Raw genomic sequence first — 57,443 nt, forward strand, 5'->3', positions numbered from 1 at the left:
AAGGACTTGCAGCGTGTTGCCGGCCCAGGCACAGCCCCATCTCCGGAAAACCTCCATTGCGCCACAGCCCCGATATTTTTTTAAGGCCAAGAGCGTTTTTCCCGGAGGCTGTCGACGGGTTTGTTTACACGAATGTCAAGGATACGGCCCCGGCCATTCCGACCCCAGCCCTGGGCCCAGGCGGGCACACGAAAAAGGGGTTGGCCACGTGAGGCCAACCCCTTGGTATTCCTGTCTGCCAGGTCCGACAGAAAAGACCCTGGCGGGTATTTTCCCGGATGCCGCGGCCTATCCGTCTCCAGCGGCAATAAAACCGCCGGCCAAGCCCGGCCAGAGGCCCTTTCCCGCCAGCCCCTGCCCTGCCCCGCCGAAAACGGCCCTCCCCGAGATTCTCCCGGCCCGGCCACCGGAAAACGCAAGGCCGGCCCGTTCCCGGCCCTTAGAACTTGAGCGCAAAGGAAGCATACACCGTGTCGCCAATCGGGCTGTGGGTGGCCCCGATCCCGTGCAGCCATTTGGCGACAAGCATGACATCCTTGCCCGCAACCGGGATGGCGTAGGTGATGGCCGGCCCGACGCCGGTGCCGGACGACAGGAAGGAGCCCATGGTTGCTCCCGAGCCGGAGTCGGGCGTGGTCTGGGCGAAGAGGTAGCCGACCGCGCCCAAGGCCAGACGCTCGTTTATATGGTAGGCCGCTGTCCAGTCCGCATGGATCTGGTTGCCGGTCAGGTAGTTGGTGGTGATGTTTTCGGTGTTGATCATGTAGCCGGCGTTGACCGACACCTCGAAGTTGCTTTTCCCAAGCCAGGTGAAAGCCACGTTGCCGTCGAAGGTCGTGTAGTTCATGCCGAGATTGGTCAGCTTCTTGGAGTTGTAATAGCCGGTCGGCAGGAAGACGATCGGCGAAACCACGAGATGGCACTCGCCGAAATTCCAGCCGGCAATGACCGGCATCAGGAAGATATCGGAAAGTCCGCCCCGGTCGCCACCGCCGCCGATGTCAAACTGGTGCGGCATGTCCAGGCCGGTCGTGCGGGAGCGGCGGGTATAGTCGGCAGACACGTCGCCTGCTATATGTTCATTGATGATGAAAGGCACCCCGACCCCGGCTCCGAGAAAGCCGCCCATGGCCGGAACGTCGAACAGGTAGGTGAGCTTGGTGATGTTCATGACCATCTGCTCGTTGATTCCGGCGTAGACCTTGCCCCCCCTGAAGGTGCCGTCCGAGCGCGCCGACTGGTAGAGCGTGTCATTTCGCAGGTACAACCCCGGGGCCGGAATATAGCCCATGAGGAAATCGCCGTAAGCCCCCAGAATGTAGTGGCTCACGCCGCCTTCGGCCGCCCGGGCCGGCGCAGGGACACAGCAAAGGCAGATGGCCAGGATGCCAAGAAGGAGCCAGGAAGCAACGGTCACGGTCTTGGTTTGGGCACTGTGCGGCATGGGGACATCCTTTTCGTGATGTGGTCTTTCGGGAAAGAGCGTTGTCACAACACCGAAGCAGTTACAACAGTTTGGGCAGGATCGGCGTCAGGGTCAACTTGAAGGTCCATGTGGAGGGGCAGCGCTTATTGAAAGGGCCTGGCCTGGCTCGTCACATCAGGATAATCGACCGGAATGAAGACCGGAATGGACGTGATGCCCCTGGCCGAGGCAAAGGCCTTGTCCAGGTCGACATAGCGCCAGTTCTTGTTGTCCATGCTGCGGAAATAGTAGCGCCGGTTGGCGGTATCGGCCACCACCGACCAGATGGTCTTGTCGTAGCGCGCTTCCTTGCCCTCAAAGCCGCGTACCGCGCCGATGGGGATGTCCACGTTGTCGAGGATGGTGATGGCCTGATTAAGCCCCTGGTCCGCACCCTTGGCCGGCAGCGCGGCCTGGGACAGGGTCACCATGCGCACAAAGCGGCTGGGCGGGCTGTAGTCTCCGGGCAGTCCGTAGAGGCCCGAGCCCTGGCCGAACTGCTTGAGCGTGAGCCCCTTGAGGTCCTTTTCCGGCGTGTTCATGACGGACAGATTGATATAATTGTCGAGGTTCGTGAGCATCCAGTCAAAGGTGGGGGAATTGGTCATGACGCCAAGGGGGTTGTCGTAGATTGCCACCTTGCCGGCCGTGAATTCGATAACCACGCTGTCGCCCGACGGGTCGTGCACCACATAATGCAGGGGCAACGGGCCGGCCTTGTCCGTGGGGCCCTGGCAGACCCGCACCTCGCGGTAGCCCTTGCGCACTTCCGCGACGCTGGCAAAATTCGAGAGCAGCCAGGTGCCGTATTCGAACTGGGCCACGGTCTTGCCGGCCTTGGAGCCTTCATAGGATTCGTAGGCGGCGTAGCCCGGCAGGAACAACTCGCCAACCACCAGACCTTTCTCGTTCATACCGTCGGAGGCCAGGGGCATTCCGAAATCAAACATGCCGACGAAGGCGTACTTGGTTTTCCATTTGAGTCCGTTGGAAGTGCCGTCAGGCAGGGTTCCCCGGTAGGCCGTCCCCTTGGGCACCACGCCAAGGACCGTCTGCAAGGTCCATTCGCCTTCCATGGTCCGGGCATAAAAAACCATTCCGTCCGAGGTTTTGATCCGCACACTGGTGCAGGCCAGGACGCCTGACCATGCCTGCGTGAGTGAGAACAACAGGAACAACAGGGCAGCGATCCTTCTGGGCATGGTCTCTCCTCGGCGGCAGTGGTGTTCGTTTCTCGTTCCTTGACGCGGCCAGGCTTGCTGCGGGACAGACTTCCCTTGTCGCCCCAAACCATTGACCGAATGAAAACCCTTTGTCTGAACCAAGCCTTCGCAACGCTTTGGCAATGGCCCCGGCGGCAAGGATCACGGCCGGTGATGGATGCTCCCTCCATGCAGCACGATCCTGCCTGTGTGCCTTGTGCTCCTGACGCCGTGCCCCCGCTTGCGAAATGACCGGCTTTTCGCTACGGCAAGTCACCTGCAGCCCAGGCTGTTGCAGCATGGCGCGTCAGAAAGGGAAGCTCCACCTTTTCTCAACAACACCGTGAACTAGCAATTTTGTATGCGGGTTGGCAAGTGCAGCTGTCGCCCGGAATCGTCAAGGTGTTTTGGCACCAAGCTGCAACACAGCCGACGGCAGATTCGCTCGGGCACCAGACAACTGCGGCATCCGCCCGAGGCTGCCGCCGGACCGCCAGAAAAGGCAAGGCGGCTGGCCCGGTCAGGGCCAGGACGCCGCCTTGTCCCGCAACACGCCAGAACATAAGGAGCCCACAATATGGTCCTGCACCAGAAAGACAGTGTCCGCAGCACCCTTCTTAACGACGTGTACGCCTCCACAGACCTTGGCATCCAGGTCCCCAAATACCGTTTCCCCCAGAAGGAACAGCGCCCACGCGACATCTACCAGATCGTGCACGACGAACTCATGCTGGACGGCAATTCCCGCCAGAATTTGGCCACCTTCTGCCAGACCTGGCTTGAGCCCGAGATTGCCAGGCTCATGGACGAGTGCCTGGACAAGAACATGATCGACAAGGACGAGTATCCGCAGACGGCCGAAATCGAGGCCCGCTGCGTCCATATGCTGGCCGACCTGTGGAACTCGCCCGAAGCGGCCAACACGCTTGGCTGCTCCACCACCGGCTCCAGCGAAGCGGCCATGCTGGGCGGGCTGGCCATGAAATGGCGCTGGCGCGAGCGCAGGAAGGCGGCGGGCAAGCCCGTGGACAAGCCCAACCTGGTCTGCGGTCCGGTGCAGGTCTGCTGGCACAAGTTCGCCCGCTACTGGGATGTGGAGCTGCGCGAAATCCCCATGGAGCGCGACCGCCTGATCCTGTCGGCCGAAGAGGCCGTGGCCCGGTGCGACGAAAACACCATCGGCGTGGTCCCCACCCTGGGCGTGACCTTCACCTGCCAGTACGAACCCGTGGCCGCAGTCTGTGCGGCCCTCGATACCCTGCAAGCCCAAACCGGCCTGGACATCCCCGTGCATGTCGACGGGGCCAGCGGCGGCTTCCTGGCCCCGTTTGTCGAGCCGGATCTGGCCTGGGATTTCCGCCTTGAGCGGGTCAAGTCCATCAACGCCTCGGGGCATAAGTTCGGGCTGGCCCCCCTGGGTGTTGGCTGGGTGGTGTGGCGCGAGGCGGCGGAGCTGCCTGAGGACCTGATCTTCCGGGTCAATTACCTGGGCGGCGACATGCCCACCTTTGCCCTCAATTTCTCGCGCCCCGGCGGCCAGATCATCGCCCAGTACTACAATTTCCTGCGCCTGGGACGCGAAGGCTACCGCAAGGTCCACCAGGCCTGCTACGACACAGCCGCCTATCTTGGCCAGGCCCTCGGGAAGATGGGGCCTTTCACCGTCATCTACGACGGCCGCGGCGGCATCCCGGCCGTGACCTGGAGTCTGGCCGAGGGCGGCAGGCACAACTTCACCCTCTACGACCTGTCCGACCGGCTGCGCTCCCGGGGCTGGCAGGTGCCGGCCTATTCCATGCCCGCCAACTGCCAGGATATGGTGGTCATGCGCGCCCTGGTGCGACACGGCTTCAGCCGCGACCTGGCCGACCTGCTGGTCACCGACCTCGGGCGCTGCCTGGCCCACTTCGACAAAAACCCGGTGACCCGTCCCCTGGAGCACACGGAAGCCGGCGGCTACAGCCACGCCTAGCGGTAAAAAAAGGGGAAGGGGCCGGCGGCCGGGCACAACCTGCGAAGCGGCAGGAAAAACGACAGCGGGAACGGTCCGGGCGAGCGAAAACGAGCCGCACGCAGGAGGGGAGATATGGGGATTTCGAGCTGTGTACTGGATGCCCTGGATGCTTACAGGCATCCGTCGGATATTGTCCGCAAGGCAACGCGTGTGGTCGTTTTCGGCTCACCACTCTCGGACGTCTACGGGAAAAGACCGGACTTTATTACAACAATCGACAAGTCTTCCTGGGGTTCACGTTTTGAGGGAATCCCCATTATCGACCATAAAGAGGCCATACTCACCTGCAGCGATGCGCTGTTTGTCATCAACCACCTCGAAGCCCGGTCCATCGCGACCCATCTGCAGAAATTTTCCATCACCAACTACATAGACATCACCCACATCAATTGGCGCGATGCCAGGATGATGGACTACGAGCTAGTACGCGCCAACACCGACAAGATCGCCCGCCTCTACGACCTGCTCTCCGATGCGCCATCCCGGGACATCCTCGACGGGCTCCTTCTTTTCCGACTGACGCTCGACCCCAGGGTCTTGAAATTTTCCAGCTACGAACAGTATCTCCACCCCGATACCAGGTTTGGAGACCATGAACGGATCATTGACGGCGGCGCTTTCAACGGCGATACTGCTGCGCGCTTCTTTGCCGCAACAAATAACACCTCTGCAGTCTTCAGTTTTGAACCAGAAACGGAAAACCTCAAGGAACTCTACAAGAATACTATTTCATACAGCAACGAAAACCGATATTTTATCATTCCGAAAGGACTCTGGAGTTCCAGTGGCCGACTCTCTTTCAGCAGTGCTTCTCAATCCTCACGAATCAGCGACCAGGGCGCTCATTCCATTGAGGTGACCAGCATCGATGCCTTCTGCCATGAACACGGATTCGCTCCCACAATCATAAAGCTCGACGTCGAGGGCGCGGAAATGGAGGTTCTCCAGGGAGCCAGACAGTGCATCGCCGCCAGCACCCCCAAGATGATGATCAGCGCCTACCACTGCGGCGACCACCTTTGGGAAATTCCTCATGCCATCATGGCGCTCAACAGCCGCTACACTTTCCACCTCGGGCATCATTCTCCGAATTTAACGATATATGAGACAGTGTTGTATGCGCTGAAAAACTAAGCGGCATTCCCGGCGCGCCCCTTAGTCCGCCGGCCGCTGGATGCGAAAAACCAGGGCATAGAGCGCCGGCGTGAAAAGCAGGGTCAAAACCGTCGCCACCAGCAGGCCGCCCATGATGGCAAAGGCCATGGGTCCCCAGAAGACGTTTCGGGTCAGGGGGATCATGGCCAGGATGGCCGCCAGCGCCGTCAGCACCACCGGCCGGGTCCGACGGATGGTTGCGCCGATGACGGCTTCCCATGGCGCGACCGCGTCCTGCCGGTCCTGGGAAATCTGATCCACGAGGATGACGCTGTTGCGCATGATCATGCCGGCCAGGGACAGGACGCCGAGCATGGCCACAAACCCGAAGGGCTGGTTGAAGACCAGCAACGCCCCGACCGCACCAATGAGGCCCAGCGGAGCCGTGGCCACGACCAGGAACAGGCTCGGGAAGCTTTGCAACTGGAACATCAACAGCACGAGCATGATCCCGGCCGTCATCGGCAACAGGGCCACAATGGCCGCATTGGCCTTGCTGCTTTCCTCAAGCGCCCCGCCGGTCTCGATACGGTAGTCCGGGGGAAGCGCCTTTTCGATGGGCTTGAGCCGGGGCAGGATTTCCATGGAAACGTCCGGCGGCTGCATCCCGTCGATGACCTCGGCCCGGACCGTGATATTGAGGTCGCGGTTTTGCCGCCACAGGATGGGTTCCTCGGCAACGTACTGGATTTTTGCCACCTGGGAGAGCGGGATGGCCTGGCCGTTGCGGGCGCTGATGGTCAGGTCGGCCAGGAGTTCCGGGCGCAGGCGCTCCTCGGGTACGGCCCGGGCCACGATACTGACCAGCTCGGTGCCGTCCCGGACCTGGGAGATGGCGACGCCGGACAGGAGCATCTGGAGGGCCTCGGCAATATCCTGCGGGGTCAGGCCGAGAACCCTGGCCCGGTCCTGGTCCACCACCAGCCGGATGGCCTTGGCCTGTTCGTTCCAATCCAGATTGACGTCATAGACCTTGGGATTGGCCCGCATGACCTCGCGGACCTGGTAGGCGATGGCCCGCACCTTGAGCGGGTCCGGGCCGATCACCCGAAATTGCACGGGAAATCCCACCGGCGGCCCGAGAAAAAGTGTCGTCACCCGCACCCGGGCCTGGGGCAGGCCGCCCTTGGCCACATACGCCTCGATACGGCTTTTAAGCTGGTCCCGGGCCTCGGCGTCCCTGGTATTGAGCACGATGACGCCGTAGCTGGCCTTGGGCAGTTCCGGGGCCATGGGCAGGAACCAGCGCGGCGGTCCCGAGCCGATATAGCTCGTGGCGGTCTTGATGGCGGCATCGTCTTTGAGAAAGGCCTCCATGGTTTCGACTGCGGCCGCCGTTGCCTTGAAGGAGGAACCTTCGGGCAGACGCATTTCCACCAGGAGTTCGGGCCGGGAAGAGGCCGGAAAAAACTGGAGGGACACGAAGGCCGAGCCGACACAGGCCAGCAGGAAAAGCCCGATGGTCGCGCCAACCACGGTTTTGCGGTGCGTGACGCTCCAGACGACGACGCTGCGCAGCCGTCGGTAGACCGGGGTCTGGTAGATGGCACCCGGGTCCTGGTGGGCCGCACCGTGGAAGTGCGGCAACAGCTTGTAGCCGAGGTAGGGGGTGAAAACCACGGCCACCAGCCAGGAGGCCACCAGGGCGATGGCCACCACCCAGAAGATGCCGCCTGCGTATTCGCCCGAGGAGGACTTGGCCAGCCCCACGGGCAGGAAGCCGGCAACCGTGACCAGCGTGCCGGTGAGCATGGGAAAGGCCGTGGCCTTCCAGGCAAAGGTGGCGGCCTTTATCCGGTCTAAGCCCTGTTCCATCTTCACCACCATCATCTCCACCGAAATGATGGCGTCGTCGACCAGCAGGCCCAGGGCGATAATGAGCGCACCAAGCGATATCCGCTCCAGGCTCATCCCGAGGGCGTACATGATCGCCAGGACCATGGACAGCACCAGCGGCACGGCCAGGGCCACGACGACCCCCGTGCGCCAGCCAAGCGACAGGAAGCTCACGGCCAGGACGATGACCAGGGCTTCAAGAAACGACCGGAGAAATTCAAAGACCGAGGCGTCGACCACTTCCGCCTGATCAGCCACAGTCGTGATGGCAAAGCCCAGTGGCAGGTTCTTGCGGATCTGCTCCATGGCCTGGTTGAGGCGCTGGCCAAGCTCCAGGATGTTGCCGCCCTTGGCCATGACCACGCCCAGGGCGATGGCCGGCTGGCCTTCCTGCCGGACAACGAAGGACGGCGGGTCCTCGGCATCCCGGCGCAAGGCGGCGATGTCCCCGAGCCGGAAAACCTTGCCGGCATGTTGGATGGGCACTTCGGCCAGGGCCTGGACCCCGGCCAGGGCTCCGTCCACGCGCAGATAGACGGTGTCGGCGTCGGTTTCCAGGCTTCCGGCCGGAGTCACGGCATTTTGCCGGGCAATGGAGTCGAACACGGTCTGGGCCGTCAGCCCCAGCCGGGCCAGCTTGGCGTGGTTGAGCTCCACGAAAATGCACTCGGCCTGCTCCCCGTAAAAGCGCACCTTGGTCACGGCCGGCACGCGCAGCAGGGCCTGCCGGATGGTCTCGGCCTCGTCCTTGAGTTCGCGCATGGTGTAGCCGTCGCCGGTGAGCAGATACAGGACAGAGTCCACATCGCCGAACTCGTCGTTAAAGGCCGGGCCAAGCACGCCTGCCGGCAGATTGCCCCGGATGTCGCCCACGCGCTTTCGGGCCTGGTACCAGCTCTCGCCCACGGCCGCCGGAGGCGCGCTGTCGCGCAGGACCAGCTGCATGACCACGCTGCCCGGCCGGCAGTAGGTTTTCACCTTGTCGAAATACGGGACTTCCTGGAGCTTTTTCTCGATGGGATCGGCCACCAGACGCTGGATCTCATCAGCAGTGGCCCCGGGCCACCGGGCGCTTATGATCATCGCCTTGACCGTGAAATCCGGGTCCTCGGCCCGGCCGAGCTGCCCATAGGACCAAAGGCCGGCCAGGGAAACGACCAGGATGAGAAACAGGGTGAGTGGACGGTGGGTGACGGCCCACTCCGACAGGTTGCAGCGCATTACTGGCCGTCCTCCTGCGGTGCGTCAGCCAGACGGACGGTCATGCCGGCGTCAAGCTTCTGAACGCCGGAGGCGACGATGGCGTCCCCATCAGCCAGCGGCCCGAGGACAAAGGCGTCCCGGTCGGAATAGTGGTCCACCGTGACCGGCCGCAGCGTCAGCTTCCCGGTCCGGGGCTCGACGATCCACACCCCGGGCCCGGTGCCCTGGTTGAAAAGCGCGCTGGCCGGAATGCGGACGATGCGCTCCCTGGCCGGACCGGTCAGGTGCAGGGTCGCCGTCATGCCAAGGCGCACCGCGTCGTCGGTGTCCGGGAGGAAATAGCGCACGGCATAGGTCCGGGTGGCCGGATCGGCGGCCGGAGCGGTTTCCCGCAGCACGGCCCGATAGTGCACGTCCCGGTTCGACCAGAGGGTGATTTCCGCCGTGGTGTTTTTGAGATCCGCGATCCGCCTTTCGGGGATGTCCGCCTGGACCTCAAGGGCTCCGTCCCGGGCCACGGCCACGACGCTCTGGCCCGGAGACACGACCTGCCCGGCCTCGGCGCTCACCTTGGTGACCACCCCGTCGGTGCTGGCCAGGAGATTGGCGTAGCCAAGCTGGCTGACGGCCAGCTTGTGGGTCCGTTCCGCTTTCTCCAGACGCGCCCGGGCCTCATCGCCGGCCAGGTGCTTGAGGTCGTATTCGGACTGGCTGACCACATGCCGGGCCAGCAGCGTGGTATAGCGCCGTTCCTCGGTGGCGGCCTGCTCCTGGTTGGAAATGGCGGCCTTCCATTCGGCCAGGGTGCTTTCCGTGGCCAGACGCAGGTCCTTCTCGTCCAGGCCAGCCAGCACCTGCCCGGCCCTGACCCGGTCCCCGACATCCACCAGCCGTTTTTCGATCCGCCCGCCCACCCGGAAGGATTCCTCCACCTCGTGGCGGGCCACGATGACCCCGGAATAGGTGCGGTCTTCGGCTCCGGACTCGGCAATGACCCGTACGGTTTTGACCACAGGCGCGGATTGGCGGGCGCTCTGGGCTTCCTGGCAACCCGGCAGCGGCAGGCAGAGCAGGAGGGCAACGGCTATCGCCCAACAGGCGGCCAGATTGGAGGCAGGCGGCAAAGGAGTGGTGGGCAAGGGCATGGCAGACGCCTTCCAGGTTGGAGGGTGGGGACACTATTCAGGCATTGGCGCACAGGCCATGCAAAAGCAGGTCGAGGAGCGCTCGCAGATCGTCCAGGATCGTGCCGCGGCCATCGTCTTCGTTCACGCGATGTTCAAGCAGTGATGGATACAGAAAGACAGCCAGCGCTTCATGAATGGTGATGGCCATCTTCGAGCCGTCCACTTTCCGGAATTCTCCGGCGGCCATTCCTTGCTCAAGAATGATGCAGAGGTAATCGCACATGCGGTAGCTGTGCTGTTTGACCACGGCCCAATGCTCGTCCATGGCCACGGCAACCATGTCGTAGAGCCGCTTTTCCTTGATAATGCTGCTTATAATAATGGTGTGGTAGGCAATGACGAAACGGGTCAGCCGCTCGGTCGCTGTGCCTTCTTCGCCGGCGGCTGCCCAGCTTTTGACTTCGATGCTGTGCACCAACCGGTCGCAGATGGCTTCGTTTATGGCCGCCTTGGTGGGAAAATAGCGGTAGACGTTGGCCGGGCTCATGCCCAAGGCCTTGGCGATGTCGGCCACAGTGGTCTTGGCGTAGCCCACAGCCCGAAAGAGCTGTTCAGCCGTTTCGACAATGCCCTGTCTGGTCACTGCTGCATCAAGTTCCGAGGTCTTTTTCCGTCCCACGTGTATCCCTCAATACAGGTCGCTCCCCGGCTCCGGAGGAGCGACCTTGATTAAAATTGAATGATGTTTTTTATTGTTTATCATTTTATATGTCAAGCACGATCTCGCAGAGATACAATAACTCACTGTAATTATATCCTTTAAGCAACAAAAAAGGCAGACGCGAAGGCGACGAGATCCGGCAAACGGCCCCGTGACAACCCTAAAGCCCCCCTGCCGGGCGGTGAAAATTGCCGGCCAGGAACGAAAAGAGGACACCGACCCGCTCAAATAGCGTATGCTCGTGCCATTGGCATAAACGAATTTCGACAACACGACATCCGGGCAGCTGCCCCAAAAAGGAGAAACAGCCATGCGTTTTACGATCACCGACGCTGTGACCTGGGTGGGCAAACGGGACTGGGAGTTGCGCCGTTTCCACGGCGAGGAATACTCCACGCATCACGGCTCCACCTACAATTCCTATCTGGTGCAGGACGAAAGGACAGCCCTGGTCGAGACGGTCTGGGCCCCCTTTGCCGGCGAATTCATCGAGCACCTCAAGACCGTGGTTGACCTCGAACGCATCGACTACGTCATCGCCAACCATGCCGAGAGCGACCACAGCGGAGGCCTGCCGCAACTCATGCGGCACATCCCCGACGTCCCGGTCTACTGCACGGCCAACGGGGTCAAATCCCTCAAAGGGCACTACCACCAGGACTGGAACTTCCAGGTGGTCAAGACCGGCCAGCGCCTGAGCCTGGGGAGCCGCGAGCTGATTTTCATTGAAGCGCCGATGCTGCACTGGCCGGACACCATGTTCTGCTATCTGACCGGCGACGACATCCTGTTTAGCAACGACGCCTTTGGGCATCACCTGGCTTCGGAAGGCATGTACAACGATCTGGTTGACCCCTGCAGCCTCATGGAGGAATGCATCAAATATTACGCCAACATTCTCACGCCCTTCAGCGCCCTGGTGAAGCGCAAGATCGAGGAGTTTGCCGGCCTCGGCCTGCCGCTCAAGCTGATCTGCCCAAGCCACGGCACCATCTGGCGCGACAACCCCATGCAGATTGTGACCAAATATCTGGAATGGGCCGGCGATTACCAGGAGCAGCAGGCGACCATCGTCTACGACACCATGTGGAACGGCACCCGGCGCATGGCCGAGGCCATTGCCGAAGGCTTGAACCAGGCCGATCCGAGCCTCACGGTCAAGCTCTTTAACGCCGCCAAAGGCGACAAGAACGACATCGTGACGGAGGTCTTTCGTTCCAAGGCCGTGCTCGTGGGCTCGCCGACCATCAACCGGGGCTATCTGTCGTCCCTGGGCGGCTTCCTGGAGATGGTGCGCGGTCTGGGCTTCAAGAAAAAGAAGGCCGCGGCCTTCGGCGCCTATGGCTGGAGCGGCGAGTCAGTGAAGCTTTTGACCGCGCAACTCAAAGAGTGCGGCTTCGAGGTGCCTTCGGACGGCATCCGGGCCCTGTGGAATCCCGACGGCGATGCCTTGGAGCAGTGCCGGACCTTTGGCCGCGAATTCGGCCAGGGGCTGGCGGGCTGACGCCCGGCGGCGGTTCGGGGACAGGCAACGCCGCACCGGCCTGAAGCGGCCGCGCCCCCTGCCCCGGCCGCCAGGCAGCCAGGCCGCTCCAGGCGGCCGGCCCGGCCGGCCAAAGTCTCGTCTTCCCGCCGGGCCTGGCCAAGGGATGATCGAGCCCGGTGATCCCCACGAAACAAGGGGTTCGGCCAACGTGACCGAACCCCTTGTCTTTTTTACGTGATGCGCCGGGCGGGATGTAAACCTGCGGCGTCTGCTTCGATGACGGCTTGTTGGTGCAGCAAGCGATCATTCGGGGCTTGCGCGTCAGCGCGGCAAGAGAACGCGTCCCCCCATTGCATCTTGAAAAAATAATCATTCTGGCAGAGGTAGAAACAATTGGAGCAAGCATGTGTCCGAAGGCCTTGGCAAAGTCGTGTCTGAAAACTAGGTTCACTCCTCGCGCCGCAGCAGGGGGGAGGCCGCGCGCATGATGGCGGCTCGACACACACGGCTCTTGGCCAGCCTGATGCTTGTGCTGCTCTTGCCCTGCCTGGGCTGTGCCCGACAGGACGGCAGCGCGGCGCAGGTCAAGCAAGGCGAGATAGACCTCTCCGGCTGGGATGCGGGCAGAGACGGGCCGATCGCCCTGGACGGGCAGTGGGAGTTTTATTGGGACCGGCTGCTTGCTCCCGAGGATTTTCGATCAGACTCCGGTCTTCCGGAAAAATCCGGCTACCTGAACGTTCCGGGTTCCTGGAAAGGATATCCGCTTGACGGTCAGCCCCTGCCCGGCCGGGGGCAGGCCACCTTTCGCCTGCGCCTGTTGCCAGGGCCCGGCGTCCGCCAGTTGGCCCTGCGGCTTTTCGCCATCCACGACGCCTACCAGCTGTGGGCCAACGGACAGCGCGTCGCCGCAAGCGGCTTGGTCGGGCGAAGCGCCGCGACTGAAATCCCACACCGCTCCCTGGTCCTGGCCAAGATCGAGTGCCGCGGGACGCCAGTGGACCTGGTGCTGCAGGTCTCCAACCACACCTTTCGCCGGGGCGGCCTGCTGCATCCGATCCAACTGGGCCAGCCGGAGGAGTTGGAACGGGCACATATCCGCGTATGGGCCTGGGCCATGCTTTTCACCGGCAGCCTGCTCGTCATGGCCATCTACCATTTCTCCCTCTATTTCCTGAGAAAAAAAGATATTTCCACCCTCTATTTCGGCTTGGGCTGCATCGTCATCATTTGCGCCTATGACACATTGGACTCTTCCGATTGGCTGGTAACCCTGTTTTTCCCGCAAACCGATCCGGATATCGTCGCCAGGGTCTGCCTCTGTTCCATGGCCGTCCTCGGCTCGGTGCTCTATAGATTCTACAAATCTCTTTATCCAAAAGAATTTATTCAGACAATACAATACGTCTATGACTTGAGAAGCATCGTATTCGTCTTCATAATCACGACGCAATCCCAGCCCTTCATATATGATGCGGTATCGTGGCTCGCCATAATAACATTCCCTCTCACTTTTTGTTTTTTCATCCTGTTGGCGCTTTGCCTGCGGCATGGTCGCGACGGAGCCCTCATCCTCCTCTTGGGCTACCTTATCCTCTCGGCGACCTCCCTCAACGACATTTACTGGCATTTCTTCAGCAGCAACGGCTTGACCCTCCTGCCCGTGGGCCTGCTCGCCTTCGTCCTGTCCCAGGCATTGGCCATGGCCCAGCGTTTTTCCAACGCCTTTACAGCCGTGGAAAACCTGTCATCGGTCTTGCGAACGGAAATGGACGAACGCACCCGGTTGGAGCGAGAAATCGTCAATGTCAGCGAGGAGGAACGGCGGCGTCTGAGCCACGATCTGCACGACGGCCTGTGCCAGCAACTGGTCGGCACCCGGATGCGCTGTGCAACCCTGGCGCGCCGCCCCATCACGGAACAAGACGTGGCTGCGGAAGTCGCGGAGATTGCCGTGTTGGTCAATGATTCGGTCAGCCAAGCCTATGACCTCTCCCGAGGGCTTTGGCCGGTCGAACGCACCCCCGGAGAAATCGGGGCGTCCCTGGCCGAACTGGCGCGGCGCATGGCTCGGGTGAGCGGGGTCGACATCGAGTATTCCCAGAATCTGGCCTGTGCCTGCTGCTGCAACAACCATCTCGTCCAGCTTTTTCGCATTGCCCAGGAAGCAGTGGCCAACGCCGTCAAACATGCCCGGCCGGGATGCATCGACATCGCTCTCCACTGCGGCCCGGACCGCCGACTTGTCCTCACGGTGCGCGATGACGGCATCGGCCGACAGGCGGTGGCTGCATCCCCGGGAGGGCTCGGCTTGCGCATTATGGCCTATCGGGCGAGCATGATCCAGGCGACGCTTTCCATAGACGACTTCGCAGGGGGCGGGACCAGGGTGGTCTGTTCCCTTGCCTGCACAGTGGCCGGAACAACGCAGGAGGATGCTGATGGATAAGATTGCACCATCCGGACGTCGCGTCTTTCTGGTTGACGACCATCCGGTCATGCGAAACGGCCTCTCGCTGCTGCTGACGCAAAGCGGCCATACCGTTTGCGGCGTGGCCGGCAACCGGACGGAACTGCTGGCCCGCATCGACGGGGCCGGGGCTGCCGTGGCGCTGGTGGACCTTTCCCTGGCCGAGGAATCCGGGCTGGACCTGATCGACGACCTGGCAGCCCGAGGCGTCCCGACGCTCATCTACTCCATGCACGAGGATGGCAAATCCATAGAGCGGGCCTTCTCCCGGGGGACGAGGGGCTATGTCACCAAGCGCGAGGTCGAGGACGTCCTGCTCGAGGCCGTCGAAGCGGTTGCCGCCGGGCGGCGTTACACCAGTCCCGAGGTCATGCGCAGCTTGGCCAACCGGGTTCTCGCGCCGGACGACAGCGGGGAGCCCACCTTGAGCCAACGCGAGGAACAGATATTGGCCGGGCTCGGACGCGGTGAAACGACCGCCGAAATGGGCAGGGAGCTCAACATCAGTTTTCACACCGTGGAGACGTATTACGGCCGCCTGCTCCGCAAACTCGGACTTTCCAGCATGAACGAACTGCGCAAGCTCGCCATCCGGCGGCGCGGCTGACCGACCCGGTCTTTTCCTGACCTTGCAAGGCCCGGCCGGGAATGCCTCCGACCGGGCCTGTCATTTTTTGGCCGCCGTTGCGGTGCCGCTCCACCCGGCCGGATGCGGCCGGGCCGTCCCCGGATTCCGCTACGCAAAAATCACGGGAATACCTGACAAGCCTTTGGGTCTTTTCGCGCTATATCCCCACTGTAAGCATGAAAGCCCAGTCAATGGGGCCAAAACGGTCTCCATGGACAGCTTCGCTGCGGCCGCTTGAGGCCGTCGCCTGGGCAGTTGTGGTTGTCGTCCGGGGGAAACGCTTTGGAATACCTTGAGGGCTATGTCATCCAGGAGAAAATCGGCGAGGGAGGCATGGGGCAGGTCTACCGTGCCCTCCATCGCCGGTTGGATCGTCAGGTTGCCATCAAGCGCTTGGCCCCCCAACTCTCGCACAACCAGGACATGCTCAAGCGTTTTCTCCAGGAAGCGCGCCTGCAGGCCCGGTTGCCCCACCCCAACGTGGTCAGCATTTTCGACCTCATCGAGAACGAACAGGGCGTGTTCCTCGTCATGGAATATGTCGAAGGCCAGACCGCCAAAGCCATGCTCGAGGGACGGGAACGGCTCACCCTGCCCGAGACGTTCGCGATCGCCGAGGGCGTCTTAAACGGTCTGGCCTTCATGCACAAAAACGGCGTTGTCCACCGGGACATCAAGCCGAGCAATATCATGGTGTCCAAGGATGGCCTGGTCAAGGTCACGGACTTTGGCATCGCCAGGCTGGTGGACGAGGAAAGCGGGCTGACCCGCTTTGGCGGCGGCATCGGCACCCTGCATTACATGGCCCCGGAACTCATCCGCGCCGGCACGGTCAGCTTTTCCGTCGATATCTACAGCCTGGGCGCGACGTTGCACGAACTGCTTTCCGGTTCCCCCCCTTTGTCGGGAACACCGATCTGGAAATCATGATGGGGCATCTGGAAAAAGAGCCCCTGCCGCTTCCCTGGCTTCCCGATGACGCGGCCGGCCAGGAGTGCCGCAATCTCATTGCCAGGGCCCTGGCCAAAACGCCGCAAGACCGTTTCCCAAGCGCCGAGAGCTTCCTGGAGGACGTGCGCCGCATCCGGGCCATGCTCCCGCCCCTTTCCCAATGGCCGGTGGCCAATCCCGCGATGGCCCGGGCCGGGGACGGGCCGGGCGTCAGCGCGGTTTGCGCCGTCACCCCGGCCGGCATCGACGCGACGTCCCCGGGACAGCCCGCCTGGGCCAATGACCCAGCCCAAACCGCCGTGCCGCCGGCCCCTGCCGGGGACACGACACAGGCCGCGCCGCATTCGGCCATCGCGGCCAAAGACCCGGCAAGCCCCGCCCCAGAGGAACACGCGGCCACCGACGAATCAATCCATGACCAGGAAGGCACCGGCCCGCGCCAGCCTCACCCGGCCTCCCTGCGCCGTCGAGGCAGGCGCAAGGGCCTGCTGCCCGGCATCGGCCTGGCCATGGTCCTTGGGCTGGGGGGGTACTTGGTCCTCGTATCCGTGGGGAAAACACCGCCCGCCCCCGTGGCGACGCAACCAGCCGCTTTCGGTGGAGAAACTTCGCCACAATCTCCCGCTGCCCCAGCCCGTGCCGAGGCGGATGCCCTCACGGCGCAGGAGCCGGCGCAACCGTCCCAGGCCGCTCCCGGGCCGCCAAAGGGGATACTGGCCGGGCAGTCGCAGCCAGACGCGGCGACTCCGCCCGAACCGGCGGTCAAAGCGCCTGCCCCAACGGCCACGGCCGGGGAGGCTCCGACGCCGGAGGCCTCCGCCACCCAGGCCGCGCCGCCAGCCACAACGCCCGAGGCCAGGCAGGTCCGGCAGGGTTCCGGGCCCGAGCCGCAACCGGCCCCGGCCTCGCCGGCTCCTGACGCGGCGGCAAACCAAATTCCTGCGGCCACACCTGCGATGCCGCAGGAGCAAAAGCCAGCCAAACCGCAAGCGCTTTATATCACTGTCGATGATGCCCGGCTTCGTGAACAGCCGAGCGACACGGCCGAGGTTCTGACGCGTCTGAACAAGGGGACGCGCGTGACCGCGCTCGCCCAAAATGGCGACTGGATACAGATTTCCGAGCCCGGGGGGCGCACCGGGTTTGTCAGCGCCGCGCTGACCGCGACCAGCGCGCCGTCGCCCCCGCCCCCTGCGGTGGCGGCACGACCGGCGGCCAAGCAGGCCGCCCCGCGCCCTGCCGTCAAACCCGACGCGCCCCCCCAATCCGGGTGGCGCATCATCAAATGAGCCTGCCCGCCATGAAATGGACGTGCCTTCGTCGGAGGAAGCGACCCATGAAACGACAGACCATGACGCTCTTTTTCCTGCTGTGCCTGACCGCGGTTTCCTGCGCGCCCAAGCCGGTGCCGCCCGACAGTGGGTTACAGCCCAAGGCGGGCAGCCGGCTTGTGACTGCGGCCGATGCGGTCTTTGCGTCCCTGGACTGCGCCCAAAAGCCGCTCCCCTTCATCCTTTTGGAGCAGAATACCTTGGCCCCGAATCCGGCCAAACCCGGAACCCAATTGCTCCATCATATTGTCTACGCCTTTTGCCCGGCCGCCGGGGACAAGGCCGACACCGGTCTCCTGACGCGCTCCCTCTCTTTCAACGGCAAACAGGTCTTTTCCGACGCGACCCCGGACTTCACCCTGACCCCCGGCCGGGTGGCCGTGGACGCCGTGATCACCGTTCCGCCGGAGGCTTTGCCCGGGAAGTACGTCTATGCCGTCGAATACGTGAGCAACGCCGAGGCGCGCAAACGCAAGCTGGCCCGGACCTTGACCCTGGACGAAAAGCTCGAACTCGTCCTGGTCAAATAGGGAGCGTCTCCCCTTGCAGCGTTTCCATTGGTTCACGGCCCCGGCAAGGCGGCTGCTCGCGCACCGGGTGCCCACGGGCTGCCTGCGCCGCCTCTCCCGATTGGCCGCGTCGCAAGACGGGGCCATCACGGTGGAATACGGCCTGGTCATGCTGATCGCGGCAGCCATCCTTTACGGGGTCGAGGATTCCATATTCCGCCCCATGGCCAAAGATATATTGAACAATTTCATGAATTTCATCGCCAAACCCTATCCATGACGCCAGGGAGCACACGCATGAAACGCCTCAATGACTTGGTCCTTGCCCTCGCCGTCAAGACCGACTGCGCCATCAATGGGTTCAAGCGCCGCACACGCGACGAGGACGGTGCGACCACGGTGGAATACGTCCTGCTCATCGCCGTCATCGTCATCGGCATCATCGCGGCCGCCACGTACATGTTCGATCCGCTCAAGGAATTCTTCAAGGACGTCGTCAAGAAGGTCCGGGAAACCGCCGGGGTATAACACGATGCGCGGCACCACCCGAATCCTGCCTCCCATCCTCGCCCGGTGGAGCGACGCGCCGGCCCTGCGCCGGCCGGGGCGGCCGTGGCGCACCCGGCCCTGTCCGCCCGGGAGCCGGAAGCCTTTTGGCCGCAACGAGGCCGGGGCGGCGACCGTGGAATTCGCCTTCGCCCTCATGTTCATCCTGTTTCTGTTCGTGGCCTCCGTGAACATTTCGGAAATCTTCCTGGCCCATTCCCGGCTGCGCTACGCCACGTTCGTGGCCTCGCGGGTCCAGGCCGTGGGCGGTTCGGCCGAGGCGGCCGCTTCCGAAATCGACAAGGATTTCAGACTGAAAATCACGTCTGACACGGTCAGCGCCCAAAAGACCGTGGCCCTGCCCCAGGCCGTGGGCACGCTTTTTGGCACGGGGCAGTCCTTTACCATCAGCCACGCGGTCAAGACCTTCGTGGAACCCACCCCTTCCGGGGACAACGCGGCGAAGTAGGGCCATGAAACGATTCGGAAAACGCCCAGACGACCAACGCGGCTCGGTCACGGTCTTCGTGGCCCTGCTGTTGCCCACACTCATGGTCATGGTCTTCCTGGCCCTCAACATCGGCCAGCTCGTCTTCGAAAAGCTCCGGCTGCAAAACACGGCCGACGCCTGCGCCCTGTCGGCGGCGGCCGTGCAAGCGGCGGGACTTAACGAAATCGCCGAGGTCAACTTCTGGAGCCAGGATTACGTCCTCTCCATCGCCAGGGCGGTCATGGCCTGGAGCGAGACCGTCATACCGTGGAAGGACGAGAAGGCGGCCAACGAGGCCGTGAGGTACTACAAAAGGGTGTTCAGGGCCCTGCGCCAGTACCAGGACGAGGCCAACGTCTCTTACGCCAGGCAGGCCATGCGCATCGCCAAGGCCACCAAAAAGGCCAACTGCGATGATATCGGCCTCACTTCCGTACGCATGGAATCGATCAATCCCGGATCGAGCCTGGAAGAACCCGGCCGGCTCATGCAATACAAGACGTACAGCCGGACGGTCTCCTACCGTTACATTTCCTCGTTTCGCAGCCTTCGCTGCAACTACACCACGGGCCTGGCTTGGTCCGACCTCATGGCCGGACCGGACGACCACTTCTGCAGCCACATGGGCGCTTCGCCCGTCGGTGTTTGCGGCGTGCACACCCAACACGGCTCGGCCGCATTCGACTACAAGATCTCCAAGAAAAGCTCTCCGATGACCTACGCCGCCTTCAAGCTGACCCAGCAGTCCAAGGACTTCGTCATGGCAGCATCGATCTTCGGCCTGATGCAAAAGCTGGAGGCCTACGCGGCGGCCATGCCCACCAGGGGCGACGTGAAAAAAGGACAACCGCAGTACATCCCGGTCCTGGTCAGACTCAACAGGCTCGATCCCAGGCCCGGCGTGCCGGATCTGGATAACGTGCTGCATTAGGGGACGGGTGCGATGCGGTCTTTTCGCAGAAAAGCGGCGCGGCTGGCGCGCGACCAACGGGGCCAGGCCATGATCGAGGCCGCCTTCATGCTCCTGTGGCTGTCGCTTGTTCTCATGTTCCTGCTGTGGGGGCGCACGCTCTACGAGAACATGGCCCGGGCCGAGGAGGACCTCCGCTATGACCTGCGCAGGAAACTGGACGCGATCGCCGGGGATTCCTTCGGGCGCGTCGAGAAAAAGAGCGAGGCCACGCTGTATGTGCCGGGCGTCATCGGGGAAAAGCTCGGACAAAATCCCGTGCGCGTGCCGCTTAGACTCATCGGCTACGGCGGCAGCTACACGGGAAGGACCCAAAGCGAATACTTCTGCTACTTCCGCAAACGCACAATAAACGAGTGAGCCATGAGCAAGTCCAAACTGGTCCTGATCTCCCTGGGCGTGGCCCTGTTCGCCCTGTTGCTCGTCTATTCCTACATCTACAAGAAAGAGAAGGAACTGCTTTCCCTGGCCACGCCCATCAAGGTGCTCATGGCCGCCAAGGACATTCCCGAGGGTTCCCTGCTCGACGAAAGTGCTGTCGAGACCGTGGAGATCCCCAAAAAATTCGTCCAGCCGGGTGCCCTGACGCGGCCCGTCGAGGTGCTGGACCGGATCGCGGCTGTGCCCATGCTCAAGGGTGCCCAGGTGCTGGATTCGCTCTTTCGCCCCGCCGCCGAGGAGGGCGTGGCCCGCAAGATTCCGGCGGACAAGCGCGCCTACAGCATTGCGGTCAACGACGTCACCGCCGTGGCCGGACTGGTGCGGCCCGGTGACTTCGTGGACGTTCTGGTCACGGTGCAAACCGGCTCCGTGCAGCAGGGCCAGGCCGTGCCCGAGGGCTCGATTGCCCGCATCCTGTTGCAAAACATCCTCGTCCTGGCCGTCAACCAGCGCTCCACGGCCGGGGCCGGCCCCCGGGTCGCCCCCAGCCAGCAGGCCGTTGGCGGCCTGGCGTCGAGCGTGACGCCGGAAAACCAGAAAAGCCCGACGACCGTGCGCACCCTGACCCTGTCCCTGAGTCCCGACGAAGCCCAGAAAACGGCCCTGGCCCAGGAGATCGGCAGCCTGTCCGTGTCGCTTCGCAGCAGTTGGCAAAAGCCGGAGCAGCAGCCGCTGCCCCTGGCCAACGTCACCGCCCAACAGGTGCTTGGCACGGAAAAACCGGTACTCCCCCGCACCCGTCCGGTCTGGACCGAGTTCCGGGGCAGCGAGGAAATCCAGATGCGCTAGCCCGGCTGCGGACGACATCGCCCATGCAACGAGACGAGGCCCACAACCCTTCCCGAGAGGTAACCGCAATCATGAGTCGGACGTCACTTGCGCGCCGGGGCGCGGCCACAACCGCCCTGCTTGTCGCCCTGATTCTCTGGGCCGCCGCGGCCCTGGCCGAGGAGCCCGCCCGGATGGAAATGGCTGCCGGCCAGAGCATCCCCATCGAACCGGGATTCACCGTGGACAAGGTCGCCGTGGGCGACCCGGAGGTACTCGGCGTGGCCCGAACCTCGGACACGTCCATGCTCGTAAACGCCAAGAAATCCGGCCAGACCAACCTCATCATCCTGGGCACGGCCGGACAGCAGAAGGAATACCAGATCCGCGTGCGCTCCGGCTCCCTGGACGACGACGCCGCCGCCCTGCGCGAGATGTTCGCCGGCATGGAAGGGGTGACGGTCAAGGTTCTCGGCGGCAGGCTCGTGGTGTCGGGGGAGGTCTACAGCGCCGAGCACTACGACAAGGTGGCCGCCGCCCTGGCCGGGATGCCCGGGACCGTCAACCAGGTGAACATGAGCCCGGTCATGAAGCGCATCGTAAGCGACCAGATCAAAAAGGAAATCAACCGGCCCGGCATCGCGGTCAAGGCCGTGCGCAACGCCTTTGTCCTCGACGGCACGGTAACCGCGCCCGAAGACATCGAGCGGGCCGAGAAAATCGCCGCCCTGTACTCCAAAAGCGTGGTCAACACCCTGCGGGTCGCGCCCGAGCCGGCCAAGCCCTACCGCAAGCCCGAACTGATCGAAGTGACCATGCAGATCATGGAACTGTCCAAAACCGCCCTGCGCGACCTCGGCGTGCACTGGAACCCGCTTGGCACCCTCGACGCGACAGGCTCCTACGATTCCGAAAAAAACGCCTCCATCGCCTCCACCGTGACCGGCACCCTGTCAAGCTTGCTCCCCAAGATGCGGCGCATCCGGGACGAGGGTCAGGGACGCTCGCTCATGAACCAGGCGGTCATCACCAAGCAGGGCGGCGAAGCCAAGTTCTTCGCCGGCACCGAGATCCCCATCAGCGTGGCCCAAAGCCTCGGCACCATGGGCGTGGAGTACAAGAAGGTGGGCATGACGCTCAACATCTCGCCCAACATCGATCCCTTGAGCAACATCGACACCTCGATCCACGTCGAATCGAGCTCGGTCGTGTCTGAAAACGCCACCACCGGCGCACCCACGGTCAGCACCAACAACCTGTCCACGGCCCTGAATGTCGCTTCGGGCCAGAGCATCGTCCTTGGCGGGCTCATCGGCCAGCGCGAACTGGAAGCCCTTTCCCTGTCGCCCCCAAACAACCAGGAAAGCCTGCTCCAGCTCAACCGCCGCACCAGGGCCGGAACCGACGGCTGGGAAGTGGTGGTCTTCATCACCCCGAGCATCGTCGCCCACCCCGGGCAGGCGCTGGGGGACATGAAAGGCAAAGTCGAGGATTCGTTCAAGAAAAAAGACCTCGAACGCCTGCGCAAACAGGGCAACTGACGCAGGCGGCCATGCCCGGCAGACTCGTTACCCTTTACGCCTCGCGGGGCGGCGTCGGCAGGACGTTTTTGGCCGTCAACCTGGCCGTGGACCTGCTCCTGGAGACGCGCGAAACCGTGCTGCTCCTGGACCTGGGCAGTCCGCTGTCCATGGACGCGGCCCTGTTCCTTGGCCTCCCCGAGGTCAACGCCCTGGAGGCCCTGTTGCCCACGGCAGACCGGCTGGCCCCGTCCATGCTCAAGACCTTCGCCACCAGCCACAGAAGCGGCCTGGACGTCCTGGCCCTTTACGGGCCGCGCCCTGTGGCGGCGGCCGGGCCGCCCGCGCCCAAGGCCCTGGCGGCCCTCATTGGCCGGCTGCTTTCCGTCTACGGCTGGATCGTGGCCGACCTGGGCCACGGCTTCGGCCCGGCCGAGGCCCACGTTCTCGACCTCTCCGAAACCATCCTGGTGCCGGCCGCGCCCGGCCCCCTGGACATGGCCCATGCCAAGGCCGACCTCGATTTCCTTCGCCAGTGCAACTATTCCCAGCACGCGGTCCGGTGTGTACTCAACCGCGTGGGCGAGGACGAACGGATCACCGCCCAGTCCATGGAGCAGGCCCTTGGCCGGGCAGTCATGGGTGTCATTCCCTACGACCGAAACGCCCAGGCCAATCTTGCCGGCGGACGAACCTACCCCGGCGACCACCCCCGCCATGAGATGACCAAGGCCTTCGACGCCCTGTCCCATGCCCTGCTCGGCCACGGCGGGCAGGCGCGGGCCGCAGCCCAAGGCGAGGCGCAGCCCGTCCGGGAGCAGGATGCCATCGACCTCGACGCGGTCAAGCGCGACATCCACAAGCGTCTGCTCGAAACCTTCGACCTCAAGTACGCCGACCTGGGGACAGGCAGCGACCCGGCCAAGCTCGAGGCCCTGCGGCAGGAAGTCACGCGGCACATCATCCTGCTCATCGACGAGGCCACGGGCCTGCGCTCCCGCGAGGCCCGGGACAGGCTGGTCGGGGAACTGCTCCAGGACGTCCTTGGCCTCGGGCTGCTGGAAGACCTGTTGCGCGACCCGTCGATCTCCGAAATCATGGTCAACAGCTTTGATGTCATCTACGTGGAGCGCGCCGGCCGCATCGAGACCACCACACGACGGTTCCTCTCGCAACAGCACCTCATGCGCGTCATCGAGCGCATCGTCGCCCCGCTTGGGCGCAAGATCGACTCGGCCACGCCCATGGTGGACGCCAGGCTGGCCGACGGCTCGCGGGTCAACGCTGTCATTGCGCCCCTGGCCCTCAAGGGCGCGGCCCTGACCATCCGCAAGTTTCCGGACAACAAGCTGTCCTGCCGGGACCTCATCGAACGCGGCACGCTCTCTCCCCAGATGGAGGCCTTTTTGCAAGCCGCCGTCCTGGCCCGGCGCAACATCCTCATTTCCGGCGGCACAGGTTCGGGCAAGACCACGCTGCTCAACGTCCTGTCGGAGTTTATCCCGGCCGACGAACGCATCATCACTGTGGAAGACTCGGCTGAGCTCAAGCTCCAGCAGCCCCACGTCATCACCCTGGAGGGGCGGCCGCCCAACATCGAGGGCAAGGGCGAGGTGACCATCCGCGACCTGGTGCGCAACTGCCTGCGTATGCGCCCGGACCGCATCGTGGTCGGCGAATGTCGCGGGGCCGAGGCCCTCGACATGCTCCAGGCCATGAACACCGGGCACGACGGGTCGCTGACCACCATCCACGCCAACAGCGCCCGGGAGGCCCTGCGCCGCCTGGAAACTCTCGTCATGTACGCCGGTTACGAACTATCCCCCAAGACCATCCGCGAACAGGTCATCGGGGCCATAGACCTCATCATCCAGATCAAGCGCTTCAAGGACGGCAGGCGGCGCATCGTCCAACTGGCCGAGGTGACCGGCATGGAAGGCGACGTCGTCACCCTGGGCGATATCTTCGTCTTCCGCCAGGAAGGCGCACCCACGCCCCAGTCCGTCCGGGGCGCATACGTGGCCACCGGGTACATTCCCCGTTGTCTGGCCGATTTCGAGGACCGCGGCGTGAGTGTGCCGCGAGAAATCTTCTGGACCGCCGCCATGGCGGCAGGCGAGGCGCGACGATGACCATGTTCTTGTTGTCCCTGCTGCTTCTGGCCCTTTTCTGGTACACCCTCTGGCTGTGGTTTGCCGCCCTGTTCGACGGAGGCACCGGCGGCGGCCTTTCGATCCTGGACCGCAAAGTCCGGTCCCTGGTTGCGCGCTTGGACGACATGTTCGTGCCGGTCACGACGCGCACGGCCGCGACCGTGGTGCTGGGGCTGACCATTGGCGGTGCTGCCCTCGGCTTCCTTCTGCCCTCGGCTGCCACGCAACTTGAACGCCACGCCATCGACCAGGCCGTGGAGCGCAACAAGGAGGGCGATTACGACGGCGCGCTGGCCGCGCTCTCCCACTCCGAATCCTCGAACTCGGCCCTGGCTTGCAACGAAATGGGCGTGGCCTATCTGGCCACGGGCAACCTCGATCTGGCTGAAAAATCCTTTGCCAAGGCCGTGGCCCTGGTCCCCGGCTACGCCAAGGGGCAGGCGAATCTGGCCACGGTCTACGGTCTTCGCGGCGAAACCGAAAAAGAGGCCTTCGCCCTGTCCCGGGCCAAGGCCGTGGAGCGGTTGCCCTTGTCCGCGGCCGAACTCTATCCGCCGGCGCAAGGCCTTTTTTCCCACCTGCTGTTGCGTCTTTTTTCCCTGGCGGTTTTCGCCTGTGCCGCCTGGCGTCTGCCGGAGTTGGGCATTTTCCTGATCGAGCAGCGGCGGGCCAAGCAGTTCGAGACCCAGCTGGCCGACGGCCTGATCATGACCGCCAATGCCTTGCGGGCCGGACTGAGCCTGCTGCAGGCGCTCGACCTGACGGCCCAGAAGGCCCCGGCGCCCCTGTCCCAGGAATTCGGCCTGCTGCTCAAGGAACACCGCCTGGGCGCGGATTTAAGCGACGCCCTCAAACGCCTGGCCGAGCGCGTGGGCTCGGCCGATTCCCGCATCTTCGCCAATTCGGTCATCATCTTGCGGGAAACCGGCGGCAACCTGACGGAAATCTTCGACACCCTGGCCGCGACCATCCAGGAGCGCAAGCGCGTCATGAAGAAAATCCAGGCCATGACCGCCGAAGGCGAGACCCAGGCTTATTTCCTGGCAGCCCTGCCGGTGGTGCTCGGCATCGTCCTCTACCAGCTCGACCCCAAGTCCATTTCGCTTTTCTTCACCACCTTTGGCGGCTGGCTCATGCTCATGGCCATGGCCCTCATGGAAGTCGCGGGACTTTCGCTCATGCTGCGCATCGTCAAGGTGAAGGTCTAGGGAGGCCGCGATGCAAACCTGGTTTCGCCCGACGCCGGCGCGCCTTGCCCGTGCCGCCCTGGCGGTCCTGCTGGGGCTGGCCCTCCCGGCCTGGCCGCAACCGGCGGCCGGGGACAACACCCTCACCCGGGCCGCGGAGCGCGGCGTGCGTTCCGCTGGCGGAAAAACCGGCCAGCCGGACCAGGGGCCGCCGCGCATGGAAATCAGGGACACGCCGCAAGGCCAGCTCCTCGTGCCGGCCGCGCCCCAGGCCGCCACGCCAAGGCGCAACGCCCCCAAGACGGTCGAGGGGAATACGGCCCGCAAACCCGCCGGGCATGAAGCCCCCGGCAACACAGCCGTCGCCCCGCTGCCGGCCCCCGAGCGCCAAGCCGGGCCCCAGGCCCGGGAGATCGAAGCGGCAAGCGCCCCGAAAAATCAGGTGATCACCAGCCAAAAGACGTCTGTTGCGAAGAATGTCGAAGCCATGGACACGCCCCAACGCCAAAGACTCGAAACGCGGACGGCGGCCGGGCAACAGAAGATCGAGGCCCAACAGGCCGCCGAACAACAAGGCGTCGAGGCCCAGAAAACTTCCGGGACGCAGAAAATCGAGGCGCTCAAGGCCCCCAAGGGCACGGCCCTTACAGAGCAACAGGCGGCCACGGTCCAGGCGATCCAGACCCAGGACATAAGCGCCCAAGCCGGGCCCCAAAGCCAGAATGCCCCAAGCGCCCAGAGCGCGCCGACGGCCCAGTCCGCCGCGGCCCGGCCAAGCAAGGCAAAGGACAAGCCCAACGCCCAGGCAATGAAGGCGACGGACAAACCCGAGACGCAGGAAATCGAAGCCCAGGACCAGCCCGAGGCCCAAGACGAACCCGAGGCCCAGGACATGAAGGCTCAGGATGCCGCCAAGCAGCAAAGCATCAAGCAGCAAAGCGCGCCCAAAATGCAAAAATTCTGACCCCGCGCCCAAGCGCGCCGGATGTGCGGCCGCATACCGCGACGACAATGCAACCACGTGCCAAGGAGTATTCCATGCCTCGCCCCGCCCAAACGCCCCTTTCCGGCCTGATCGCGGTTTGCGCCGTCTGCCTGCTGTGCGCCTGCGCCCGCAAAGCGCCGCCGCCGCCCGACATCATGCCCGTGACCGCCGAAACCTTCGCCGAGGCAGTGCTGCGCCAGCCGGGGCTGACCCTGCTGCTCTTTTACAACGCCGACTCCCCCCAGTCCCGGGAATTGTACGATCTCCTCGGCTGGCTGTCCCAGTCCTACAAGGGACAACTGCGGTTTTGCGCGTTTCCGTGGGACGCCGGCGCCGACCCGGCGCCCTACCGCCTGGAGATGTTGCCAAGCCTGGTCATGTACCGCGACGGATGGGAAATCGACCGGATGCGGGGCGTGCCGGACAGCGCCGAGGCGCGGCGGGCCTTGCCGGACGACCTCGAATTGTGGGTCCTTGGCACCGGACTGGAGCGGACCGACGACCCGCGTTTCCAGGCCCGGTTCAGCTACCGGTTTAACAACGGCTACACACTTGAGGCCGGCAATTAGCCCGGCCGCAAGGAGGCGTGATCAGCATGGCCGACCCCGACATCCGAAGACGGCTCAACCAACGCCTGAAGCAGGCGCTGTTGCAGCGCGGGCTGCCCCAGGGCGTCCTTGACGCGGACACGCCCGAGGGGACGCTGGTGAGCGACCAGGTGCTGTCTGCTGGCCGGCTCGCGCCCCAGGCGGTCAACGACGTCCTTGGCGAGGTCTTCGGCGTCGAGGCCATCGACCCGTCCCTGGTGGCGGTTGATCCCGAATTCGCCCGGGCGGCCCGGACCCTGTTTCCCCGCGACGCGGCCGTGGCCTTTGCCGCCGTGCCCTTGCGTTTCGAGCGCGGGCAGGCCCATGTGGTCATGGCCATCCCTGACGATGCCGCGAGCCTGGCCGGCGTCGAGCACCTGCTCGGCGCCCGGGTCAGGCCCTATGTCTGCCACGGCGCAGGGCTCGCCCGGGCCATCGACGCCCTGTACCGCGACCCGCCGCTCCCCGGGGAAACGCCCGCGGCGGACATGGAGGAGCAGGCAGGGCGCGCGGCCAAGGCCGTGGCCCGCATCGCGGCCGACCATGTCCGCCCGCGCGATCCGGCCGAGGACCCGGAGGTGGTGGCGCTTGTGCGCGCCGTCATGGATACGCTGGCCGCCACTGCGGCCTCGGACATCCACCTGGAGCCTGGCGCGGGTGTCTGGCGCATCCGGGCCAGGCGCGACGGGATGCTCCAGGACGCCCTGCGTCTGCCCCCGCTGCTCGGCGCGGCCCTGGCCAGACGGCTCATGCTGCTTTCGGGCCTGGCCCCGGACGAGGCCGGCCTGCCCCAGGACGGGGCCATGCGATTTCACCCTGGCCGCGGCCCGCCCCATGGACATGCGCGTTTCGTCCCTGCCGGCCCTTTACGGCCAGAAAATCGTGCTGCGGCTGCTCGACAAGGGCAAAAAGAGCCTGGGTCTGGCGGACCTGGACCTGGGCGCGGCCGAGGAGCGCCTGATTTGCGCCGCTCTGGATGCGCCAAACGGCCTGTTGCTCGTCACAGGTCCCACCGGATCGGGCAAGACCACGAGCCTGTATGCCTTTCTTGACCGGCTCAACCGGCCAGAAGTCAACATCCTCACGGCCGAGGACCCTGTCGAATACAGGCTCGACGGGACGACCCAGGTCCCGTGCGATTCCGAAGAGGGCATGACCTTTGCCAAGGCCATGCGCGCCTTTTTGCGCCAGGACCCGGACATCATCATGGTCGGCGAGATCCGCGACGCCGAAACCGCTGATTTCGCCATCAAGGCGGCCCTCACCGGCCATCTCGTCCTGTCCACCCTGCATACCAACGATGCCCCGGGCGCGGTCAGCCGGCTGCTCAACATGGGCGTGGCCCCACATCAACTCGTGGCCACGCGGATCACGGTCATGGCCCAGCGCCTGGTGCGCCGCCTGTGCCCGCAGTGCCGCCGGGAAGGGTCCGTGCCGCCGGTTTTCCCCGACAGCGACGCCCTGTCGGCGCACAGCGTCTTTTACGAAGCCGCCGGCTGCCCCGCCTGCCACGGCACCGGCTACAGCGGCCGCCTCGGTGTTTACGAAGTCTTCACCATGACCGGCGATATGGAACGGATGATCCTGGCCGGCACGAGTGCCGCGCAACTGCGCCGCGCGGCCGAGGCTGCCGGCATGGGGAGCCTGCGCGCCTCGGCGCTCACCCGGCTGGTCCGGGGGCAGACCTCGGCGGCCGAAGTGCTGCGGGTCACCGTTGACGCGTAGCGAGGAGGAGACAATGGACAGTGTATTGCGGGATCTCGGACTGTTCCTTTTCCCCGTGGGCATGGGGAGCCTTGTCTGGTGGCTTTTGCCGCGCGCCGGGCACCAGGGGCAACTCCCGGAGCCCCTGCCCGACCGCATCGACGCCCTGCTTGGCGAAAGCGCCGGCCTGGCGGCCATGCTGCGTCCCGGCTACGCCTTTCTCGAACCCCTCGCCGCCCGCCTGACGCCGGCCAAGTACCTGGAGCGCCTCACCCGCCATCTGACCACGGCCGGCATCGACCGCATCCTTGCCCCACAAGCCTTCGTGTCCTTTCAGGCGGCCATGCTCGGCATCTTCTGCCTGCTCGGCCTGGCCCTTAAGGCCAACGCCTCCACGGTCATGCTTTTCGGGGTGTTGGGCCTTTTGTATCCCTATTGGTGGCTTTACGACAAAAAGACCACGCGCCAAAAGACCATTACCCGCTCCATGCCGGACGTGGTGGACATGCTGGCCCTGTCCACGGCGGCCGGACTCGATTTCCAGGCCGGCATCAAGCGTATCCGCGACCTCGCCTCGGGCCGGGATCCCTTTGTGGCGGAACTGGCCCTGGTCCACCACAACGTGACGCTTGGCATGTCCATGGAAGACGCGCTCACGCTCATGGCCGCCCGGGTGGACACCCCGGAAATGTATTCGTTTTCGTCCATCCTCGTTCAAGCCCAGAAAATGGGCTCCACCATCGCGGACATCCTCAAGGACCAGGCCGCGCGTATGCGCCAGGACCGGTTCCTGGCCGCCGAACGGGCCGGTGCCGTGGCCGCCCAGAAGCTCCTGTTGCCCATGGTGCTCTTTTTGTTCCCGATCATCTTCGGTGTGGTCTTCGGGCCTTTTGTTATGAAATTCCTCTACAACAGATAACCGGTTTCCTCGCAACACCGGCACGGGCATATGGAAATGATTGTTGCAGTGCGCATCGAACGCGACGGTGTGGTCCTTGATACCCTGACGCTTGGGGAGGGCGAGCATGGCATCGGCCGCGCTGTGGACAACGCCGTGGTCCTTGACGACAAGGCCGTGTCCTCCTGCCACGCGCTGCTGCGCGTCCGCGAGGCCGAGGCGGAACTGCTCGACCAGGGGAGCCTCAACGGCATTTTCGTGGAAGGCGAGAAAATCGGCAAGGTCGTCTTCAGCCGCGCCCTGGCCGCCGACTTCTGCGGCCTGCGCCTGGTGTTCACGCCCAAGGCCCCCCCGAAAAAACGCCCAACCCTCCCGTCCGGGCGGGGCTTGGGCACGCGGCCCGCAATCCTGCTGTCCACGGCCGCCCTGGCCCTTTGCGCCTTTCTGGCGGCCTGGCTCCCGGCCGAGCACGCCTTAAACGTCTGCATCAGGACCGAGGCCTTGCAGCGCGGGGCGCTCCTGGCCCGTTCCCTGGCCGAAGAAAACAGCGTGCCCTTGCAGGCCAAGCTTCTCGATCAGTTGCGCACCGCCTCCGTTGCAGCCGAGAACGGCGTGCGCCAGGCCATCGTGGCCGATCCGTACGGCAAGGTCCTGGCCCCACCTCGGGAGATGGGGAGGGTTCTGGATGATCCTGAGGTCAACAAGGCGGCCAGGGCGCAAGGCCTGAGCCTTTGGACCATGCCGGACGGCGAGGCCGTCCTGGCCTGCCCCATTCGCGACGGCGCAACCCTGCTCGGTCTGGCCCTGGTCTTCTTCAACCCCGATCAGGCGCTGTCTCCCCCAAGCCGGATAGGCGGCTTGCTTTTCGGGCTGCTCGTCGCGGCCATGGCGTGGGGGACTGCGGCCTGGGGCCTTTTGCGCTTGTCGCTTCGGCCCATCCGGATGGCGGCCGAGGACATCGGCGTCGCCCTCAAGTCCGGAACCACGGCCTTGACCATTGTCCCCGCCTCCCGGGAAGTCGCCGAACTCAAACACGCCGTGGAACGGGCGCTTCTCCTGATCCCCACCGGAATTTCCAGCCAGGCCGCGCCGCCGCAAGCCCCCCCAGCCGTCGCGGACGCCTCGGCATCGGATGCGCCCGGCTGCGGACAGCCGGCACCCCAAGCCTCCAGCGCCGCCGACGATGCGGCCTGGTGCCTGCTCAACCTGGCCAGTTGCCGGCTCATCGCCTGGAGCCCGTCTTTTGCGGTCCATCTCCGTTCCCGGGATATGGTCCCGCCCGTGCATCTTTTGTCGGCCCTGGCCGATCCGGCCATGCTGGCCGCCGTGGCCGCAATCGTTGACGACCCGGCCGGGGATGCCGCGCGCCAAGTCGAAAACCAGCCGCTTGCAGCGCGCAAGGAACCGGGGCCCGAACCCTGCACCATTCGCGTACGCATTACGGAGGGCACATGACGTCCAGCCAAGAGGATCGCACCATCATCCGCCCGCTGGTCGCCTTTCGTCTCACCGTGCGCGGCCCTTCGGGCCACGAGTTCCAGGCGCCGCTGGCCCCCGGCGTGCTGACCATCGGACGCGACGCAACCTGCGGCCTGCCCCTGGACCCTGCCGACGTCAGTGTCTCGCGCCGCCATGCCAGCCTCACCGTGGACGGAGAAACCATCACCGTCACGGACCTCGGCAGCACCAACGGCGTGTTCGTCAACGCGGTCAAGGTGGAACAGGCGGTGCTTGCGCCGGGCGATGCCGTGCGGCTTGGGCAAACGGTCCTGCTTCTCGAGTCCGCCGTGCCGTCGGCTCCGCTCCAGTCCACGGCGGGCGACGCGCCACCCAAGGGCCCGGGCCGTTCCCGCAGCCTGGGCAACCCGCCCAAGGCGCGCCTTTTCCTGACGGCGGCCGCCCTGGCGGCCCTGTTCCTTGTTGTGGGGCTGGTCCTTTTTCCCCGACCGGATACGCCCGCCCCGGTTTCCCACGGCCCCGAGCAGGAAACAAAGGCTGCCGCAACCGAGGCCGGGCCTCAAAAGCCGGCGGCCCAGGCCCTCGCACCGCAGCCATCAGACCAGCCGGCCGCTTCGGCCGAAGCGGTCGAAAATGCCAAGGACCTCACCCGGCAAGGGCTGTTTTTTTACAACAACAACAATATTGCCGCCGCCATAGGCGAATGGGAAAAAGCCCTGGCCCTTGATCCGCAAAACACCCAGGCGGCAAAATGGCTGGCCAGGGCTGCAAGCGAGCGCGACCAGCTTTTGGACAAGTACTCCCGCGAAGGACTCACTGCCCTCAAATATGCCCGTTTTGGCGAGGCCAAGGATGCCTTTCGCCTTGTGACCGAATACTGCCGCGGCCAGTCTGCAGACCAACGCTGCCTGGACGCCGCCAAACAACTGGAGCAGTTGGAGGGAAAAGCCCCATGACGGACCTGACAGCCCCCCTTGACGAACGGGCAACCGGCCCAGGCCAGGCGGAGCGCACGGAGTTCCGCATCCGGCCGGCCTTCTCCGGCCAGGGCCAAAGCGCCGTTGAAGTCCTGTCCGGGCCGGGGCAAGGCATCATCCACCGCTTCGATACCCACCTGCTTATCGGACGTGCGGCCCGGTGCGACCTGGTCATTGACGATGCCACGGTCTCCCGCGAGCATCTTCTCATCGACGGTCGCGGCGGCCGTTGGCTGGCCCTGAGCCGCAACCCGAAGAATCCGGCCCTGAAAAACGGCGTTCCCTTCCAAACCGCACCGGTCGGCACCGGGGATACCCTGACCCTCGGTCCCGCCCGCCTGCGCCTGGTCTTATCCAACCCCCAGGCCGGGTTGGCGCTGCCGCCCCGGGTGCGGCGTCTGCTTGGCGACAGGAAACTTCTGATCAGTGCGGGCATCGGGATTTTCATCCTGCTTGTGCTGCTGTTTTTCCTGTCCAAGCCGGCCAAGACCCCCCAGGAGGCCGTGGTTGCAGATGATTGGGCCAGACAACGGGCCCAACAGGATACGGAATTCATGAACAAGGTTTCGACCCTGCTCATCCAGGCTCGCCGGCTCCAGGAAGAAGGCCGGGACGATCAGGCGCTGGCCCGTCTCGACGCCCTGCTCGCCATCGATGCCGGCAACGGGGAGGCCCAGCGGCTTAAGGCCGAACTTCAGACCGGCATGATGCAACGGAGTGCCGAGGACAAAAGCCGCCGCGATCAGGCGGCCCAGGCTCTGGAACGGGCCAAACCCCATATCCAACAAGCCGAGCGTCTCCTGGCCGCCGGCGATGGGGCAGGGGCGCGGGCCGCGGCCCAAGACGCCCTGGCTCAGGCCCCGGACGCGGCTCAAGTGCGGCAACTCATGGAAAAAATCGATGCCCGCGAAGCCTCGGACCAGCGCCAGGCGCAGGAAAAGGCCCAGACTGCCACGGCCAAACGTCAGGAATTAAACGGCCTTTACGACGAAGCGGCAGCGGCTCTCGCCGACGATGCCCTCTACAAGGCTCTCCTGATCTACCGCCGCCTGGGCGATGCCGAGGCAGCAGAGCCCGCCCGCGCCGCCGCGCGCAAGAAGGCCGCCGAGATCCAGGACGCGCTGGTCAAGCGAGTCATGCCCGACTTCACCGCCGGCCAGAAGCTCTACAACCAGAAAAAATACGCCGAAGCCTCTGCGCTCTGGGCCAAGGTGCTTGAAATCTACCCCGAGGCCAAGGAGACCAAGGCCCGGTTGGCCGAATTGACCCCCATGCTCGAGGCCGAAGCCAAGCGGCTCTACGAGGAAGGCCTGGTCTATGAGGGCCTGGGCGACCGGCAAACGGCCAGAGCCCGTTGGAACGCGGTGCTGGAGACCATGCCGCTTAAGGACAACGCCTACTCGCGTCGGGCGGCCGAAAAGCTCGGCATGAGCCCGGACCGGAAAGGGCAGCCATGAGGTTCGAGGCTGCGGGAGCAACGGATCGCGGAAGCGTGCGGGAGAACAACGAGGACGCCTTCTGGATCGATGTCGACCAGGGGCTTTTTCTCGTCGCCGACGGCATGGGCGGGTTGGCGGCCGGCGAAGTGGCCAGCCGCATGGCTGTTACGACCGTGGCCCGGTTTCTGACCGCGCCTTCCCCGTTTGACACCCGTGAATACGCTCCGCCCGGGACCCCGACCTGGCTTCCCGCTTCCCAGCGGTTTCGCCGGGCCATCAGCGAAGCCAACAAGGCCATGCTTGAGGCCTCCAAGACCCGTTTCGGCTCCTTCGGGGCCTCGGGCATGGGCAGCACCCTGGTTGGGCTGTACCGTTGCGACGACGGCTTGATCATGGCCAATGTCGGCGACAGCCGAGCCTACCAGTATCGCGGCGGAAGCCTCAGGCAGGTAAGCGAGGACCATTCCCTGGTCATGGCCCAGGTCCGCCAGGGGCTTTTATCCCCGCAACAGGCCGCCCACAGTCCCGAACGGCATATCATCTACCGGGCCTTGGGCATGTCGTCCGAACCGCAGGCGGAGTTCGTCCCCATCGTCCTCGAACCCGGGGACCTGTATCTTCTTTGCTCGGACGGCCTTACGGACGCCGTCGACGACGCCGAGTTGGCGCGCATCCTGTCCCAGGCCGGCGCAGACGGGCCACAGCACGCGTGCAGGCAGCTCATCACAGCGGCCCTTGACAGGCAGGCCCAGGACAATGTGACCGTGGTCCTCGTTGGCATAGCCCCCGACTGGATTTCTCCGTGCAAGGCATGAACACATCCCACAGACTGTCCGCCCGGACCTCTCCCCCGCTTCCCGGCCGCCAGCCAGCCATGCCGCTCCAGGCGGCCGGCCCAAACAAAACGGGCGTCCGCCCCCAAGGGGGACGAACGCCCGTGTACATGCCCAGCATCAACTGCCTCAGTGCCGCAGACTCATCTTGTAGACGAGTGCGCCAAGCAGGGCCAGAAACACCAGTGTGCCAGCTATGGCACCGATATCCATCAGACTCATGACCGACTCCTCGGGGGTGTCCCCAAGTCGCCGACGGGCGGCTGCCGTCGTCCGCCGGGTTTGCGTCCGGCGATCTCGTGGGCGTCCGGGCCCCGGGCGGGCGGTATCCGCGAGTCCGGGTCTCGACGATCAGGCCTTCGCCCCACCAAGGGACGGGTGTCCGGTCAATGTACGTAACACGAGGGGCGTTGGTTGATGCGTTGCCTTTTGCCAGGGCCGGCCGATCTCCCCACACACCCGGGCCTTGCCGCCAGATCCGGATGCCCGCCTTCGGACGATCCGCAGCGCACGGCAGCCCTGCAACTTCGGGCTACGCCCGGCCAGGGGCAGTGACAAGTGTTATTTGGGAAATCAGTCACAATGGCACCTGATGGCCCGGGGAAGACTGTTAATTTTATACAATTATTGCAAAAATAAATTTTTAGCCGGCCAGGTGCCCGCCTTCCGGACGTAGGGCAGGAAATGGGGAAACACCGCGGCCAGGGGCCGCCCGTCCGTGGGCAGAGCGTCACCTCGCGGCCGTTCCAGTCGCGCATGGCAACACAGAGCGTGTTCGCCCCGGCCTTGGCCTCGCCGGTCAGGGCGGCCTTCTCCCGGAGACGGATTGAGCGGCAATCCTCCCCTTCTCGCCGTATCTCCCGAGGCATCCTCCGAGATTTTGGTGCGTTATCACCGGACCGAAAAAATGCCGCCACGCCGGATTCCGGCCCTTGTGGACGCCTGGATAAAAGCGTTTTATGAATCTCTCGAGGCCCATCATTGTGGAGCATTTTTTCCCGGCCCCAGGACGAGAAGCGCCAGAGCGGGAGGTGTGACGTGCATACGATCCGCGGTCTCTCTTCAAAATGGATCGAACAGGCGGCAAAGGCTTCCGGATTCGAGGCCGAATTGAGCCGCCGGGGCTTTCTCAAGCTCTCCGTCTGCGCGCTCTCCGGTTTGGCCATGCTGGGCCTGGGCGATGCCTTCGGCGAGAACGCCCCGCTGGTGATTTTGGACAACGCCACAGGATGCATTCTGGCCGATCCCACCCGCTGCGTGGGCTGCCAGCGTTGCGAACTGGCCTGTACGGAATTTAACGACGGCCGCGCCCAGCCGTCTCTGGCCCGTATCAAGATATCCCGGGCTCTCAATTTCGGCCTCGCCGGCCCCACGGGCGGCGTCGGCATGCACGGAGACTGGGGCGACGGGCTGGTGGTCCAGAGCGTGTGCCGCCAATGTCCGCATCCCGTTCCCTGCGCCACGGCCTGTCCCCAAGACGCCATCATATCCGATCCGAAAACCGGGGCCCGCGTGGTCGACGCCGCCCTGTGCGTGGGCTGTCGCCTGTGCCAGCAGGCTTGCCCCTGGGGCATGCTCTCCTTCGACGAAAAAGCCGGGGTCGCCACGAAATGCTTCCTGTGCCACGGCAGTCCCAAATGTGTGGAAGCCTGTCCGGCTGCGGCCCTGCGGTATGTGCCCTGGCGGGACCTCACCCGTGACGGAAGCCCGAACCGGGCCACCCTGTCCGTGACTGCCCCGGAAAAGGCCAAGGCCTGCCTGGACTGCCATCTCCCCGCCGGCACGAAGTCCGCGAAATAGCCCTTCACCGGGGCAAGGAGTCTGTCATGGCCGTACGCAGCGGCGGGTTTGTCGGCAAGGTCTTGCGGGTGGATCTCTCCACCGGGAAAATCGGAACCGAGGATACGCTCGAGCGCTACGGGGCGCTGCTCGGCGGGGCCGGGATAGGCTACCGGGTGCTCTGGGACGAGGTTCCGGCCGGGACCGGCCCCTTCGATCCGGCCAACAAGCTTGTCTTTGCCGCCGGCGTCCTGGTCGGCACCAGCGTGCCGTGCAACGGACGCACCACCATAACCACCATCTTTCCCACCTGCTGGCCCAGGCCTCTGGTCGGGTCGGGGCACATGGGCGGGCATTTCGCGGCCAAGCTCAAATACGCCGGGTATGATGCCCTGATCGTGGAAGGCAAGGCGGAAAGGCCCGTGTGGCTCATGATCCGCGACGCCCATGTGGAGATACGCGACGCCGGCCATCTATGGGGCACGGGCATCCGTCGGACCACCCTGGAACTCAGCCAGGAGATGGGGCCGGACTGCGTGGTGGCGGCCATCGGCCAGGCCGGGGAAAACCAGGCCCCCATGGGCATGGTGGTCAATTCCGTCTCCCACTCGGCCGGCGGCGTGGGCGGGGTGATGGGCGGCAAAAACCTCAAGGCCGTGGCCGTGCAGGGCAGCGGCGCGGTGCGTATCGCCGGGGACAAGGGCGCATGGGAGGCGCTGGTCAAGTTCCATCTCTCTCTCCTTGGCGGCAACAACCAGCATGTGGTGCCGAGCTTTCCCACGCCCCAGGCCGAATACTACAATCCGGCCTCCCGCTGGATCGGCCAGCCCGGCAAACGCTGGGGCGCGGCGAAACCGCCCGTCGAAATCACAGGCGCCCTGCGCGACCCGAACCGTATCGCCTACCGCACCAACAGCGCGGCCTATTTCCTGGGCGACGAGGCCTGGAAATACACCGTGCGCGGCAATGGCTGCACGGCCTGCCCCATCCGCTGCCACACCATGCTCAAAGTGCCGTCGGTAACGACCAAATACGGCATCCCGGACACGGCCCAAAACACCTGCGTCGCCCTGATGTTCGGACGGTCGTTTTTTACGCAGCTCGCCGGCAAAAAAAACAGCGAGACCGCCATAGAGGCCTGCATGGTGGGCATGCACCTGGCCGACGACGTGGGCCTGTGGTCCAATTACGGCCAGTTGCAACGCGATCTGCGAAAGCTCTACGAGGGCGGCTACCTCAAGGCCCGGCTGGGGTCGAAGGAATATGCCTCCATCCCCTGGGACAAGTACGATAACGCCGATCCGGCCTTCCTGCTTGACCTCATCCCCCGCATCGCCAACCGCCAGGGCGAACTCGGGGAGGTCCTCAGCCGGGGTACGGGCGCGATTTTCGACCACTGGTCCATTCCCGAGACGGAGTGGGCCAAGGACCATACCACGACCTACTGGAAGATGGGCCATCCCAAGCACCATGCCAATGAGGACGACGGCCAGTGCGGGGTGATCATCAACACCCAGTACAACCGGGATGCCCAGTGCCACTCCCATACGAACTTCGTGCGCAACGGCCTGCCGCTGGCCGTGCAGAAAAAACTGGCCGCCGCCATCTGGGGTTCGCCCGACGCCCTGGACGCCCCGGGGGACTATACGCCCGCCAACGTGCACAAAGCCCGGCGGGCCAAGTGGTCGCTTTTGCGCAAGGAATTGCACGACGCGCTGGGGGTGTGCAACTGGATGGGCCCCTGGGCGGCCTCCCCCCTCCAAGAGCGCGGCTACGCCGGGGATGACAGCCTGGAGTCGAAATTTCTGAGTCTGGCCACCGGACAGACCGTGGACCGGGAGGGCCTGGACCGGGCCGCTGAGCGGATATTCACCCTCCACCGGGCGCTGACCATTCGGGACATGGGACAAGTAAACATGCGCGCCGAGCACGACCTCGTGCCGCCCTGGATTTTCGAGGACCAAAACGGCGCCGCGCCGTTCACCAAGGGGTCCATCCGCATGGACCCGGCCGACATCGCCCGGGCCATGGATTTCTATTATGAGGTCATGGGGTGGGACAAGGATACGGGAGCGCCCGGCAAGGCGCGGTATGCCGAACTGGGGCTCGCGGATGTGGGCGATACGCTTGCCGCAGCCAAGCTGACGCCGGAGACTGGGAAATGAGCGAAGCCGACGAGGACGATCTGGCCCGAGCGGCCCTCGAAACGGTCCGGGAGGCCAGCGCCGCGATGTGCCTGATCGCTGCCGACGAAATCCTGGAACGACTTCTGGCGAAGGGGTTCGCCGAGCGACTGCAAACCACGCCTGAGGCCGATCCGTGCCTGCGACTGGCTGCGGTTTTGTCCGGACTGCCCGGCATCGCATCGTTTGAAAGCCTGTCCGGCCGAACCGTCTACCACGATCCGGCGCTGCTCAGCCGCACGTACGCCCGCATCCTGGACCACAAAGACGCCCCGGAATTGCTGCTGGCTGCGGAGATCCGGTCCAACTCCCGGGATTACACCCGGCCCCTCCCTGTGGAACTCTTCGAGAAGACACCCTTCGATCTGGCCCCGGAAACCATCGAGGCAGCCCTCAAGGCCCTGTCCTGCGGCCAGGAATTTCAGGATATCACTTCTCTCACGACCGCCGCAGGGGCCGTGTACCTGTTCTCCACCCGGTACCTGAAACGCGGCTATGCAGTATTTCTCGCCGAACAGGATGCCTCGTTGACCATGAACCCATGACCCGAGGCATGGCCCCAACGAATCGGCGCCATGCGGCCAGTTACGTGTGCCCTGCCGCAATTACTGGGGGACTGGAAATCGCAGGACGCTGCCATCTGGCCCTATCACTCTCGATCCGACAGTTCATCCAACGACGTTGTCGCCGGTCCTGATCAAAACAGGTCGATTTCCCTGCCCTGCCTGCTGCAAATCTAAGAGCCCAGCAAACTGGAAGTTTAACTGGCTGAAATGTCGTTATTTTTTCTGACACTACCCCCTTTCATTTTTTGGGGTCGTGCATTATTCGGACGATCTGTTTAGCGATATCCTCAGGAGAGAGAATAAAATCTATACACCCACTTGCGATTGCACTTTCCGGCATATCTGGATGATCTGCGGTTTCCAGCTTCTGCGCGATGGTGATACCCCCCACCTCTTTTATGCCACATAAAGCTGCCGCTCCATCGCCATCGTAACCAGAAACAATGATGGCTATAATTTTTCCTTCCCAGTTCGTTGTCAGGGAACGCAGGAAAACGGTAATTACGTCTGGCCATCCTCGCGGCTTTGATATCGGCCGAAGATGGAATTCACCTTCAAGAACGTGCAAATCACAATTTTCCGGAATGATATACAGACAATTAGGCTGGATGAATAATTTCTCCTTTATAAGCTCGACTGGCATCTCTGTGAATTGAGGGAGAATCTCGTGGAGACGGGTAGCTGTGGTCCTTATATGATTAACAATAACGATTGCAAAACCCAAGTCTACCGGCAAATTCTTAAGCAGTCTGATATAAGCATCAAGCCCACCAGCTGAACCTCCTACGCAGACAACAGGAAAGTTGTTTGAAAAACTATTCAATTTCATTATTTCCTCCTGCATGAATTACAAGTTAACAAACGATGCGCATGTCGCAGTGAAATTGCTGGGACAGAATATCCAGAACTGGGTTGCCGATTTCATCGTTATACATACATAAACCCAAAAATGCAGTTTTTTAAACGCATAACACACTACGACACCACGGATTTCTCTTAAAAACTCCTCAATCCCAGGCCCCCTCCCCGGGGTCAGCCCATTCCCTCAGGCAGCGCTAATGCGCATCCTACGCCCCCTTGGCGATATCATGGGGCTGTGATGGCAAGACTCTGCCCTCGGACACCCGCTTTTTTGCTCCGGTATATCATCCTATTCCATATACACGCATCAAGTTCCCGATTGGCAAGCTTTCGACCTATCCGCTAAAATAACAGATCCAGCAAACTGGACTTTCCAACTCCCGCAATACCGCTGTTTTTCTCTCCGCAAACAACCCAAACACCACGTTGGGAAATTGGGGGGGGTGGGCCGTTCCTTGTGCCCCCTGATTCGCGCCCTGGGGTCTCTTCCTGGAGTTTTTGTGCTGCTCCATTCGTTGGCTATCCCCGGGTTAGGATCTCAGGCATTTCAATATGACGTAACCGACTGATTTTTTGTATTATATTCCAATATCTCGTGGAGACTTGCCTGTCTGAGTTGCAAGCGCAAGGACGGTCCAACCCAACGGATGGTCGCTGTCGGCTATCCCTTTGATATAACGAGCTATACCCCATTTGACTTTAACACCGAACCATGTGGCGATTTTGTAGATATTACAGCCAGTTAAATTGTTTAAATGCTCTTTTAAACATGACAAATGGTTTCTCCCTTTGTTCAAAAAATGTATTTATTTAGTTGCACAATCCAAAATATATGCTAACATGGATCTAGCGTCATAAATTTATCAAGCATTCTGCACTATTGCAGCCAACTGTATCAAAATAGGAGCACTCAGATGCCCACTTCTACATCCCATGTTTCCGCTTCAAACCTTGGTCTTACAATTGGAGAATTGGGCGTAATCACCAAGGGATGGAGCCTCAAGAACGACATTCTTGGCAAGGATGTTTTCAATGACGCGAATGAAAATATCGGGACGGTTGAAGACCTGCTCGTGACTCGTGACAAAGCCATTTCTTACGCGATCATCGGCGTGGGTGGTTTCCTGGGCATGGGACGCCACGATGTCGCCATTCCGGTTTACAATCTGCGCATGAACAAGACGCGGGTCACGCTTCCTGGAGGCACGGCGGAAGGTCTCAAGGCCTTACCCGCCTTTAGCGCGACAACGGAGAGTTAACCTTGGGTAAATCAGCCCAGACCGTCAGGCAAAACAACGACTCGTGTTCCGGACTCTGATCTTTCCAGCGATTCGTATTCTGGGCTGACCGAATGTTTCTCAAAATCGTATCTCATGGGCAGGGCTGGAAGCGACATTCGCTCGGTGACCACAAACAACGGCAATCATAGCTCAAAGCCCTGCCACACACCTGACAATCGATGCCATACTGCGACCAGCAAGTGATCTAACCAAGGAGAAACTATATGTCGCTAGGCACAATACTTCTCGTAATATTAGTATTGATTCTTCTTGGAGTAATTCCAATTTGGCCACATAGCCATTCCTGGGGCTATGCTCCTGGCGGAATCATCGGGATTGTTGTTGTAGTTTTGGTAATTTTGCTTCTACTCGGCAAACTTTAGCAATAGGCAATACGCAAAAAGAACAGATCACTTTCATTCAGGGAAATGATCCAATGCTTAGTAACGCAAAACATACTTCTTCTTGCTCTGCGTTGGCTAAGTATATTTTAAGAAAATTGGCAAGATACCGCACTCATCATTCTAGAATCATCATGCAGTGAACGGGCAAAACGATTATGGCGACGCCCTTCATATAGGTACTAATTGCCTTAAAACTTTAACCTTGGAGGCTATCATGAATTTTACTTTAAAAACGGTTACCGTGGCAATGGCCCTGTCTCTTACGTTGGTCACGAGCCTTGCGTTCGCGCAAAAAGCTCCTGTTGCCGGGACAATAGGCATTAGCAAAGAGGAAAGTACCATCCTCGCCAAGGGTTGGAGCATAAAAAAGACATCATGGGCATGGACGTTTACAACGATGCCAATGAGAAAGTTGGTGTCATCGAGGATATTATTGTCACGCCGGACAAGGCAATGTCCTATGCAGTTGTCAGTACAGGTGGTTACCTTGGCATGGGGAAGAACGACGTCGTCATTCCTGTCAACCATTTCAAGATCACGAACAAGCGCATCCTGCTTCCGGGTGCCACCAAGGAAGCCGTCAAGGCAATGCCCCCGTTCAAGTACGCCGACTAACTACTCTTTCTTTCAGTGCCCTCATGCTTATACAAGCATGAGGGCACATGCCAAAGCATTGTGGAGTTTCTTTTCGTCCAACAATAAAGCACTCACCGATCGCTATAGTATATAAAATTATAGTCGCTTTGTGAAAGAACTGGTTCCCTGCACGCTGATTCTGGTCATGATGTGGCAGTCAAAGTACAGGCCAATGAAGATTGTTTATGGAATATGGAGTAAAGAGGATATCATGAAAGAGTCGCGCAGAAATTGTCAGTTTTTGTATTGTTGTTCACTATGCCTTATTATCGTATTTATAAGCGTTGTGTACACAACTAGTGCTTACGCAAAACTTTCCATACATCTCCCCATAGAGGGCGAGATACAAGATACCTCGGAGACGTTCACCGGCAGGGCCACGGCGTACTTCAGCGGCGGCGGTATATTAACCCTCACGACGAACCAGGGCGTGACCTGTCAAGGTGAATACACCAACACGGACAAACACCAAGGGAACGGCACGGTGGTCTGCGAAGATGGTCGATTGGGCACTTTTAACTTTGTCGCCTCTGGCTTTACTGGCAAAGGGGCAGGATTGATAGATACGAAGCCTTTTGCGTTTCGTATCGGAAAATAATGCGTGCAACCAATATGGACAGTCCATTACACCCCGGACAGTCCTGAAATCATCGTATTCTAAACCCACTGAAGGAGAACAAGAAATGTCAGCTAAGCAAAGTTTTACGAATGCACAGGCGCGTGAAATCGGGGGCAATTTGGGTATTGATTGGAGTCGCTTCGACGTGGAGCAATTCCGCATGGGTTTGGATGTTGAGCTGGAGCATGGCCTGGTTAACCCTTCAACGGACGTGACCGGCAATGACCCCATCCTCACTGGCAAAATAGCACTTGCCCATCTCAACGAGTTTGCCGACTACTACACCCGTTTAAAACAAATGGAACAGGAAGCCAATGCAGGGAAAACCAAGAGCTAATTCACACATAGCTATATCCGCTAGCACGACTCAATGCGGGTTTGTTTAGCTATATCTGTTCATTGTTGACTCAGGAACTCGGACTATAGGATGGCGTCTCGTATGTACTATAAGAGCTAAACTCTATGCCATCACCCGTAATCATTACAACCATCACAGGGATGACTGCGCGTCAGGAATTTATCGTATTGCCCGCAACGTCATGAGTGCCATCCCTGGTTAAAACATGTCACCAGGCCAAGCCTACACGCAAGGAGCCACAATGTTTACTATACCAGCGTTGCCTTATGCCGAAGATGCCCTCGACCCAGTGATTTCAGCCAAGACTCTTTCTTTCCATTATGGCAAGCATGCCAAGACTTATTACGATACGACCAACAAGCTACTCGCAGGAAAAGATAAGCCTACTGCGCCCCTGAGCCTTGAGAAAGTGTTCATGGACGCATCCAAGGACACGGCGTCTTTGACTCTCTTCAATAATGCTGCCCAGGCCTGGAATCATACCTTCTACTTCCAGTGCATGAAAAAAGGCGGCGGCGGGGTTCCCTCAGGCACGTTGGCTGATAAAATCAACGCTGCCTTCGGTGGATTCGAAGACTTCACCAGGGCCTTCACTGAAGCGGCGGTGACCCAATTCGGGAGCGGTTGGGCATGGCTAGTGGCTGAGGGCGACACACTCAAAGTGCTTCATACTTCCAATGCCATGACCCCAATGGTCACCGGCCAGAAGCCACTTCTGACCATCGATGTCTGGGAACACGCCTACTATCTGGACTACCAAAACCGTCGCCCTGACTATGTGAAGGCCTTTCTGGAAAAATTGGTAAATTGGGAATTTGTGGCCAAGAATCTGGGCTAGCAGATATGGCGTCGGCTGGGAGGTCTGGCTCTTCCAGCCGATCTGGAATCCGCATTGTGATCATGCCATCACGCACAGGGCGAATGAAGCCAATTCGCCCGCCTTTCCCCTACTGCCTTGTCGAGCCCCCCCCGAACACTCCTTTCCTTCACGATCTACCGCCATTCCTGTGACGTTTCCAATTGTCCCCTGGGTGGGGAAATCCCTGTGCCGAAATCGCCTCGCAGGGTTTCGGGTGAAGGAAATACTTGAGACAACACCTCGCGGCGTTCACAACCTGACAACATACTTCAGGATGTTCATAGTAGCAGTATTTTTGTGACAGAATTATTCAACAAGAACGCGACAGAGGCATCCAATTTTCCGCAAAAAATGTTTGACCATGTTCAAATTAATGCTATTCTTGCGTAATTGTAAATTTTCTGCGTTTACATGTCTCATAAACCCTGCTTTCAATTCATTATTTCTTGCAAGATTAAAAAGAGGAATATTTGCTTAGCAGTGGATTTCAGATCCAAGTACAGAGATTAATGGAGAAATAGCCAGAATTGAATCGGCTGTTAACGACAAAGCCATGTCACCGGTGATGAAACCTACGCGAAAACGGAGAAGGTTGTGAGTCAACCCCTAATTACCGGAACCTGCAAGTACAATCGGAGCAGTCATGAATCTCCCGAAATTCAAGCGCCTTCCTGAGCACATCGGCTTGATCCCGGACGGCAACAGGCGTTGGGCTGCGGCCCGCGGCCTCCCTAAGGAAGCCGGCTACGAGTCAGGCGTGCTGCCCGGTTTTGAGTTTTATGAGCAAAGCCGTTCCTTGGGCATCAAAGAGTTGACCCTTTACGGATTCACCCAGGACAATACCAAACGCCCCTCGGCCCAAACTGCCGCCTTCCGAAAAGCCTGCGTTGAAATCGCCATGGGCTTGACCCTACGTGATGCGGCCCTTCTGGTCGTCGGCAACACCGACTCCCCACTGTTCCCTGAGGAACTGCTTCCTCTTACGCGGCAGCGGCAGGTTTTCGGCAAGGGTTCGATCCGGGTAAACCTGCTGGTCAATTACGGCTGGCTTTGGGACCTCTCGCATGGGGCCTCAGGCGCGACAAAACAGACCGAGTTCACAGGAGCTCTCGCCTCCAACGACATCTCCCGGATAGACTTGGTTATCCGGTGGGGAGGCAGGCGCCGTTTGTCGGGTTTCCTTCCCGTGCAGTCGGTTTATTCGGACTTCTACTTCCTTGACGACCTTTGGCCGGATTATCATGCCGACCATCTGCTGGAAGCCCTCACCTGGTACGAGGGCCAGGACGTGACTCTGGGCGGCTGATCGTGGCGAAGCATCCAGGCAGAGTGTCACGGAAGCGGACATGAAGCGGCACAGCAACGTCTTCCCTCCTAAGCCATTCCGGGCCAAAACCCTTGTCATCGCCAGTACTTGCCAGCAGCTGCTCTTCAGTAAATCCAGAATACACCTTTTAGGCTTATCAATATCGCCTTGATTCGTTGTTCAGGTGGTCATTTTGGTTGCACCGTTCAAAAGCTCAATCCAATCTATCCGATTACCTTCCATGTTTTAGCGCAACATTACACAATTTTCACAATTGTTAACTGCTAATCTTGCAGAATCGTTTAATAATAAAAGAAATGAGACGATCAATATTTAGCAAAAAAAGTTTGACAAAGCGCAAAAAGACTGGTATTCTGGTGAGACTGGAAATCCTCCTTGTTCAATTTCTCACATTTACATTCCAATTTATTGGTTTCTAGCTGAATAAGGAGAATGGATGTTTCCCAGTGAGTGGTCATATCGCTACAGCATTTTACTACTGTAGCGCAGATAAACCACTCTAACCTAACAATATAACGATTCCGGAGGATATCATGCCTAATACCACAAAAAAAAAGCGACCAGAACGAGGGCTCCAAAACGGGTGGTTCGCAGGCCAGTGAACACGGCAGCGCTCCTGCCGCCGAGCCCAAGAAGTCCGAGCAGCATGGCAACACCCATGCCCCCGAGACCAAGAAGAGCGACCAGCACGGCAATGCCCATGCCGCCGAGCCCAAGAAGTCTGAGCAGCATGGCAGCACTCATGCCCCCGAGACCAAAAAGAGCGACCAGCACGGCAATGCCCGTGCTGCTGAGCCCAAGAAGTCTGAGCAGCACGGCAGCACGCACGCCGCCGAGCCCAAAAAGACTGAGCAGCATGGCAGCGCTCATGCCGCCGAAACCAAGAAGAGCGACCAGCACGCAGCCGAGCCTAAGAAAAGCCGTTAGTGCGGATGCGGCGGAGAATGACTGCTACACGACTGCCAGCCGGTCGTATGACAGTCAGGTTGGATGATGCGTGTTCAAGGAACCCCTTCTTTCATTTTGGTTCCAAATCGAGCTCGTTCCGGTTTCGGAACAAAGGAACAATCTCATGGAAACGAACAAGACCTACATGCCAAGCGTCGATACGTCCTTCACCACCGATGATCTCTCCACCGTCATGAAGGGATGGAGTGTCAAGGACGATATTCTTGGCAAGGATATCTATAACGATAACAACGACAACATAGGGACCATCGAAGATTTGTATGTGACCCGTGACAAGGCCATTTCCTACGCCATCCTCGGCGTAGGTGGCTTCCTGGGCATGGGCCGACATGACGTGGCCATTCCGGTATACCAACTGAGAATGACCGACGACCAGATCATATTGCCCGGGGCCACGAAAGACTCCCTGATGGCCATGAAGGCTATTGATTAGTTCGTCCTCGAGCGGCTGCGGCAGAAAAGCCTAGCCCAAAGGCAGGGACGCCCCGTCCCGACCGGGGCGTCCCTCTGTGCCGTTACCGAGTCCCCTCGGCGCACAGGAAATCCAACCTCTACACACAGGAACGGTCATGCCAAATACAGCCAAGACAGAGAAGCCGCAGGCCATGGAAAAACCGCAAGACGCTATCGCGTTGTTGCGAGCGGATCATAAGCATCTGAGCGACCTTTTTGCCAAGTATGAAGAAATGCGGTCATCTTCACAGAAAAAGGCACATGTAGCTCAGATATGCACGGAATTCAAAATCCATGCGCTGGTTGAAGAAGAAATCTTCTACCCCGCAGTGAAGAAGGCTCTTAAGGACGACGAGATGATACCGGAGGCATTGGTCGAACATGCTTCGATCAACAACCTGGTCGGGCAACTGGAAAGCATGGAACCCGATGGGGAGATGTACGATGCCAAAATCAAGGTGATGTCAGAATACGTCAAGCATCATGTCAAGGAGGAGCAGCAAGAACTGTTTCCCAAAGCGAAGGAGACCAAGCTGGACATGAACGATCTGGGCGCCAGGATGGCTTCACGCAAAGAGGAACTGTTTGCTCAAAAGCCCGGGCATTAAATCCCCTCCGTTACCGATGGCGGAAGTCGCTGCCTGTGTGCGGTGACCATTTGTAAGGGCTTTGCGCTGGCCAGTCAGGGCCAGGCCCCCTCCTGGCTGACCAGCGCGATCATTCCGGCGGGTGCCGGGGTACCACGACCCACCCAGGAGGCTGCCATGTCCGCCCTGCTTCTGTCCTTTCAGGGGGTTCTCATAACCGGACCGAAAAGCCGGTTGGCACTTGCGCAACCCCGGGGTGGTTACCCTGATCACAACAATTGAAGCAAAGAGATGTACCGCATGAAAAAAGCAAATTCTCCCACGAGTGGCGCCGGTTCGGTTTTGAGTACAGTTTCCGGCCCTGCCGGAACCAAACCACCGTCCAGCCTCGGGAAAAAGGGACCTGCCTCCAGTCGGTTACTGGAGAAGGTTGCAACCGGACAGGATCTCTCGGCCCAAATCTCCTACAACGAGACGAAGGCCGGCGAGTACGGTGATGCTTCCCGCAAGCCCATGCCCGGTGCAATCGGCAAGCCTGCGAAGCCGTCGGCCACCGCCTCCACTGCCTCTGAGACGAACGCTTCCCCCAAAGTGGGCGCGGGGCAGGTCACGGTTGGTCTCGATCAAACCTGGGAACCTCTGGACCGGGTGCGCGTGGACGCAGGCGGCCAAGTGCTCACCACCAATCAGGGCGTGCCCGTTGCTGACAATCAGAATTCGCTGAAAGCCGGACTGCGCGGCCCCACCGCCATGCAGGACTTCATCCTGCGCGAAAAAATCACCCACTTCGACCACGAGCGGATACCTGAGCGTATTGTCCACGCGCGCGGATCTGCCGCGCATGGATATTTCGAATCCTACAAGGACTTAAGCAGCCTGACTCGGGCAGCTCCATTCTCGCAAGCGGGCAAAAAAACCCCGGTGTTCGTGCGTTTCTCCACGGTGGCCGGAGAAAGGGGTTCCGCCGACACGGTTCGCGACGTCCGCGGATTCGCTGTGAAGTTCTATACGGACGAGGGGAACTGGGATTTGGTGGGAAACAACATTCCGGTGTTCTTCATCCAGGACGCCATGAAGTTTCCCGACCTGATCCACGCCGTCAAGCCCGAGCCTCACAACGGGATGCCCCAGGCATCGAGCGCCCATGACACGTTCTGGGATTTCATCTCGCTTATGCCCGAAACCGCTCACATCCTGATGTGGATCATGTCGGACCGGGCCATTCCGCGAAGCTACCGCATGATGGAAGGCTTCGGGGTGCACACCTTCCGTCTGGTCAACGCGCAGGGAGAGTCGGTCTTTTGCAAGTTCCACTGGAAACCCGTGGCAGGCACGCACTCGCTCGTTTGGGATGAAGCAGTGAAGATCGCCGGGGCGGATGGCGACTACCACCGTCGCGACCTTTGGGAAGCCATCGAGGCCGGAGCCTATCCCGAATGGGAGATGGGGTTGCAGGTATTCACCGAGGAGCAGGCCGAATCATTCGGCTTCGACGTGCTTGATCCCACGAAGCTGGTGCCAGAGGAAATGGTGCCGGTGGAGTTGGTCGGGAAAATGACCCTAAACCGCAATCCGGACAACTTCTTCGCCGAAACGGAGCAGGTCGCATTTTGCGCCGCCCATGTCGTTCCGGGGATCGATTTCACAAACGACCCTCTTTTGCAGGGGCGCATCCATTCCTATACGGACACCCAGATCAGCCGTCTGGGCGGACCCAATTTCCATGAAATCCCCATCAACGCCCCGGCTGTCCCAGTGTTTAACAATCAGCGCGACGGCATGCACAGGCAAGCCATCCATCGCGGCCGGGCCAGCTACGAGCCGAATTCACTGGGCGGAGGTTCGCCTGCGCAGGCCGGGATGAAGGGCTACACCAGCTACCCGCAGCAGGTGGCGCAGGACATGGTTCGAGGCAAAGCGGAACTTTTCTCCGACCATTATTCGCAGGCACGCCTCTTCTGGCACAGCCAAACCCCCACAGAGCAGAAACATATCGCTTCGGCCTTCCGCTTTGAACTCACGCGGGTGCAGACACCGGCCATACGGCAGCGTGTGCTGTCGCTTTTGGTTAACGTCAACCCGGACCTGGCTGGCTGGGTGGCGCGGGAACTGGGGATGGATGTGCCGGCCGCGATGCCGCTCGCGTCCGAACTGCCAATTCCGCAATACGAAAAATCTCCGGCACTATCCCTGCTGTTTCGTCCGGGCCACACCGGCATCAGTACGCGGCGCGTTGCCGTGCTGGTGGCTCCGGGGGTTGAGAAGACCGTGGTGGACACGGTGTACGATTCTCTTCTGGAAGGCGGTGCCGTGCCGCGCCTGGTGGGGGCCACCCTGGGCAAAGTGGCCACTCTTGAGGGCGGCTCGCTGGACGTGGAAATCTCCTTCGAGACCGGACCGTCCGTGCTCTACGATGCCATGGTGGCGCCAGGCGGTGGAGAGGCGGTGGACGCCTTGCTGCATGATGCTAACGCGTTGGGTTTTGTACGTGACCAATACCGGCACTGCAAACCCCTGCTGATTCTTGGCCGCGCGGGAAAGGACTTGCTGGATAAGGCAGGCATTCCAACTGAGCTGCCCGATGGAGCAGTCGATTCATCGATCATCTGGTTAAACGGTAAAACGATAGCCCAGGCCTTGGGTGAGTTCAAGACAGCCTTGTCGGGTCACCGGTCCTACACTCGCGAAACGGATCCACCAAAGGTATAAGTTATTTGCACAGTAAGTCCTATAACGTGTAAAATATAATGCCTACGAGGTGCGCAGTGGAATCAACTAACAGAGTCGGTCATCCTTCAGACATGAATACACAGGGCGATTGCTGCACAACGTCGTTGGAGAAAATGAGAATTTCTCTCTCAGACAAGCTGCACCAGTACGCCGGAAAGCTCGCCAAGACCGCAGATGAACATGCAGATTGCAACATGGCTCAGCACGGAAAGCAAGCCAGTGTGTGGCTTGAAAAGTCCGCTGATTACGTTCGGAACTTCGACTCTAAAGAGACTAACGCCAAAATTCGCAACTCCGTGAAACAACACCCAGGCCGTGCGCTCTTGTTGGCAGGAGCGGCAGGCCTGTTTCTCGGGATGATCTGCCGGCGCAGGTAACGGGGCGATTTGTAACATGAGCACAGTACTGGACAAAAAACCTGCACCCCAGGGTGAATCAATGATTGAACTGCTGAAACAGCTGGCGACGAGTTCCGCTTCGGTAGTTCAGGATGAGATAGAACTCTTGAAGCAGGAAACAAAGGAAAAAGTCAGGAGTATCAGTAGTGGCGTAGCATTGGCTGTTATTGGAATAACTCTAAGCCTTGTTGCCTTACTGTCCTTCACAGCAGCTTTGATCGTTTATCTTGTTCCTTATTTGGGGATCACCAAGGCTGCGTTGACAACCGGAGGTCTCTTCGCCGTGGCCGGAGGTCTTTTTATACTCATCGGTTGCAAGAATTTAAAAAGCGCCTCCCGATAATATAAGTCGGCTGATGCTAAAGGAGAACAACAATGGCCACAGATACGCATGGATCTCTTAGTATTAGATCTCTAACAGAGCGAAGCAGCGAAGAAATACGCCAGGATATTGCGAAAGGTGAAGAGAGCGTCACCCAGGCAATGGACCAGATCGGAGAGCGTATCAAAGAGAAGCTGGATTGGCGGCAGTACGTGATGGAATCCCCCTACGTGGCTGTGGGGATTGTCGCAGGCCTTGGCTTTCTCGCTTCGCGAATGCTCATGCCGCGAACCACACCGATGGAGCGCATCATGGGTTCTGTTGCCGAGGAAGTCCGTTACTCGCTCGACCATATGAGGAACTCTTCCCAAGGGCCGGGCCTTCTCAAAGTGGCGTTGCTTGGAGCCAGCACCAAGGCCGTCGCCAACTGGCTGAAAAAACAAACATCGTGAAACGATAGACACTTCACCGGACCAGATCGTTAACGCGAACTCGGTGGAGCATGAATGGAATGGTCCTTTCGACAACCTTTAATCTTCTTCAGGAGAGCATCATGAATAGCGACGAAAGCAAGATTCAACCGGCCGGACAGCAAAATAGTGCAGAAACCAACACGGCTGCGCATGCTCTTCAAAAAACCGTAAATCTGGGTGCCGAGACCTATACAAAAGCCGAAAAGGTCGTGAGCGATGCCTACGGGAAAACGGCTGACGCGGTCCAAAAGACGTACCAACAGGCTGGGAAATTCAGCACAGACAACCCGGGTACGACAATTCTGGTCGCATTGGGAGTCGGCGTTGGGTTAGGATTTCTCCTGGGTGCCAGCTATCGCCGAGGTGGAGCGGGACGGTTTGCCCGCCCTGTAGTCCATGCCATTTCCGATATTGCCAGCGAGTATTTTCGATAGACAAAGAGATCTTAATAACGGCCGGAATCCAGGTTCCGCCGACTGTTGAGGTGTCTCTTGACCGGGTTGTGCAATAAGGAGCTGCGTAAAAATCTCTCCCCGGAAAGCAGGGTCCCCCAGGCAGGAGTGGCGATGAGAATCGACATCTCATCGAAACTCTCGCCTAGGGGGGGGCTGCCAACCAGGGGTTAGATCGATACCGAGGTGGGTTGAGCACAAGAATCCACACCGTTGTTGACGCGTTTGGCAACCGACCCCTCGTACGAGACTTTAAATACCTTGTCCTTCGGGACGTGCCGGTTCGATTCCGGCCTTTGGAACCAGTAAAACCAACAGATTGTGACGGCCCGGGGCAGCCGGGCGCGACCTTTTTTATTGGGGGGAAGGCCTGTTGGTCCCGCTCTGGTCCCGCTTTTGAAGCGGACAAGTGGAGGGCCGGCGCGAGAACCGCCAAGCTGCGCAGCGCTCTTGCAGGCCCATCACGAAGACGAAGAACACCGGCACGAAGAAAATGGCGAGCACCGTCGCGGTGACCATGCCGCCGAATACACCGGTACCGATGGCGTGCTGGGTTTCGGCGCTGGCCCCGCTGGCGATAATCAGTGGCACCACGCCCAGGCCAAAAGCCAGCGACGTCATCAGAATCGGGCGCAGTCGCAGCCGGGCCGCAGTGACCGCCGCTTCCGCCAGTCCCTTGCCCTGCTGGCGCAACTGTTTGGCGAGTTCGATGATGAGAATGGCGTTTTTAGCCGACAGGCCGATAACGGTGATCATGCCGACCTTGAAGAACACGTCGTTGGGCATGCCGCGCAGCATCACCGCCCCCACGGCACCCAGCAGGCCCAGCGGCACCACCAGCATGACCGAGAGCGGGATCGACCAGCTCTCATACAGAGCGGCCAGCACCAGAAACACCACCAGGATCGACAGCGCCATCAGCAGCGGCGCTTGCGTGGCAGACTGGCGCTCCTGCAGGGATTGTCCTGTCCAGGCCACGGCGAAGCCGGGCGGCAACTGTGCTGCCAGCCGCTCCATCTCGGCCATCGCCTCGCCGCTGGAGACACCGGGAGCTGCATTGCCGGAGATGCGCGCCGCCGGGAAGCCCTGGTAGCGCACCAGTTGCAGCGGTGTCCCGCTCCATGCCGGGGTCACCACCTCGGACAGCGCCATCATGCCGCCGCCCGCGTTGCGCACATAGAGCTTGAGCACGTCGTCAATCTGCATGCGGGCCGACGCTTCGGCTTGAATGATGACCTGCTGCATGCGTCCGGCATTGGGGAAGTCGTTGACGTAGTGAGACCCCATGGCGGTGGACAGCGTGTCGCTGATGCTGGTGAACGACACGCCCAACGCCTCGGCCTTGTCCCGGTCGATGTCCAGGCGGATGCTGGAGCCGGCCGGAAGGCCGTCGGGATAGACGCCGCTGACGAGTCGACTCTTCTGCGCCAGTTCAAGCAGCTTGGTTTCTGCCGCCTGGAGCGCGGCATGGCCCTGGTTGGCCCGGTCCTGCAGGCGCATGGTGAAACCGGAGCTGTTGCCAAGCTCGTCGATGGCCGGCGGCAGCAGGGTGATCACTGTCCCTTCTATGGTGCCGGATAGGGCAGCCTGGGCCAGGGCCACTTCGCCTTGGGCCGTGGCGCCATTGCGCTCGCCCCAGTCCTTGAGCATGGTGAAGGCCATGGCCGCGTTTGGGCCGGAGCCGGAGAAGCCAAAACCGACGACGGTTATATTGGATCGGATCGATGGGCGCGAGGCCGCGTGTTGCTCGTAGGCCTTGACCACTTCCAGCGTGCGCTCGACGGTGGCATCGGCGGGCAACTGAATGGAAGTCATGAAATAGCCCTGGTCTTCCTCCGGCAGGAAGGACGATGGCAGATGGCGGAAAGAAACCATGAGGGCGGCACAGAGTGCGGCGAACACCAGCATCATCCGTCCTGTTCGTGTCATCAGCTTGCTCAGGCGCGTTTCATAGCGCGATGTCATGCGCTCGAAGCGGTGGTTGAACCAGCCGAGAAACCCGCGCTTCTCGTGGTGTCCCGCAGCGTGGGGCCGAAGCAACGTCGCACAGAGAGCGGGCGTCAGGGTCAGCGCGAGGAAGGCCGAAAACAGGATCGACACCGCCATGGACAGCGTGAACTGCTTGTAGATCGCGCCGACCGTGCCGCTGGCCAAGCCCATGGGGATGAACACGGCCGTCAACACCAGGGTGATGCCGATCACCGCGCCGGTGATCTCCTGCATCGCCTGGATCGTCGCGTCTCGTGGCGACAGCCCCTTCTCGGCCATGATGCGTTCCACATTCTCGACGACGACGATGGCATCGTCGACGATGATGCCGATTGCCAGCACCATGCCGAACATGGTCAGCACGTTGATGGAAAAGCCCGAAGCAAGCATCACCGCGAAGGTGCCCAGCAGTGCGATTGGCGCAACGATAGCCGGGATCAGGGTGTAGCGGATGTTTTGCAGGAAGAGGAACATGACCAGAAACACCAGCACCATCGCCTCTATCAGGGTATGGATGACCTTCTCGATGGAGATCTTGACGAACGGCGCGGTAGTAAACGGGATCGAATAGCTCATGCCGGCCGGCATCGTGCTGCGAAGCGCAGCCATTCGCGCTTCGACTTCTTCGGCTGTCCTGACCGCATTGGCGCCAGGCGCGAGCTGTACGGCTGCAGCAGTGGCGGTTTTGCCGTCTTCGCGGTTCATAAAGCCGTAGGACTGCGAGCCGAGTTCGACCCGCGCCACGTCGCCAAGCACCACCTTGGAGCCGTCGGGATTGGCGCGCAGCACGATGGCGGCGAACTGTTCGGGCGTGGACAGCTGGCCCTGCACCGTAAGCGATACCGTCACGCGCTGCCCCGGCAGCGCCGGCATGGCTCCGATGCTGCCAGGCGCGATCTGGACATTCTGCTGGCTCACGGCTGCGGACAGATCGTTCATCGACAGGCCAAAGGCAATCAACTTGGCCGGATCGACCCAAATCCGCATCGCCTGCTCAGCACCAAACAGCTGCACGCGGCCTACGCCTTCGATGCGGCGCAGTTCGTCGACGATGTTGCGCGCCATGTAGTCGCCCAGCGCCGCCTCATCGAAGCGCCCGTCGTCGGATCTGAGGCCGACGAGCATCAGGAAGCCGGACGAGGAGGTCTCCACGGTCAGACCATTTTGGCGCACTGTCTGCGGCAAGCGCGGCTCGATGGCCTTGAGCTTGTTTTGCACGTCGATCTGCGCCATGTCCGGGTCTGTGCCCGGTTTGAAGGTGGCGCTGATTGACGCCGCACCCGAGGAATCGGACGATGATTCGAAGTACAACAGGTTCTTGACACTGGAGAGTTCGCGCTCAATGAGGCTGATCACCCCGTCGCTCATGGTCTGCGGCGTGGCTCCGGGGTAGGTCGCGGAAATGGTGACGGTGGACGGCGCCACCGAAGGAAACCGGGCGATTGGCAGATTGGGAATAGCAATCACGCCCAGCAGGATGATAAACAGGGCGACGACCCAGGCGAAGACCGGGCGATGAATGAAGAACTGCGGCATAACGACCTGCTCCCGAGCGTTTAATGCGTAGCTGCCGCGGTTGTAGGTGCGGGTGCCTGCCACTCGTGCGCTTGCACTGCGATGCCGTTGGACAGGCGCGCCATCCCTTCGACCACGATCGTTTGCCCGGCGGCGAGGCCGGACTGGATGCGATAGTGCTGGTTGAGCAGCTCGCCCAATTTGACCGGGGTGAGTTTCGCCCGGTTCTGCGCATCGAGAACCCAGATCTGCGGCTCGCCGTCGTTTCGTACCACCGCCTGCTGCGGCACCATCAGCGCCTCGGCATAGCTGGTACGCGGCACGCGTGCGCGCACGAACATACCCGGCAGGAGCAGACGTTGCGGGTTGTCCACCAGCACGCGCAGCAGGACGTCGCCGGTGCCGGCATCGACATTGACGCCTGAGAACAGGATGCGTCCGGTGGCATCGTACGCCTCGCCATCGCTTTGTAAGATGGCCACGGGCAGCCCCGCATCGGCGCTGGCCTGTTGCGACATCAGTGCCTGACGCAGCGATTCGAGCGAGGACGCCGGGCGGCGCACATCGACGTAGACTTGGTCGATCTGATGGATACGCGCCAGGGGACTGCTGTCGCCGCTGCTGACCAGCGCGCCCTCGCTCACCAGCGCCTGCTCGATGCGCCCGGAAATAGGCGCTTCCACGGTGGCAAACTTCAGATCAAGCTGGCGGCGCTTCAATGTGGCGCGGGCCTGGGCGACGTCGGCGGCCGCCTGGTCGCGCAGGGAGACCGCGTCGTCGTAGACTTGGTGGCTGACCGCGCCGACCTCGACCAAAGACTGCAGCCGGCTGGTTTGCAGCTGGGCTCGCGCCAGCGCGACCTCGGCCCGTTGCAGGGCTGCTCCCGTGGCGTCAGCCTCGGCCTTAAATGGTGCCGGGTTGATCTGAAACAGTGGCTGGCCGGCCTGCACCTCGGCACCCTGTTCGAACAGGCGGCGCTGTACGATGCCGCTGACCTGCGGCCGGATTTCGGCAATGCGTACTGCGGCGACGCGCCCTGGCAGAACCTCGTTCAGTTCCAGCCGCGACGGCGTGACGGTCATAACGGATACCAGGGGTGGCGGGAGCGCCTCCTCCGGTTCGGCCTGACCGCAGCCGGCCAGTATCAAAACCGCTAGGGCAAACAAGCCGCTCTGGCGGCACAGTCGTTTGATCTTCATGGTGGATTCCTTCAGAAGCAGGCAGCCCTGTGCCCGCAAAGATAGGCGTCTCCTTGCCTTGACTCGATGGATTGTCAATGGATATGAGATGTAAATTCGATGGAGTAGAAAAAACTGCCATGCTTGAACGGAAATCTCGCTCCGAGTGGCCCAAAGGCCGCGAATCCCTGGTGCTGATCGCCGAGGACGAATCCGAGATCGCCGAAATCCTCGCCGCCTATCTGGCGCGCGGCGGCATGCGCAGTGTGCATGCCGCAGACGGCCTCCGGGCGCTCGAGCTGCACCAGACCCTGAAGCCCGACCTCGTGCTGCTGGACGTGCAGATGCCGCGCATGGACGGCTGGCAGGTGCTCTCCGAGATCCGCCATCGGGGTGACACGCCCGTCATCATGCTGACGGCCTATGACCAGGACATCGACAAGCTGATGGG

The 57,443-nt window shown here is 61.6% G+C and carries 52 protein-coding genes and 2 pseudogenes (1 of these 54 running past the window's edge); 44 read left to right on the forward strand and 10 right to left on the reverse strand.

Going from position 1 to position 57,443, the window contains the following annotated elements; genetic code table 11:
• Window positions 1-439 precede the first annotated feature (439 nt).
• Both DVDV_RS02715 and DVDV_RS02720 read right to left on the reverse strand, forming a co-directional pair.
• A complete protein-coding gene (locus DVDV_RS02715; RefSeq protein ID WP_075353191.1) occupies window positions 440-1,444 on the reverse strand; it encodes a transporter in 1,005 nt (334 codons plus the stop codon).
• A gap of 125 nt (window positions 1,445-1,569) precedes the next feature.
• Window positions 1,570-2,667 carry a linear amide C-N hydrolase gene (locus DVDV_RS02720; RefSeq protein WP_075353192.1) on the reverse strand — a complete coding sequence of 366 codons (1,098 nt, stop codon included), beginning with the start codon at window positions 2,665-2,667 and terminating at the stop codon, window positions 1,570-1,572.
• A gap of 577 nt (window positions 2,668-3,244) precedes the next feature.
• Between DVDV_RS02720 and DVDV_RS02725 the strand changes: the two genes are divergently transcribed.
• Together DVDV_RS02725 and DVDV_RS02730 are read left to right on the forward strand one after the other, a co-directional pair.
• The gene (locus DVDV_RS02725) at window positions 3,245-4,639 is read left to right on the forward strand and encodes a glutamate decarboxylase (RefSeq protein ID WP_075353193.1); all 1,395 of its coding nucleotides are present in this window, start codon (window positions 3,245-3,247) and stop codon (window positions 4,637-4,639) included.
• 114 nt (window positions 4,640-4,753) lie between these two features.
• Window positions 4,754-5,815, forward strand: a complete 1,062-nt coding sequence (locus DVDV_RS02730) for an FkbM family methyltransferase (RefSeq protein ID WP_075353194.1) — start codon at window positions 4,754-4,756, stop codon at window positions 5,813-5,815.
• Between the two features lie 21 nt (window positions 5,816-5,836).
• Here the strand turns inward: DVDV_RS02730 and DVDV_RS02735 are convergent, their stop codons facing one another.
• The 3 genes from DVDV_RS02735 to DVDV_RS02745 are packed head-to-tail and all read right to left on the reverse strand — an operon-like array spanning window position 5,837 to window position 10,681.
• Entirely contained in the window at window positions 5,837-8,893 is a 3,057-nt protein-coding gene (locus DVDV_RS02735) for an efflux RND transporter permease subunit (protein WP_075353195.1), read from the reverse strand.
• Window positions 8,893-10,020, reverse strand: coding sequence for an efflux RND transporter periplasmic adaptor subunit (locus DVDV_RS02740; protein ID WP_075353196.1), 1,128 nt, complete (start codon window positions 10,018-10,020; stop codon window positions 8,893-8,895). The genes DVDV_RS02735 and DVDV_RS02740 overlap by 1 nt, the downstream gene beginning before the upstream one ends.
• A 37-nt stretch (window positions 10,021-10,057) precedes the next feature.
• Window positions 10,058-10,681, reverse strand: coding sequence for a TetR/AcrR family transcriptional regulator (locus tag DVDV_RS02745; RefSeq protein WP_075353197.1), 624 nt, complete (start codon window positions 10,679-10,681; stop codon window positions 10,058-10,060).
• A 352-nt stretch (window positions 10,682-11,033) separates the two neighbouring features.
• Here DVDV_RS02745 and DVDV_RS02750 point away from each other — a divergent pair, with 352 nt between their 5' ends.
• From DVDV_RS02750 to DVDV_RS02885, 27 genes and pseudogenes are all read left to right on the forward strand, one after another.
• Window positions 11,034-12,227 carry an anaerobic nitric oxide reductase flavorubredoxin gene (locus DVDV_RS02750; RefSeq protein ID WP_075353198.1) on the forward strand — a complete coding sequence of 398 codons (1,194 nt, stop codon included), beginning with the start codon at window positions 11,034-11,036 and terminating at the stop codon, window positions 12,225-12,227.
• Window positions 12,228-12,693: 466 nt separating this feature from the next.
• Window positions 12,694-14,658: a 7TM diverse intracellular signaling domain-containing protein gene (locus DVDV_RS02755; protein ID WP_075353199.1), complete on the forward strand. Its 1,965-nt coding sequence runs from the start codon at window positions 12,694-12,696 to the stop codon at window positions 14,656-14,658.
• Window positions 14,651-15,286, forward strand: coding sequence for a response regulator transcription factor (locus DVDV_RS02760; RefSeq protein WP_075353200.1), 636 nt, complete (start codon window positions 14,651-14,653; stop codon window positions 15,284-15,286). The genes DVDV_RS02755 and DVDV_RS02760 overlap by 8 nt, the downstream gene beginning before the upstream one ends.
• A gap of 303 nt (window positions 15,287-15,589) precedes the next feature.
• Complete coding sequence (locus DVDV_RS02765) at window positions 15,590-16,237, forward strand: serine/threonine-protein kinase (protein ID WP_075353201.1); 648 nt, start codon at window positions 15,590-15,592, stop codon at window positions 16,235-16,237.
• Window positions 16,234-17,547: an SH3 domain-containing protein gene (locus DVDV_RS02770; RefSeq protein WP_139311488.1), complete on the forward strand. Its 1,314-nt coding sequence runs from the start codon at window positions 16,234-16,236 to the stop codon at window positions 17,545-17,547. The genes DVDV_RS02765 and DVDV_RS02770 overlap by 4 nt, the downstream gene beginning before the upstream one ends.
• 47 nt (window positions 17,548-17,594) lie before the next feature.
• A complete protein-coding gene (locus DVDV_RS02775; protein WP_075353203.1) occupies window positions 17,595-18,119 on the forward strand; it encodes a hypothetical protein in 525 nt (174 codons plus the stop codon).
• Between the two features lie 13 nt (window positions 18,120-18,132).
• On the forward strand, window positions 18,133-18,378 hold the full coding sequence (locus tag DVDV_RS02780) for a Flp family type IVb pilin (protein WP_075353204.1): 246 nt from the start codon (window positions 18,133-18,135) through the stop codon (window positions 18,376-18,378).
• A gap of 17 nt (window positions 18,379-18,395) precedes the next feature.
• Window positions 18,396-18,626, forward strand: coding sequence for a Flp family type IVb pilin (locus tag DVDV_RS02785; protein WP_075353205.1), 231 nt, complete (start codon window positions 18,396-18,398; stop codon window positions 18,624-18,626).
• Between the two features lie 4 nt (window positions 18,627-18,630).
• On the forward strand, window positions 18,631-19,113 hold the full coding sequence (locus DVDV_RS02790) for a TadE/TadG family type IV pilus assembly protein (protein WP_075353206.1): 483 nt from the start codon (window positions 18,631-18,633) through the stop codon (window positions 19,111-19,113).
• 4 nt (window positions 19,114-19,117) lie between these two features.
• Window positions 19,118-20,065 (forward strand): TadE/TadG family type IV pilus assembly protein, encoded by a 948-nt coding sequence (locus DVDV_RS02795; RefSeq protein ID WP_075353207.1) that lies wholly within the window; start codon window positions 19,118-19,120, stop codon window positions 20,063-20,065.
• Between the two features lie 69 nt (window positions 20,066-20,134).
• Window positions 20,135-20,464, forward strand: a complete 330-nt coding sequence (locus DVDV_RS02800; RefSeq protein ID WP_139311489.1) for a hypothetical protein — start codon at window positions 20,135-20,137, stop codon at window positions 20,462-20,464.
• Between the two features lie 3 nt (window positions 20,465-20,467).
• On the forward strand, window positions 20,468-21,334 hold the full coding sequence (gene cpaB, locus DVDV_RS02805) for a Flp pilus assembly protein CpaB (RefSeq protein WP_075353209.1): 867 nt from the start codon (window positions 20,468-20,470) through the stop codon (window positions 21,332-21,334).
• A 71-nt stretch (window positions 21,335-21,405) separates the two neighbouring features.
• Window positions 21,406-22,854, forward strand: a complete 1,449-nt coding sequence (locus tag DVDV_RS02810; RefSeq protein WP_075353210.1) for a pilus assembly protein N-terminal domain-containing protein — start codon at window positions 21,406-21,408, stop codon at window positions 22,852-22,854.
• 11 nt (window positions 22,855-22,865) lie between these two features.
• The gene (locus DVDV_RS02820) at window positions 22,866-24,965 is read left to right on the forward strand and encodes an ATPase, T2SS/T4P/T4SS family (RefSeq protein ID WP_139311490.1); all 2,100 of its coding nucleotides are present in this window, start codon (window positions 22,866-22,868) and stop codon (window positions 24,963-24,965) included.
• Entirely contained in the window at window positions 24,962-26,194 is a 1,233-nt protein-coding gene (locus DVDV_RS02825; protein WP_075353211.1) for a type II secretion system F family protein, read from the forward strand. Before DVDV_RS02820 ends, DVDV_RS02825 begins: the two co-directional genes overlap by 4 nt.
• 10 nt (window positions 26,195-26,204) lie before the next feature.
• The gene (locus tag DVDV_RS02830; protein WP_075353212.1) at window positions 26,205-27,137 is read left to right on the forward strand and encodes a hypothetical protein; all 933 of its coding nucleotides are present in this window, start codon (window positions 26,205-26,207) and stop codon (window positions 27,135-27,137) included.
• Window positions 27,138-27,211: 74 nt separating this feature from the next.
• The gene (locus DVDV_RS02835) at window positions 27,212-27,727 is read left to right on the forward strand and encodes a hypothetical protein (RefSeq protein WP_075353213.1); all 516 of its coding nucleotides are present in this window, start codon (window positions 27,212-27,214) and stop codon (window positions 27,725-27,727) included.
• A 26-nt stretch (window positions 27,728-27,753) separates the two neighbouring features.
• Window positions 27,754-28,548: pseudogene (locus tag DVDV_RS23855) on the forward strand (hypothetical protein); the annotation flags it as partial.
• 37 nt (window positions 28,549-28,585) lie between these two features.
• Window positions 28,586-29,470, forward strand: a complete 885-nt coding sequence (locus DVDV_RS22935) for a GspE/PulE family protein (protein ID WP_254845211.1) — start codon at window positions 28,586-28,588, stop codon at window positions 29,468-29,470.
• Between the two features lie 13 nt (window positions 29,471-29,483).
• Window positions 29,484-30,368 (forward strand): type II secretion system F family protein, encoded by an 885-nt coding sequence (locus DVDV_RS02850; protein WP_075353214.1) that lies wholly within the window; start codon window positions 29,484-29,486, stop codon window positions 30,366-30,368.
• Between the two features lie 30 nt (window positions 30,369-30,398).
• Entirely contained in the window at window positions 30,399-31,802 is a 1,404-nt protein-coding gene (locus tag DVDV_RS02855; RefSeq protein ID WP_075353215.1) for an FHA domain-containing protein, read from the forward strand.
• Window positions 31,799-32,761: an FHA domain-containing protein gene (locus DVDV_RS02860; RefSeq protein WP_075353216.1), complete on the forward strand. Its 963-nt coding sequence runs from the start codon at window positions 31,799-31,801 to the stop codon at window positions 32,759-32,761. The genes DVDV_RS02855 and DVDV_RS02860 overlap by 4 nt, the downstream gene beginning before the upstream one ends.
• Window positions 32,758-34,239, forward strand: coding sequence for an FHA domain-containing protein (locus tag DVDV_RS22015; RefSeq protein ID WP_075353217.1), 1,482 nt, complete (start codon window positions 32,758-32,760; stop codon window positions 34,237-34,239). Before DVDV_RS02860 ends, DVDV_RS22015 begins: the two co-directional genes overlap by 4 nt.
• Window positions 34,240-34,274: 35 nt before the next feature.
• Window positions 34,275-35,036 carry a PP2C family serine/threonine-protein phosphatase gene (locus DVDV_RS02870; RefSeq protein ID WP_175577052.1) on the forward strand — a complete coding sequence of 254 codons (762 nt, stop codon included), beginning with the start codon at window positions 34,275-34,277 and terminating at the stop codon, window positions 35,034-35,036.
• 1,056 nt (window positions 35,037-36,092) lie between these two features.
• Window positions 36,093-36,854: a 4Fe-4S dicluster domain-containing protein gene (locus tag DVDV_RS02875; RefSeq protein ID WP_075353219.1), complete on the forward strand. Its 762-nt coding sequence runs from the start codon at window positions 36,093-36,095 to the stop codon at window positions 36,852-36,854.
• A gap of 26 nt (window positions 36,855-36,880) precedes the next feature.
• Window positions 36,881-38,998: an aldehyde ferredoxin oxidoreductase gene (locus DVDV_RS02880; protein WP_075353220.1), complete on the forward strand. Its 2,118-nt coding sequence runs from the start codon at window positions 36,881-36,883 to the stop codon at window positions 38,996-38,998.
• On the forward strand, window positions 38,995-39,561 hold the full coding sequence (locus DVDV_RS02885; RefSeq protein ID WP_075353221.1) for a hypothetical protein: 567 nt from the start codon (window positions 38,995-38,997) through the stop codon (window positions 39,559-39,561). Before DVDV_RS02880 ends, DVDV_RS02885 begins: the two co-directional genes overlap by 4 nt.
• 259 nt (window positions 39,562-39,820) lie before the next feature.
• Here DVDV_RS02885 and DVDV_RS02890 read toward each other — a convergent pair whose 3' ends face one another.
• The gene (locus tag DVDV_RS02890; RefSeq protein WP_075353222.1) at window positions 39,821-40,411 is read right to left on the reverse strand and encodes a chemotaxis protein CheB; all 591 of its coding nucleotides are present in this window, start codon (window positions 40,409-40,411) and stop codon (window positions 39,821-39,823) included.
• A 946-nt stretch (window positions 40,412-41,357) separates the two neighbouring features.
• Between DVDV_RS02890 and DVDV_RS02895 the strand changes: the two genes are divergently transcribed.
• The 7 genes from DVDV_RS02895 (at window position 41,358) to DVDV_RS02925 (ending at window position 45,905) form a co-directional block, all read left to right on the forward strand.
• A complete protein-coding gene (locus DVDV_RS02895; RefSeq protein WP_075353223.1) occupies window positions 41,358-41,702 on the forward strand; it encodes a PRC-barrel domain-containing protein in 345 nt (114 codons plus the stop codon).
• Window positions 41,703-41,947: 245 nt separating this feature from the next.
• Window positions 41,948-42,106, forward strand: coding sequence for a DUF3309 family protein (locus tag DVDV_RS02900; protein ID WP_075353224.1), 159 nt, complete (start codon window positions 41,948-41,950; stop codon window positions 42,104-42,106).
• 396 nt (window positions 42,107-42,502) lie between these two features.
• Window positions 42,503-42,742 carry a PRC-barrel domain-containing protein gene (locus DVDV_RS23125; RefSeq protein WP_254845206.1) on the forward strand — a complete coding sequence of 80 codons (240 nt, stop codon included), beginning with the start codon at window positions 42,503-42,505 and terminating at the stop codon, window positions 42,740-42,742.
• A 232-nt stretch (window positions 42,743-42,974) separates the two neighbouring features.
• Window positions 42,975-43,361, forward strand: coding sequence for a hypothetical protein (locus tag DVDV_RS02910; RefSeq protein WP_139311492.1), 387 nt, complete (start codon window positions 42,975-42,977; stop codon window positions 43,359-43,361).
• Window positions 43,362-43,446: 85 nt separating this feature from the next.
• Complete coding sequence (locus tag DVDV_RS02915; RefSeq protein WP_075353226.1) at window positions 43,447-43,719, forward strand: DUF5661 family protein; 273 nt, start codon at window positions 43,447-43,449, stop codon at window positions 43,717-43,719.
• Between the two features lie 262 nt (window positions 43,720-43,981).
• Window positions 43,982-44,578 carry a superoxide dismutase gene (locus DVDV_RS02920; protein WP_075353227.1) on the forward strand — a complete coding sequence of 199 codons (597 nt, stop codon included), beginning with the start codon at window positions 43,982-43,984 and terminating at the stop codon, window positions 44,576-44,578.
• 664 nt (window positions 44,579-45,242) lie between these two features.
• Entirely contained in the window at window positions 45,243-45,905 is a 663-nt protein-coding gene (locus DVDV_RS02925; RefSeq protein WP_075353228.1) for an undecaprenyl diphosphate synthase family protein, read from the forward strand.
• Between the two features lie 558 nt (window positions 45,906-46,463).
• Here DVDV_RS02925 and DVDV_RS02930 read toward each other — a convergent pair.
• Window positions 46,464-46,826 carry a hypothetical protein gene (locus DVDV_RS02930; RefSeq protein WP_075353229.1) on the reverse strand — a complete coding sequence of 121 codons (363 nt, stop codon included), beginning with the start codon at window positions 46,824-46,826 and terminating at the stop codon, window positions 46,464-46,466.
• Between the two features lie 172 nt (window positions 46,827-46,998).
• Here DVDV_RS02930 and DVDV_RS02935 point away from each other — a divergent pair, with 172 nt between their 5' ends.
• The 3 genes from DVDV_RS02935 (at window position 46,999) to DVDV_RS02945 (ending at window position 50,644) form a co-directional block, all read left to right on the forward strand.
• Complete coding sequence (locus tag DVDV_RS02935; protein ID WP_075353230.1) at window positions 46,999-47,328, forward strand: PRC-barrel domain-containing protein; 330 nt, start codon at window positions 46,999-47,001, stop codon at window positions 47,326-47,328.
• A gap of 136 nt (window positions 47,329-47,464) precedes the next feature.
• Window positions 47,465-47,956, forward strand: a complete 492-nt coding sequence (locus DVDV_RS02940) for a hemerythrin domain-containing protein (protein ID WP_075353231.1) — start codon at window positions 47,465-47,467, stop codon at window positions 47,954-47,956.
• Window positions 47,957-48,235: 279 nt separating this feature from the next.
• On the forward strand, window positions 48,236-50,644 hold the full coding sequence (locus DVDV_RS02945) for a catalase (protein WP_139311493.1): 2,409 nt from the start codon (window positions 48,236-48,238) through the stop codon (window positions 50,642-50,644).
• A gap of 149 nt (window positions 50,645-50,793) precedes the next feature.
• Here the strand turns inward: DVDV_RS02945 and DVDV_RS22020 are convergent, their stop codons facing one another.
• Window positions 50,794-51,060, reverse strand: coding sequence for a hypothetical protein (locus DVDV_RS22020; protein WP_139311494.1), 267 nt, complete (start codon window positions 51,058-51,060; stop codon window positions 50,794-50,796).
• Here DVDV_RS22020 and DVDV_RS02955 point away from each other — a divergent pair.
• From DVDV_RS02955 to DVDV_RS22025, 4 genes and pseudogenes are all read left to right on the forward strand, one after another.
• The gene (locus tag DVDV_RS02955) at window positions 51,059-51,406 is read left to right on the forward strand and encodes a phage holin family protein (RefSeq protein ID WP_083634576.1); all 348 of its coding nucleotides are present in this window, start codon (window positions 51,059-51,061) and stop codon (window positions 51,404-51,406) included. The genes DVDV_RS22020 and DVDV_RS02955 overlap by 2 nt on opposite strands.
• 32 nt (window positions 51,407-51,438) lie before the next feature.
• Entirely contained in the window at window positions 51,439-51,837 is a 399-nt protein-coding gene (locus DVDV_RS02960) for a DUF883 C-terminal domain-containing protein (RefSeq protein WP_075353235.1), read from the forward strand.
• A gap of 101 nt (window positions 51,838-51,938) precedes the next feature.
• Window positions 51,939-52,292 (forward strand): hypothetical protein, encoded by a 354-nt coding sequence (locus DVDV_RS02965; RefSeq protein ID WP_075353236.1) that lies wholly within the window; start codon window positions 51,939-51,941, stop codon window positions 52,290-52,292.
• A 167-nt stretch (window positions 52,293-52,459) separates the two neighbouring features.
• Window positions 52,460-52,543: pseudogene (locus tag DVDV_RS22025) on the forward strand (IS5/IS1182 family transposase); the annotation flags it as partial.
• Window positions 52,544-52,664: 121 nt separating this feature from the next.
• Here the strand turns inward: DVDV_RS22025 and DVDV_RS02970 are convergent.
• Window positions 52,665-55,835: an efflux RND transporter permease subunit gene (locus tag DVDV_RS02970; protein WP_075353237.1), complete on the reverse strand. Its 3,171-nt coding sequence runs from the start codon at window positions 55,833-55,835 to the stop codon at window positions 52,665-52,667.
• A 20-nt stretch (window positions 55,836-55,855) separates the two neighbouring features.
• Complete coding sequence (locus DVDV_RS02975; protein WP_075353238.1) at window positions 55,856-57,013, reverse strand: efflux RND transporter periplasmic adaptor subunit; 1,158 nt, start codon at window positions 57,011-57,013, stop codon at window positions 55,856-55,858.
• A 119-nt stretch (window positions 57,014-57,132) separates the two neighbouring features.
• Here DVDV_RS02975 and DVDV_RS02980 point away from each other — a divergent pair, with 119 nt between their 5' ends.
• Window positions 57,133-57,443, forward strand: the start of a protein-coding gene (locus DVDV_RS02980) for a response regulator (RefSeq protein ID WP_075353239.1). It continues 427 nt past the right edge of the window; the window shows 311 of its 738 coding nt (coding positions 1-311); the start codon lies at window positions 57,133-57,135; its stop codon lies beyond the right edge, outside the window.

The organism is Desulfovibrio sp. DV, assembly GCF_001936595.1.
In the GTDB taxonomy this organism is placed as follows: Bacteria; Desulfobacterota; Desulfovibrionia; order Desulfovibrionales; family Desulfovibrionaceae; genus Solidesulfovibrio.

Excerpts from the sequence above, each read along its gene's own strand:
- DVDV_RS02795 (WP_075353207.1), top strand. The coding sequence starts at position 19,118 with ATGAAACGATTCGGAAAACGCCCAGACGACCAACGCGGCTCGGTCACG.
- DVDV_RS22015 (WP_075353217.1), top strand. The coding sequence starts at position 32,758 with ATGACGGACCTGACAGCCCCCCTTGACGAACGGGCAACCGGCCCAGGC.
- DVDV_RS02775 (WP_075353203.1), top strand. The coding sequence starts at position 17,595 with ATGAAACGACAGACCATGACGCTCTTTTTCCTGCTGTGCCTGACCGCG.
- DVDV_RS02915 (WP_075353226.1), top strand. The coding sequence starts at position 43,447 with ATGTCAGCTAAGCAAAGTTTTACGAATGCACAGGCGCGTGAAATCGGG.
- DVDV_RS02920 (WP_075353227.1), top strand. The coding sequence starts at position 43,982 with ATGTTTACTATACCAGCGTTGCCTTATGCCGAAGATGCCCTCGACCCA.
- DVDV_RS02880 (WP_075353220.1), top strand. The coding sequence starts at position 36,881 with ATGGCCGTACGCAGCGGCGGGTTTGTCGGCAAGGTCTTGCGGGTGGAT.
- DVDV_RS02955 (WP_083634576.1), top strand. The coding sequence starts at position 51,059 with ATGAGCACAGTACTGGACAAAAAACCTGCACCCCAGGGTGAATCAATG.
- DVDV_RS02720 (WP_075353192.1), bottom strand. The coding sequence starts at position 2,667 with ATGCCCAGAAGGATCGCTGCCCTGTTGTTCCTGTTGTTCTCACTCACG.
- DVDV_RS02895 (WP_075353223.1), top strand. The coding sequence starts at position 41,358 with ATGCCCACTTCTACATCCCATGTTTCCGCTTCAAACCTTGGTCTTACA.
- DVDV_RS23125 (WP_254845206.1), top strand. The coding sequence starts at position 42,503 with ATGGGCATGGACGTTTACAACGATGCCAATGAGAAAGTTGGTGTCATC.
- DVDV_RS02800 (WP_139311489.1), top strand. The coding sequence starts at position 20,135 with ATGATCGAGGCCGCCTTCATGCTCCTGTGGCTGTCGCTTGTTCTCATG.
- DVDV_RS02940 (WP_075353231.1), top strand. The coding sequence starts at position 47,465 with ATGCCAAATACAGCCAAGACAGAGAAGCCGCAGGCCATGGAAAAACCG.
- DVDV_RS02730 (WP_075353194.1), top strand. The coding sequence starts at position 4,754 with ATGGGGATTTCGAGCTGTGTACTGGATGCCCTGGATGCTTACAGGCAT.
- DVDV_RS02970 (WP_075353237.1), bottom strand. The coding sequence starts at position 55,835 with ATGCCGCAGTTCTTCATTCATCGCCCGGTCTTCGCCTGGGTCGTCGCC.
- DVDV_RS02835 (WP_075353213.1), top strand. The coding sequence starts at position 27,212 with ATGCCTCGCCCCGCCCAAACGCCCCTTTCCGGCCTGATCGCGGTTTGC.
- DVDV_RS02830 (WP_075353212.1), top strand. The coding sequence starts at position 26,205 with ATGCAAACCTGGTTTCGCCCGACGCCGGCGCGCCTTGCCCGTGCCGCC.
- DVDV_RS02860 (WP_075353216.1), top strand. The coding sequence starts at position 31,799 with ATGACGTCCAGCCAAGAGGATCGCACCATCATCCGCCCGCTGGTCGCC.
- DVDV_RS02890 (WP_075353222.1), bottom strand. The coding sequence starts at position 40,411 with ATGAAATTGAATAGTTTTTCAAACAACTTTCCTGTTGTCTGCGTAGGA.
- DVDV_RS02750 (WP_075353198.1), top strand. The coding sequence starts at position 11,034 with ATGCGTTTTACGATCACCGACGCTGTGACCTGGGTGGGCAAACGGGAC.
- DVDV_RS02825 (WP_075353211.1), top strand. The coding sequence starts at position 24,962 with ATGACCATGTTCTTGTTGTCCCTGCTGCTTCTGGCCCTTTTCTGGTAC.
- DVDV_RS02925 (WP_075353228.1), top strand. The coding sequence starts at position 45,243 with ATGAATCTCCCGAAATTCAAGCGCCTTCCTGAGCACATCGGCTTGATC.
- DVDV_RS02735 (WP_075353195.1), bottom strand. The coding sequence starts at position 8,893 with ATGCGCTGCAACCTGTCGGAGTGGGCCGTCACCCACCGTCCACTCACC.
- DVDV_RS02945 (WP_139311493.1), top strand. The coding sequence starts at position 48,236 with ATGAAAAAAGCAAATTCTCCCACGAGTGGCGCCGGTTCGGTTTTGAGT.
- DVDV_RS02715 (WP_075353191.1), bottom strand. The coding sequence starts at position 1,444 with ATGCCGCACAGTGCCCAAACCAAGACCGTGACCGTTGCTTCCTGGCTC.
- DVDV_RS22020 (WP_139311494.1), bottom strand. The coding sequence starts at position 51,060 with ATGTTACAAATCGCCCCGTTACCTGCGCCGGCAGATCATCCCGAGAAA.
- DVDV_RS02785 (WP_075353205.1), top strand. The coding sequence starts at position 18,396 with ATGAAACGCCTCAATGACTTGGTCCTTGCCCTCGCCGTCAAGACCGAC.
- DVDV_RS02855 (WP_075353215.1), top strand. The coding sequence starts at position 30,399 with ATGGAAATGATTGTTGCAGTGCGCATCGAACGCGACGGTGTGGTCCTT.
- DVDV_RS02850 (WP_075353214.1), top strand. The coding sequence starts at position 29,484 with ATGGACAGTGTATTGCGGGATCTCGGACTGTTCCTTTTCCCCGTGGGC.
- DVDV_RS22935 (WP_254845211.1), top strand. The coding sequence starts at position 28,586 with ATGCGCGTTTCGTCCCTGCCGGCCCTTTACGGCCAGAAAATCGTGCTG.
- DVDV_RS02965 (WP_075353236.1), top strand. The coding sequence starts at position 51,939 with ATGAATAGCGACGAAAGCAAGATTCAACCGGCCGGACAGCAAAATAGT.
- DVDV_RS02935 (WP_075353230.1), top strand. The coding sequence starts at position 46,999 with ATGGAAACGAACAAGACCTACATGCCAAGCGTCGATACGTCCTTCACC.
- DVDV_RS02725 (WP_075353193.1), top strand. The coding sequence starts at position 3,245 with ATGGTCCTGCACCAGAAAGACAGTGTCCGCAGCACCCTTCTTAACGAC.
- DVDV_RS02790 (WP_075353206.1), top strand. The coding sequence starts at position 18,631 with ATGCGCGGCACCACCCGAATCCTGCCTCCCATCCTCGCCCGGTGGAGC.
- DVDV_RS02755 (WP_075353199.1), top strand. The coding sequence starts at position 12,694 with ATGATGGCGGCTCGACACACACGGCTCTTGGCCAGCCTGATGCTTGTG.
- DVDV_RS02975 (WP_075353238.1), bottom strand. The coding sequence starts at position 57,013 with ATGAAGATCAAACGACTGTGCCGCCAGAGCGGCTTGTTTGCCCTAGCG.
- DVDV_RS02885 (WP_075353221.1), top strand. The coding sequence starts at position 38,995 with ATGAGCGAAGCCGACGAGGACGATCTGGCCCGAGCGGCCCTCGAAACG.
- DVDV_RS02760 (WP_075353200.1), top strand. The coding sequence starts at position 14,651 with ATGGATAAGATTGCACCATCCGGACGTCGCGTCTTTCTGGTTGACGAC.
- cpaB (WP_075353209.1), top strand. The coding sequence starts at position 20,468 with ATGAGCAAGTCCAAACTGGTCCTGATCTCCCTGGGCGTGGCCCTGTTC.
- DVDV_RS02960 (WP_075353235.1), top strand. The coding sequence starts at position 51,439 with ATGGCCACAGATACGCATGGATCTCTTAGTATTAGATCTCTAACAGAG.
- DVDV_RS02910 (WP_139311492.1), top strand. The coding sequence starts at position 42,975 with ATGAAAGAGTCGCGCAGAAATTGTCAGTTTTTGTATTGTTGTTCACTA.
- DVDV_RS02900 (WP_075353224.1), top strand. The coding sequence starts at position 41,948 with ATGTCGCTAGGCACAATACTTCTCGTAATATTAGTATTGATTCTTCTT.
- DVDV_RS02770 (WP_139311488.1), top strand. The coding sequence starts at position 16,234 with ATGATGGGGCATCTGGAAAAAGAGCCCCTGCCGCTTCCCTGGCTTCCC.
- DVDV_RS02740 (WP_075353196.1), bottom strand. The coding sequence starts at position 10,020 with ATGCCCTTGCCCACCACTCCTTTGCCGCCTGCCTCCAATCTGGCCGCC.
- DVDV_RS02820 (WP_139311490.1), top strand. The coding sequence starts at position 22,866 with ATGCCCGGCAGACTCGTTACCCTTTACGCCTCGCGGGGCGGCGTCGGC.
- DVDV_RS02810 (WP_075353210.1), top strand. The coding sequence starts at position 21,406 with ATGAGTCGGACGTCACTTGCGCGCCGGGGCGCGGCCACAACCGCCCTG.